The organism is Emticicia sp. CRIBPO (assembly GCF_009905725.1).
In the GTDB taxonomy this organism is placed as follows: domain Bacteria; phylum Bacteroidota; class Bacteroidia; order Cytophagales; family Spirosomataceae; genus Leadbetterella.
Genome location: NZ_JAAAKV010000010.1, coordinates 173,014 through 224,937, shown reverse-complemented (window position 1 = coordinate 224,937; position 51,924 = coordinate 173,014). Strand labels below are relative to the sequence as shown.

Below are 51,924 nucleotides of genomic sequence, written 5' to 3'. Positions count from 1 at the left end.
TATCCGTCCGAGCTTTTAGCCAGCTGTCCCGCGTCTCCAGACGCACCGGACGGCGTAATTCGGTCTCTGACCGAAGTCAAGAGGGCCTGTCTGAGGCAAAAAGGCTTATAAAAATGTTTGCATTGGCCAGATCAGCCACTTCGGGGCCCTCCATTGAGCTACCATGAGGGTCATGAGGAAGAGAAGAAAGCTTCGAAGATAAGCCAAGGGGCTCTTATTACCCGTAAAGCATCAAGGATGAAGTTTCGAAAGTATCCGTCCGAGCTTTTAGCCAGCTGTCCCGCGTCTCCAGACGCACCGGACGGCGTAATTCGGTCTCTGACCGAAGTTAAGAGGACCTGTCTGAGACAAAAAGGTTTATAAAAGTGTCTGACTTGGCCAAAGCAGCTGCTTTGAGGCCTTCCATTGAGGTATTATGAGGGTCATGAAGGAAACATGAAAGCTCCGAAGACAATTTAATGAACTCCTGTTACCCTTAAAGCATCACTGATGAAGTTTCGAAAATATCCATTCCGGTCATTAACGTCGGAATAATAGCTTTGACACTATCAGCCCGAGCTTTTAGCTCCAACTTATACTGTTGAAACCTATCAGCCCAAGCTTTTAGCTCCAACTTATACTGTTCGAACCTATCAGCCCGAGCTTTTAGCTCCAAGTTATACGCTCCGAACCTATAGGCCCGAGCTTTTAGCTCCGATTTATAATCTCCGAACCTATCGGCCCGAGCTTTTAGCTCCGATTTATAATCTCCGAACCTATCGGCCCGAGCTTTTAGCTCCAAGTTATACGCTCCGAACCTATCAGCCCGAGCTTTTAGCTCCAAATTATACGCCCCGAACCTATCGGCCCGAGCTTTTAGCTCCGATTTATAATCTCCGAACCTATCGGCCCGAGCTTTTAGCTCCGATTTATAATCTCCGAACCTATCGGCCCGAGCTTTTAGCTCCAAATTATGCTCCCCGAACCTATCGGCCCGAGCTTCTAGCTCCGATTTATAATCTCAAGGTATATCCGGCTGATCTACGAAGTACTGATTTAGAGGTATTGAGATCTGAGTTGACGCTTTGTGCTCTGATGTTGCCACTTTCCGGCGTTTGAAACCAGGGAAATAGCAAAAGAGAATAAAACGCGGGCACTGTCCCGCAGAAAGAATTTACGAGATAGAGATCAGGGTATCCGTGCTTTTATCATCGCTGATCTTCAGCCTCACAATCTGCCCCGGTTCTATCTGAATTTTGTAGATGTTTTCAGAAGGTATTTTCAAAACATATTTGATAAAATGCCTGATCGGCCCACCGTGTGTAACGATCACCACTTTTTTATGCCCGGATTTTAATAAATCTTTGATAAAAGTACTGATGCGTAGTTCAAGAGCGTAATATCCTTCGCCTCCCGCAGGACGATGATTCACAAAGTCTTTTGTCCAGGGACCCAGCTCATCTTCCGGGATCTCACTCCATCGCTTCATTTCCCAGGCACCGAAATTCAGCTCCATGAGGCGTTTATCCAATATGATCTGGGTGGTATTGAGTTTGGAGGCCAGTTGCTGACACCTGGCAGACGGGCTGCTGTAAAACGCATCAAAGTCATCCGGTAGCCTGTCCGTGACCTTCCTGATATCCGTTAAGTAAGACGGCCTGAGGTAAACCTCCGACTGCCCGTAACATATACCTGATTCAATGGCCACTTCAGTATGCCTTACCAGAAAAATTTCCATAACCCGGAACGTCTTTTTTATTAAGAAATGCAACTTCCAAAGGTATCACCAATTGACGAAAAATCAATGATCAATATCGCGGCATCAGAAAAAATAATGATCAGGCAGTCTCCGATTCCTTTTTAAGCTCCTCAAGGCAGCGGTTACAAAGGCATCCGCCCTCATATTGCATAATGGAAAGGAGGCGGATATATTCAGTCTCTTTTTTGGTCAGGAATACCTTCTGACAGTCACACCTGGTCACTGAATTTACTTTGCAGGTAAAAACCTCTCCGCATCTGGGGCATTCTTCCGGGGCATGTTTCATGAGAACATTCTTTAACCTTAAAATTGCAAAATAAAACGATCATCAGTGCACTTATTTCTAAAAAATCCGGCGGGGTCCGCATTCGTTTCATATGAGTAATATAGTGTAGAGGCGTTGCATGCAACGCCTCTACACTATATTCAAACGTCCCTGCTATATCTTCAGACAAGCTTACTTAAAGAAAAATCCGCTTGGAGCGATTTCCGCTTTCAGTGAATCTATCAGCGTTCCGTTTGGCTGGTATCTGATCACATATCCGGCCTGTTTGTAAGACGGCGTAAATCCGGCATAAAGAATTCCGGTTGACGGATCCACACCCAAACCTGTAAACAACCTGTTGATGAATGGCTTGATAGCCAGAACAGTGGCATCATTCACACCAAAGCTGTAAGTCTCTCCTTTCAGCTTATAGCCATCTGCCGGATCATAAAATGAGTTCACATAAAACACCGTCTGTTTATCTTTGCTCATGGCAAAATTCCCCGCTGATTTACCTGCCACCGGAGAAACAATTTTGATACGGCTTTCGACGGTCTTGGAAGAAAGGTTGAACTTAACCAGTTCTCCTCCGGCATACAACCACAATTTTCCGTTGGCATCAATCCCGATCAGATCAGGATTTATTCCTACCTCCACCGACCTGGCCGGAGCATCTGTCTGGGTATTGATAAAAGTAATGGTTTTGTCACCACCCACGCTTCCGACGATCACCTCGCTGCCGCTTACCAGCAGTTTTTCTGCTCCTTTTTCGACGACAATCTTTTTGGTCACTTTGTTGGTCACAAGGTCAACAACGACCAGGTAACCAGGTTTGTAAGAATAGTCTTCATTAAAGGTATCCCAGCAAGACACATAGGCTTTGTTGGCACCTGCCTTGGCAACATATCTCGGGTTCTCCACCTCAGTAGATGGAATAGTACCCACAGATTTGAAAGTACCGGCAGTCACGATCTCAACCAGGTCTTTACCAGGCGTCATGTTATCTACCGGAATCAGGCCTTTGCCATCCACTTCCACGTAATCCCTTGCTCCACCAGCCAGTGAACGGGTGTTCTGAGTCTGGAAAATATCATAACTGATCATTTTTAATGTCGGCTCAAAAAAAGTAATGCTGCCGTTATTGTCTCCGAAGTTACCTGCATTGATGATAAACAACCCTTTATCGAAAGGCTGAGACGGAACAGGCTCTGTAGTGTCATCAGAACATGAGTTCAGGACAAGAACCAAAGCTCCGAGTGTAAGGAATTTAAAAAAAGGCGATTTGAAATACATTGTGATATAAGTTATATTAAAAATTAAGAACTAATCCGATGTTGAAATTCCGGCCGGGCATGGCGTTTTTCTTGACCGACGGATAAACCGTATCCGTCAGGTTATTGGCCTGTAGATTGACCTGCCCCTGCACTTTCCCTAGTTTCAGGGAGGTGCTCAAAAGTGTATTCAGTAAAAAATAGGGCGGAAAAGGCCTGCCCGAATGGTCAAAAGTGATGTACCGCTCTGAATAATACAGTCCCTGCACATTCAGAAACCAGTTTTTCCACCTGACAAAAGCGTTGTTGGTCAAAGTATGAAGGGGAACATAAATCAGTTGCTTACCTACGATATCCACCGCATAAGCATCATAAACCCGTTGCTGTGAGGTGTGATTATAAGCATATTGCGACGTTAAGCCTGAGCTTAAATGACCGTGCTGATATTTGATCCCAAGCGAGAACTCCGCCCCTTTCGCCAGTACCTGCTGCAGGTTTTCGACCCGGTAGCCCTTGTCCGGATTCCAGTAAGTCCAGTCATCAATTAAATTATGGTAAGCATTCACCCCCAGGTTTCCGCTTAGTTTTTCCGAAAGGTTTTGCTCCAGGTTCAGACCGAGTTCTTTATTGAAGCCATTTTCCGGACGGATGTCAGGATTACCCAGCACTGCCCAGTATCGCTCATTCAGGGTAGGCAGACGGTAGCTCCTGGCAATGTTTCCACTCCATTTCAGTTTTTTATCGGTCTTTGAAATCACCAGGTATTCAAACCCGAAAGAGGGGGTGAAAGGCACTTTATATTTGGATGAAAGGGCCTGTCTCAGATTAATGGAAGCAGTTAGGCGGCTTGAGAAAGTTTGCCTCAGTAGGACAAAGGCATCCCCCCTGTTTTCTTCAATCGCATTGATACTGTATCCATCTACCAGGGCCACATAATGGACAAATTCTCCTCCGATCTTGAGGTTGGTTTGTCCGGGAACAAATGTCTTTTTAAACAAGAGTTCATGCTCGGCCCTGGCGATGTAGCGGTCAGTCTGCGAATGACTGGGCGTCAAAAAATCAGCTTTTCCATAATCTATAATGTCTCTTACAAAGGCGGTCTTGAAATTGGTGTTTCCCCACTGGTAATTCAGCAGGAATCGTGAGGCAGACGTCTGGGTGCGTTCCAAAAACTGGATGACATCCGGTTGTATAGTCAGGTTGTTGTCCGTCAGCCAGAGATGAAACGACACATAATCCCCATTTTTCTGTTTCAGGTAAAGGTCCTGCACCAAACCCATCTGCCTGGTTTCAGAAGGCTCCATGGGATAGGTCTGTTTCCCGTTCGACCGCTCTGTTTCTTTGAAATGATTATTGAACCGGCTGCCATACAGCAGGGTTTTGCCCGACAATTGTATCCCTTTTTGGGTATTCCTGACAAACCTCAGGCCCACCCTTCCGTTATAATTGTCAAAACTTCCGTATTGAATGCCGGCAGTAAAATTGAGCCCATGTTGTTTCCAGTCCGGCTCTGAATGCAGCAGAAGGCTTCCGCCGACCGCGTCTGTACCCACACAACTGGCCGCCGAACCGTACTGGATGGCCATTTTATCAAAACCCAGTAAAGGAATGGTTGAAAAATCAGTTTGTCCTACCGTAGGACTGTTGATATTGATGCCGTTCCACAACACTGCTGTGTGGCTGGCCGAAGTACCCCGGAAAGCAATCGAAGCGAGCTGCCCGCTGCCATAGCTTTTAAAAGCGACGGGCGATTGGTATTGCAAAAAATCTGCTAAAGTCTGAAACTGGTAGGCCGACAAAAGTGCGGAGTCAATCCTTTGCACCTTAAGCCCCACCATAAAACGGTCGGGCGAAAACCCATGAACCCTGACCTCCTCTAACTGCCTGACTTTCTCCGGATTAAGTGTATCGCTACCAACCGAAAGGGTAAAAGCAACCGTTGAGTCATACTTTTCAGCGGCCACAGCTCTGACTGAAAGCAGACAAATACCTGCCAAAAGTAATTTTGGAAGTGATTTTAACATTTCGTGTCGAAAAAATAATCAAAAAAGGCAATCGCTCATTTGCTTTCATCCACCGTAAAGCACAAACAAGAATAATTGCGGGCAGGTCTCCTGGCTCGGTTCATCGCTTTTTACCTTCCCGGCAGAGCCAGTGGTTTCGAAGAAAAGCGTCTTTTCGTTAATATCCGAAAAAGAACCTTACAGTTGCGGGGACAGCTCATGTTTCACACATGATTCCCTATTAAGTCATTTCATCAGCCGGAAGCTGCTTGTTGACACCCATAACTGCGACAAAGGTAGAACAAAAAGAGATAGGATGATGGGGTGAGGGTGAAATTTTAACAGATGCGGGATTCGGACCTGTTTATTAAACCGCTGACAACAGGTTTGTTGTTAACAGTTTCTGACCATGATTCCATTTTCAGATGAACAAGCCGCACTTCTCCTGCCTGAGTCCCCCCTTCCCCAAAAATCACAATTATTTTAAAGCGGATCATCAATTTATCGTCGGGAAGTCCTATTTTTGCACCCTGATTTTAAACTCAAAATTCTGAAGGTCAGAAGCCTGAAGAAAGAAATATAAAGATATGAAAAAAGTTGTTTTGGCTTTCAGCGGTGGTTTGGACACTTCTTTTTGTGTTAAATACCTGGCCGAAGAAAAAGGAATGGAGGTGCATTCTGTGCTGGTGGATACCGGCGGTTTTACCAATGAAGAAATAGAAGATATTGAGCGTAAGGCCATTGAACTGGGTGTAAAATCTCATTACACGGCCCGTGTCGCTGATAAATATTATAAGGAATGTATCCGCTTCCTGGTGTATGGCAACATCCTGAAAAACAATACTTACCCGCTTTCGGTAAGTGCTGAAAGGATATTCCAGGCTGTAGCGGTGGCAGAATACGCCAAAAGCATTGATGCCAAGGCCATTGCCCATGGCAGTACAGGTGCCGGAAACGACCAGGTGAGATTCGACATGGCTTTCAGGATCATCGTGCCTGATGCTGAGATCATCACCCCTATCCGTGACCTGAAATTATCAAGAGAAGCGGAAATCGAATTCCTGAAAGCCAAAGGTGTGGTGAGGGAATGGAGCAAATCAACTTATTCGATCAACCAGGGACTCTGGGGTACTTCTGTAGGCGGAAAAGAAACGCTTAACTCATGGGATTCACTTCCGGAGTCGGCATACCCTACTCAAGTGACTAAAAAGAAAAGCACGGAAATCACCCTTCAATTTACCAAAGGTGAGCTGAAAGGCGTAAACGGCAAACGTTTCAAAAACCCGGTAGATGCCATCAGAAGACTGCATGACCTGGCGTCTCCGTTCGGTATCGGCCGTGACATACACGTGGGTGACACCATCATCGGTATCAAAGGCCGTGTAGGTTTTGAAGCAGCTGCTCCGCTGATCATCATCAAAGCCCACCACTTGCTGGAAAAACATGTACTGACCAAATGGCAGCAATACTGGAAACAAAACCTTTCGGAATGGTATGGTATGCTGTTGCACGAAGGACAGTTTAACGAACCGGTTCTGAGAGACATTGAGCAGTTCCTTGAAAGCTCGCAGTCGCACGTGACGGGTGAAGTAAGGGTGAAACTGGCTCCTTACAACTTCCAGTTGCTGGGTATAAAATCTGATTATGACCTGATGTCTCCTGTGTTCGGCAGCTACGGCGAAATGAACAATGCATGGAGTGGTGACGATGTGAGAGGTTTCTCGAAAATCGCTTCCAACCAGGTGATGATCTACGAAAAAGTAAAAGAACTGGCCGAGAAAAAATAAGTCTCAGCTCTTGTCATAAATCATACAAAAAGCCTCAGACCGGGGCTTTTTGCATTTAAAGTCTTCTCAAAGACACTTTTTGTACCCTGATTCAGCCATTCAACCTTATTTATTTGATTTACAGGCTGAAAATCACGTAATTTTGTATTGCTTTTACTTATACCGAAATCTATTTAATGCCCAGATTACTACTCGTTTCCCTGTTGTTTCTTTGCGGATTTATGGCTGAAGCTCAAAATCCCCTTATTCAAATCAAAACTTCTGAGAAATCAGGGGCCCCGGTATTCGGGACTACCCTGAAGATCACGAACAGGGCTGACTCGGCCAGGGTTTTCTATGGTACTACCGACACCCTGGGTATCTTAAAAATCAACCTTCCCGGCAATGCACAGTATACCATATCGGCCAGCTCTGTGGGCTTTAAAACCCAGACAAAAGGTCTGAATGTGACAGATAAGAATCTTTCTGTATCCTTCATCCTGGAGGAAGACAACCTGCTTTTGCAGGCGGTGACCGTTACGGCGAAGAAGCCGTTCATGAAACAGGAAGACGATAAAACGATTGTCGATCCGGAACCGATAGCCAGCACGAGTACCAGTGCCCTGGAGATACTGGAGAAGACACCGGGCTTGTTTGTCGACCAGGAAGGCAATGTTTACCTGAGCAATTCTTCGCCAGCTTCTATCTATATCAATGGCCGTGAACAGAAAATGAGTGCGGCCGACATTGCTTCCATCCTGAAAAGCCTGCCTCCGGGCAGCATCGACAGGATCGAGATCATGAGGACGCCTTCAGCCAAATATGACGCCAGTGGCGGCGGCGGTGTAGTCAATATTATCCTGAAAAAAGGAGTGAAAATAGGCCGGACCGGAAGTCTGAACGCCGGTATGAGCCAGGGAAGATACGGCAACCAGTTTGTGGGCGTTAACCTCAACAATAACGAAGGCAGGAGAAACTCATTCCTGAACCTGAACTACAGCCGCCGGAACAGCTTTGAGGAAGTAATTACGAACAGAAGTTTTTCGACGGATAATCTCATCAGTCAGAAAGCCTGGACGACTTTTCCCGGACAATCTTTTTACGCAGGTCTTGGCCTGAATTACGAGCTAAACAAAAAATGGGACATCAATTATGACGGCCGTTTCAACCTGAATGCAGGAGAGTCGAATGCTTCCAACACCAGCATCATCACCAAACTGAACAATCCGTCGCCCGTCAGTGAAAACCTCAACAAAGTGGGCAACAATACAGATGCCTATGGCATTACCCAGGGTTTCTCGACCAAATACAAAATCGACAGCCTCGGTTCTGAGATCACAACGGACGTGTCTTATAATTACTTTCTGAACAAAGGCAACCAGGACTATGAAACGATCTTTAAAATCCCGGCAGCAACGGGCCTGGCCGGAAACGGTAACTGGGACAACGGCCGGAATCTTTTCACGGCACAAACCGACCTGAGATATAAATTGCCGAAGAAGATCTTGATTGAAGCCGGTTTAAAAACTTCCATCCAGCGATTCAACAGTGAAACCAAATACAACAGGCTTAACGGTGATGTGGAAGAACCGGACCTTTTCAGGACCAACACGTTCAACTACAGGGAAAACATCAACGCAGCTTATGTGCAAGCCTCCAAGACCTTCGGGGAGTTTATACTGAAAGTAGGGACACGCCTGGAGAATACTAACATGTACGGACACCAGACCGTGCCGGCAAACACTTCGTTTAAGCTCAGAAGGACAGACTTATTTCCGTATGTTTACTTTAGCAGGAAGCTGGGTAAAATCGCCAGTTATGAAATGCGGGCTTACCTCGTAGCCAGAAGAACCATCACCAGGCCGGTGTATGAATACCTGAACCCTTTCCCGAGGTTTATTGATCAGTATTTATATGAATCCGGAAATCCGGGACTAAGACCTCAGTTTACCCAAAACTATGAGATGAACATCAGTTTTGAAGACCGCCCGATCTTTGCACTGGGAAGGAATTATACCCAGGATATTTTCACGAGTGTGATTTACCAGAACCCTCAGAATCCGAGTGTGGCATTCAGAACTTACGATAACCTGGGCAAAAACCAGGAAACCTATTTCAGACTATTAGGAGCTGTGCCTCCGGGTAAAAAGTACTTCTTCGTAATCGGCAGCCAGTTTAACCTCAATGATTACAACGGTCTTTACGAAAACAGTCCGCTGAAGTTCAAGCGGGGCAGCTGGTCGTTCTTTACCTTCCAGCAATTCAAAATAGACAAGCTCTCTACCATTTCATTAAACGGCTTCTTCCGGATGAAGGGGCAGCTGCAGTTTTATGAACTCAGCAATTTCGGCAACCTGAACCTGAGCGTCAACAGGCAGTTCCTCAGCAAAAAACTGATGATAACAGCCTCTATGAATGACATTTTCTATACCAACAAAAACGATTTCACGATCAACCAGGGAAGCATTTCAGCCGTTGGTTCAAGAAGAGCAGACACACGGAGATTTACTTTGAACCTGCGTTATAATTTCGGGTTGAAGAAGAAAGAAGACGGAGGGAATATGTTTAATTTTGAGACAGACTGAGTTCTGCTGTACCAACGAAGAATAGATAAGGATATGGAATTACCCTTCAACCAGTAATCTATACCATGTGCAGAAAACAAACGAAATACATGACAGCGAACAACAGCAAGATAAAATGGGCATAAAATTCAACTCGACCGAAAACCCCTATCTGTCTGCTGATATGCAACAGAAAATTCTTCAACCCCGCAGGTTGTCTTCCTATTTTATTGTGCTCATTGAAAGTGGCTCCATCAACTATAAATTGGATTTACAGGACATTACCCTCACAGACGGACAATTGCTTTTTGCAATGCCTAACCAGGTTTTTACACCACCCGATAATGCAGATAATCTTAAATATTTTAAGGTACTGTTTGATGAAAACACTTTGGCGTTGCTTCCGCAGCAATTTTCTTTTTTAGTTAATCCTTTAAACACACAAAAAATAATTCTTAGCGACGCAGCCAGGCAACGCGTACAAAGAGTTTTTGAAATTTTAGATCAATTGCTTCAAACAGATGAAAATCAACCGGACACAGAAATAATATTAGCTTATCTGAACTCATTACTGGCAGAGTTAAACAGTGCCTATTTCAAAAACCAGGAGCCGGCAAATGTTTTGAACGCGAACTTGTCAAAATTTATTGAGTTTAAGTTAGTGGTGGAAACACACCTCATGGAGCAACCCTCTATCCACACGATTGCTGAGAAACTAGCCCTGACCACCAACAGTCTATACCGCATTGTAAAAGAATACTCAGGTGTTTCGCCCAAGAATTTTTTCACCGGCCGTTTGATGGTAGAAGCCCAACGGAAACTGCATTATTCAAATCTTTCTGTAAAAGAACTGGCGTACGAATTAGGATTTAATGACCCCGATTATTTTTCTAAGCTCTTCAAAAAATGCACGGGTAAAAGCGTAACCGAGTTTTTAGAAAACACCCAGGATTTGTCGGGCAAATAAAGTGATTTGTCCATCTGCCTTCTTCTTTAGCACGATACTTTTGCTTCATTAATTTTAAAACAAAGAAATGAAATCAGCATTAGTAACAGGAGCGAACAAAAGCATTGGCTTTGAAGTTGTAAAGCAACTTGCTCAAAAAGGAATTTATGTTTACCTCGGCAGCCGTAACTTACAAAACGGTGTGGAAGCTGTGGATAAGTTGAAAGCAGAGGGGCTAAACAATGCAGAAGCTATTCAGCTTGACATTACGGATGATGAGTCCGTAAAAAATGCCCGTTCAGAAATAGGCAAAAAAACAAAAGTACTGGACATCCTTATTAATAACGCGGGTATTTATGGTGGTTACCCGCAAACAGCACTCGACGCAACTATTGACCAGTTTAAAGCGACTTATGATGCCAATGTCTATGGCGTGGTAAGAGTGACACAGGCATTTATTGATTTACTGAAAAAGTCGTCAGAACCCCGTATTGTAAATGTAAGTTCAAGCCAGGGTTCCATTACCTTGCATAGTGACCCTGCCTATAAATACTACGACTACAAAGGCGTTGTATATCTTTCTTCAAAATCAGCACTGAATATGTTTACCGTTGTTTTGGCTTATGAACTGAAAGATACCGCTTTCAAAATAAATGCTGTTTGCCCGGGATATACCAAAACAGATTTCAACGGTCATCGCGGACCAGGCAGTATCGAAGATGCCGGAAAACGAATCGTAAAATATGCCTTGATTGACAAGGACGGAGCCACAGGTAAATTCTTTAGTGAAGAAAATAACCCTGAAACCGGTGAAATACCCTGGTAAAAACCGGTAAAACAGAGATCTTTACTACATTGAAACTGGTGACGTTCTGTAAAGAAACCGAACACAAAAGGTGTTTGAATTAACTATATAATGTTTTCAAAATTTACACCACCAAAAGTCCGTTTTCTCTAAGCAGAGCCCAGGTTTCTGACTCCAGAAAGGTTTCAAACGTCAGAGGAGAAGGAAAAGACTTTTTTACTTCTTCAAAAACAGGAATACCCTCATTGCCGGGAGCAGCTCTTTCGATCAGCTCACTTATCCAACCGGCAATGTTTTCTTCTGTATATAGTGACCATTCCTTTTTCTTGCTGGTAAAGATCAGCTGCGTTTGTTCTTTGTATTTACCTCTTTTGTATTCCAGTTCAACTACTGAACTCTCTGTAATACTACCCCCGAGCCAGATGACAATGTCACTGTTTCTGTACGGAGGATTGGTTTCTTCGTTCAGAGAATTTTCAATATAATCTTCCGGAATACTGGTTTCAGGAATATCAAAATCAAACCAGTGTGAATGGTGTTCTTCCAGACCGGCACCGTGCATATAATTAAAGAGAGAAACTTTCAGTCCTTCTGAGAACAACTCGTGCTCGGCTCCTTCAGGGTCCTCATGAAAAAGGTCGTTTTCTGCAAACCCGCCAAATTTCGGACCAACGCTGTGCACACCGTAAGATTCCGGCGAAATACCTACCGGGCTATGGGCGGTCATCGCAAACTGATGCCAGAAGCCCGATTGCAATATTCCATTTTGGAATAACTGCCTGACCATTTCCAGCGAGTCCACCGTTTCCTGGGCTGTCTGTGTCGGAAATCCGTACATCAGGTAAGCATGCACCATAATGCCCGACTGTGTAAAGGCATCAGCCACCCTGGCCACCTGGGCCACGGTCACTCCTTTTTTCATTTTGTCAAGCAGGCGGTCGGAGGCCACTTCCAGTCCACCGGAAATAGCAATGCAACCCGAGGCTTTGAGCAAACGGCAGAGGTCAGGCGTAAAACTCTTCTCGAATCGGATGTTGGTCCACCAGATCACGGTCAGCCCGCGTCTGATGATCTCAATGGCCAGGTCACGCATCAGTGCCGGAGGAGCGGCTTCGTCTACAAAATGAAAACCGTTCTGGCCTGTCTGACCGATAATTTCCTCTATCCTGTCACACAACAAAGCTGCATTGACCGGCTCGTAACGGCTGATGTAGTCCAGGCTGACGTCACAAAAAGTACACTTGCCCCAGTAACATCCATGTGCCAGGGTCAGTTTATTCCAGCGGCCGTCACTCCATAACCTGTGCATCGGGTTGACAAGCTCAATCACCGACAAATAATCGTTGAGTTTAAGGTCCGAGTAATCAGGCGTACCCACTTCCCGCTGAGGAATATCTTTATCTTTTGAATTATTGATATAACAAACAACCCCGCCTGATAAAGTGAAGGTCCTTTTCAGCTCTGTCTTTTCTCTCAGGCCCTCCAGGTGTTCGAGCAATTGCTGCAACGGAGCCTCGCCGTCGTCAAGGGTGATATAATCGATAAAATCAAACACCCTTTCGTCGCTTATTCTTCTCAATTCCGTGTTGGCATACCCTCCTCCGAAGATGATTCTGGTGTCCGGATATTGTGTCTTGATATACTGGCCACATTTGAATGCCCCGAAAACATTGCCGGGAAACGGGGCCGTAATACAGACCACAGAAGGCTTAAATTCATTCAAATGCTCATCCAGGGCCTCAATCAGCATATCGGTGATGATGGTTTCTTCCTCCTCAAGCGACTCCAGCATTTCATCAAATTCCGAGGCAGTTCTTGCGAGTCTTTCTGCGTAGCGGCTGAAACCAAAATGAGGATCAATCGTTTCCTTGATCAGGTCACCCAGGTCTTCCAGGTAAAGTGTGGCCAGGTGCCTGGCCTTGTCATGCGTTCCCATGGTGCCGAAGGCCCATTCAAGGTCATCGAGCTGGGCAAATCTGCCTGCTTCAGGCAGATAACTGCGGTCGCAAATGGCATGGGCAAGCGTCTGGTTTTTATTCTGAAGAAAGGAAATGACCGGGTCGATGGTTTTCAGGTATTCGTTTTTAAGTGAATAAACCCTGAAACCCTGATCTGAGATTTCCATATCGGAATCATCCAGGTAATCGAAGATTTTCCTCAGGCCTTTGGAAGAAAACAACTTTAAAATCACCTCAATACCGAGGTCGGCCTGCCTTGAGTCATAAGCCAGGGTGTTCAGAAAGCCCTTGATATAAGCCGTAGCCGGATAAGGAGTATTCAGCTGGGTAAACGGCGGGGTGATTAAAAGTATCCTGTTTTTCAATGCTCAAAAATTTGTACAAAGTTAGGCCTAAATCTTCGTGTTTTGAAAATTATGATTCATAAGAGGCTCTCAGGTACTTTCAGCCGCGGTCAGGTCGTAAATTTAACCGTGAAAAATATCACGTCTCCCTTACAGAAAACACATTTTTCATTTTATATTTGGTTGATTTTTGACAGTATTTTTATAAAATTGTAACTTTATTGACAACTTTTCGTTTTACATTTACGTAAATAGTTATGAATAACCATATAAACAATGATTCATCTTACCAAACTAAAAGCTCTCGTTTTTTTACTCCTGGTTTTACAATTCAGTTCCTGTAAAAAGACTGAAGACATTGATCCGGCTGACGCCACTTCCAAGGAAGTTGACGAATGGATTCATGAGCAGATGAAAACCTATTATTTGTGGACCGACCAGATGCCGTTATTAACAGCAACCAATACTGCTTTGGCTCCTGATGATTATTTTGAATCTATTCTGGTTAAACCCGGTGAACTTGACCGTTTCTCATGGATACAGGAGAGCTCTGAAGAGCTGACGAATTCACTGAATGGTAAAAATACCGCTTTGGGAATCAGAACAGCCCCGTTCTATTCCAATACCGCCAAAACAAAGGTAACACTGGCCATAGCCTATGCCCTGAAAGGCAGCCCTGCAGAAAAAGCAGGCATCAAAAGAGGTGATTTTATCACCCAGGTGGATGGCAAAGACCTTACACCTGAGAATTATGGCACCGCTTTATCAGCAGAAACAATGACTGTGACCCTGGGAGAATATTCCGGCGGCGAGGTAATCAATACGACCAAAACAGTGACAATGACCAAGGCGGAGCTTCAGACAGATCCGATACAATATTCTACAGTGATTGAAAAAGGTAACAAAAAGATCGGTTACCTGGTTTACCTGCAGTTTCTGACACAATATGACGACAAACTGAGACAAACTTTTGCTGATTTCAAAGCCAAAGGTGTCAATGAGCTGGTATTAGACCTCAGATACAATCCGGGTGGATATATTTCTTCTTCTGATATACTTTCTTCACTGATTGTCAAAAACCTTAATCCAAACCTGCTCATGAACAAACAGGAATGGAACACGACCATGACCAAGGCTTATGTCGATAAGTATGGCCCTGAGGTTTTTGAAACCAAATTTAGAAACGAAGCCAATAACCTGGGGACTCTGAACAGGGTATACATCCTGACATCATCCGGTACAGCTTCTGCCAGTGAGCTGGTCATTAATAACCTGAAGCCATTTATGGATGTGATCCTGATCGGAGGCAATACCTATGGCAAAAATGTGGGCTCGATTACGATTTCAGATAGCAAAAAACGCTGGAAATGGGGCATGCAGCCCATCGTATTGAAAACCGTGAATGCCAAAGGAGAGTCTAATTACGGCACCAAAGACGGTTTTACTCCGGACTTTAAAGTGTCTGACAATGTCATTCCTTTCAAACCTTTCGGAGATGTGAACGAAACATTCTTAAAAGTGGCTGTTGAGCAGATCACCGGACAACCCGTGGTAGCTTCGGCAAACGCCAGGAAAGTAGCAGATAAACAAGTACAGTTATTATCCAATTCATTCCCTCTGGACAATCCAAGGGCTGACCGTAAAGAAATGTGGGTAGACAAACTACCGGGACAATAAACCGTCCGCCAATACCTTGTTTGTAAACCCGCCTATTATTTTGTGAAACGTTGATTATAAGTGCCTGGCCTTCAAAAGCCGGGCATTTTACGTTTAAAAACCTGCTTAATTCGTGCATTTGGTGTGGGTTCAGAAAAAAATACTTGTTTTGACAACTATTTTTTAAAAATTCCTTGATTCTATCAAAAAAAAATCAATAAATTGCATTTCCTTATTCGTTAGTAAATAATCAGTTAGATATAAACAGTACAATAATGACCGCCGAAACATTGAACTTCAACATTACTTACGCCGCTGCAAGCAGGATCAGCGAGTTTGATCCTCAGAACATTTCTTTTGGATCAGTTTTTACTGATCACATGCTTGTGGCTGACTGTATCAACGGTGTATGGCAAACTCCCGAAATCTTACCTTACGGTGAAATTGCCTACAACCCGGCTCTGGCCTCCCTGCATTACGGACAATCTATTTTTGAAGGTATGAAAGCTTTCAAAAACGAAAACGACGAAGTGCTGATGTTCAGACCTCTTGAAAACTTTAAACGCTTCAACATCTCTGCCGAGCGTATGTGTATGGCACAGGTCCCTGAAGAAATCTTTATCGGCGGTCTGGAAGAACTTTTGAGAATTGATGCAGCATGGGTGCCTAAAGGTGAGGACAACTCTCTTTACCTGCGTCCGTTCATGTTTGCAAGTGATGTATATCTTGGTGTAAGGCCTTCTTTAAATTACAGGTTTATGATCATCATGAGCCCTGCAGGAAAATACTACTCTACCCCTCCGAAAGTGAAAGTAGAGACAGAATTCATCCGTGCAGCTCCGGGTGGTGTGGGTAGTGCCAAATGTGCCGGTAACTACGCCGCTTCTTTGTATCCTGCCAAGTTGGCCCAGGATCAGGGATACACCCAGTTGCTTTGGACTGATGCGATCGAACATAAATATTTCGAAGAATCCGGTACCATGAACGTAATGTTTGTGAAAGACGGCAAACTGATCACACCAAATACCAGCAGTACGATTCTTAAAGGGATTACAAGGGATACTTTATTGCAACTGGCAAAATCTCTCGGCTTTGAAACTGAAGAAAGAAAAATTTCTGTTGAAGAAATCATTTCAGGTATCCAGTCAGGCAGCGTTACTGAAGTGTTCGGAGCAGGAACAGCCGTAGTGGTTTCCCCTTTTGCAGCCATCGGCTTCGAAGGCAATGACTACGCCCTTCCTGAAATTACAGAACAGTCGGTATCAAGCCAGTTGAAAAAAGCCCTTAATGATATCCGTACCGGTAAAGTAGAAGATACTTTCGGTTGGGTTTGGAAGGTATAATTCCGGAAAACGGAGAAGGGAAAAAGGAGAAAGTAGATAAGTTTTATGTATAAAAAAGTCCCGGCAGGCGTAAGCTTACCGGGGCTTTTTGTTTTGTAGGGCTTAGTCAGGTAAGGCAAAGGCTACATATTGATTGCCTTTTTTGGTTCCTAATTTTGTTCCTCCGCAGGCGATAACAATGTATTGCTTACCATTGACCTGGTAGGTGGATGGTGTGGCAAAACCGGCAGCCGGCAGCTGGGTTTCCCATAGCAACTTTCCTGTTTTCTTATCAAAGGCCCTGAATTTTTCATCTTTGGTGGCAGCAATGAACAACAACCCGCTGGCAGTCACTACCGGCCCTCCGTAATTCTCAGTTCCGGAATTGTTAATCCCTTTGGCTTTAAGAGAAACCTCCTCTCCCAGAGGTATTTTCCATAAATACTTGCCGGTATTGAGATCGATGGCGTTCAAAGTACCCCATGGTGGTGTAATGGCAGGCAATCCGCCGGCATCCAGGAATTTGTTGTACCCGGTACTTCTGTAAGGTAAAACCGGCTTTTTAGAAGGCCCGCTCGGTGTTGCAGCGGCTACTTCTTTCTTTTCATCTCCAAAAAGGAAGGCGACCAGGGCTTGCTTTTCAGTGGCTGTCAGCATTGTGAATCCGGGCATCATGCCTTTTCCATTGGTGATCAGCTGAGACACAAATGCCCTGTCTCTCTTAGCACCGATGTCGACCAGTGACGGATAACCGCTCACTGCATTTCCTTTGCGTTCCGGCCCGTGGCAGGCGATGCAATACGTTGAATACACTTTTTCACCGGGACTCTGATTTGACATTTCGCTTTGTTTAGGTGTACCCACCATGGTCATGATCCAGGCCATTTCGTTGCTGTTGACATACAATATACCTTCCTGGGGATCGGCCGCTGCCCCACCCCATTCAGCTCCACCGTCGAAGCCCGGCAGGATCACCGTACCTTCCTTGCTTGGCGGGGCAAATTGTTGTTTTTTATATTTTCTGAGCCTGATGATCAGCGAATCGCGGTCTTTGGCATAAGGACTGATGTCTTTTTCTGTCAGCGTATGAGCCTGACGGGCAAAAGGGGCGGGTAAAACTGGCAAGGGCTGTGTAGGCCAGGCCTGCTCACCCGGCAACGCAGATTTGGGTGCAGGCATTTCCTTAATCGGGAACAAAGGCTTACCGGTGACCCGGTCAAAAACAAAAACGTATCCCTGCTTGGTCACCTGGGCTACCGCATCTATTTTCTTCCCGTTTTTGGTTACGGTGATCAGGTTCGGAGGTGCAGGCAGATCCCTGTCCCAGATGTCATGATGGGTGGTCTGGAAATGCCAGATTCTTTTCCCGGTTTTAGCATCAAGGGCCAACAGGCTGTTGGAGAACAGGTTGGCTCCTTTGCGGTTTCCACCATAAAAGTCATAAGCGGCTGACCCTGTCGGTACATACACAATGCCTCTTTTACGGTCTACTGACATCCCTGCCCAGTTATTGGCGGCTCCGGTATAGGTATTTTTATAGGCATCTTTAGGAAAGGTCTCATAGCCAAACTCTCCCGGATAAGGAATCGTATGAAAAGTCCAGGCCAGTTTACCGGTTCTGACATTAAAAGCACGGATGTCGCCCGGGGCAGCATCGGCATCTTCAGACAGACGCAGCGGCATAATGATCAGGTCTTCAAAAAGAGTGCCCGGCGTATTGGAAATAAGGAATTTATCCTTGGCGATTTCAGGCAGTCCGGTGTGCAAATCAATCTTTCCGCCGTCACCGAAACTTTCAACAGGCTTACCTGTTTTAGCATTTAATGCATATAAATTGGGCCCGACGGTATAGAGAATCCTCTTATCTTCGCCGTCGCTCCAGTAAGTTACGCCACGACTGGTGCTGGACCATGATTTAAGCGGATCACCAAAACGCCAGATTTCCTTGCCTGTAGCAGCATCCAGAGCAAAAGCCTGCACAGAAGAAGTCACACCGAACAGAACTCCGTCTACAATGATGGGATTAACCTGCATTTGCCCGGCTTCGGGTGTTTCATACGACCAGGCCACTTTAAGGTTTTTGACATTGCCGGGATTGATCTGGGTCAGAGAAGAGTAATGATTCCTGTCAGGTCCGCCCAGGTATTCGGGCCAGCCTTCATACGGCCCTTCGTTCGTTTTACGGGTAGAGATCTGGGCAGCTACCAGCAAAACTGCCGAAGCCATGATGACAACAATTCTTTTCATGTTTATTCTTTTAAGGTCGGAGTTTTCTGAAGTTAAATTTAGGCATTGAATCTATTTATACAAGATTCAATGCCATTTTATAATATCAGTATCCCGGATTTTGTTTTAAAGTTGGTTTGCCGTCCTTATTACTCTGGGTCAGGGCATAAATCGGAATAGGCTGATATTCGCTCTTATTGGTAATGAACTTTGCTCCTCCCAAAGCCAGCGGCCTGCGGAGAAGTTCCTTAGGCAGATATTCATTATTGACAAACTGCTCGGCGATACCCCAGCGGACCAGGTCAAAAAACGCATGGCCTTCTTCTGCCAGTTCCAGTCTTCTTTCAAACCTTACTGCTTTTCTGGCCGCTTCTTTATCTGCCCAAACCGTTTCATACAGGCCTACTTTATAATTAGCGGCATTAGCGGTCTGATCCAGGCTTTTGACAGGAGAAGCCGCAGCACGTTTTCTGACCCTGTTTACATAATCCCTGGCTTTATCTACACTTCCTGCTTCTATTTCACATTCAGCAGCCATCAGAAGAACATCGGCAAATCTCATGGCCACATAGTTCAGAGAACTTGAAATGTACCAGTTGACCCTGGTAGCCAGGCCTGCATTGAATTCCGCTTTTGAGAACACAAATTTCTTTCCGCAATAGGCACCGCCATTGGTGATCGACTCGCCCGGAGGGCCTGTGAAAGCCACACCTGTCATCATTCCCCAGTCGAGATACGGAATACCCCTGCGGCCTACCGTGTGGTCAAGTCTCGGGTCAAGTGTCTTTGCATAAGGTGTAAAAGCTTCCTGGTCAGAAACCGTTTCGAAAGGCGTCACATCTTCGTCGTTATAGCCCTGGATCATCGGTAACCCGTTGGCATCGGTCCTATAGGTGTTGACCGTATTTTGTGAAGGTCTGAAAAACCAGGAGTTGGTGCCCCCGGCTATGCCGTTCGGATAAGTAAGGATCGCGTCCTGGAAACCGTTGGTGTTTCCGCCGTCGCCTATCACATGCTGAATCTCAAAAACAGATTCTTTTCCGTTCTGGGTACTGATCCTGAAATTATCTGCAAAGTTGGCGGCCAGATCATACGGCACGCCCTTGTTGGTTTTACCTCCTGAGATGACGGCATCAAACAAGGCTTTGGCTTCTGTGTATTTTTTCTGATACAGGTAAGCCTTGGCCAGATAAGCCCCCGCAGCCCATTTGTTGACACGCCCTACATTCAGAGTGACTTCATCCAGGTTGTCATAGGCATGTTTGAGATCCGTTTCTATGTTCGACCATATATTCACATAATTGCCGCTGGCATCCGTATTCGGCACTTTAAAATCGACAACCTTTTCATCCAGGAAAGGGATATTGCCAAATACTTTTTTACCTTCAAAATACTGAAAAGCCCGCAGGAATTTAGCTTCCGCTTCTATCCGCTTCTTATCTGCCGCCGTTACGGCAGGGTCGGTTATGCCCGGTAAAAGTTTCAATACCTGATTGGCCCTGGCTATACCGTCAAAAATAGAATTCCATTTGGCGTCAATATGCGGGTTGCTGGCCGGTGTGGCATACTGCATGATATCGTTTATACCACCCTGATCGGCAAAGTTTACCCCGGCTTTGTAGGCTTCCCCGCCAAGGATACTTCCGAATATCCAGTTGTCTGCTCCGACAGAGGCCCCGATTCCGCCGGTCCCGGCCACGTTACCGTCCAGCGAAGCATAGGCATTGACCAGCAAACCTTCAATTCCTTTTTTATTTAAGAGGGCAGCCTCACTGTATACTCCCTGCGGAGCCTGATCAAGAAAATCATCCTTACAGCCATAGGAGGTTAATAATACAAATACAAGGGCAAAATATATTCCTTTTGTTTTAATCGCTTTCATTGTCTTTTCCAGATTTAATGTTAAAATGATAAGTTCAGTCCAATCAGAAACTGTTTCGGATTCGGAAATCCTGAATAATCTACCCCCAGGTTCTGATCTGTATTATCACTGGATACCAATCCCAGATCCGGATCTGCTCCGGTATATTTGGTGAGGGTAAACAAATTCTGAGCCTGCACATACACCCTTACATTGCTTATGCTCGCTTTTTTCAACAGGTTAACGGGTAATGAATAACCCAGCTGAATGGTTTTAGCCCTCAGGAAAGAACCGTCTTCGACATAGAATGAAGAAGAGTTGCCTGTCACAAACGAAGTATAACCGTTATTGGTCCCTACACCCAGCATCGGCGTTTTAGCGGTCTGTGCCGTTTCCGGTGTCCAGGCATCATACAATTTACCACGGGCAATACCCCCTCCGATTACCCCCATATAAGGCAAAAACTTGGTGTAATTGTATATCTGATTACCCTGATTCCAGAAAAGGAAGCTGTTGAAATCAAAATTCTGCCATTTCAGACTGATGTTCAGACCCATCTGAAAGTCAGGGTGCGGCGTTCCCAGGATCGTCCTGTCGCTTACGGTGATATTGCCGTCTCCGTTGATGTCTTTATATTTCCAGGTTCCGACCTGTCCCGGAGCCCCGTTGATCTTCGGACCGCTGTTAACCTCTTCCTGTGAATTGTAGAACCCGTCGATCTGGTATCCGTAGAAAGATGAAACAGCCTGTCCTTTGGTGGTGATCAGGATGTTCGCCAGCCTGTTGGACGACACATAAGCTGCCGTATTTTCATCATTCAGTTTGGTCAGCAGGTTTTTATAACGGGTAAATGTAAGACCGATATCATACTTGAGTTTAGGACCAATGTCCCCTCTTTTTCCGATCTGGATGTCCACACCCTTGTTATTCATGGTTCCGAGGTTAATCAATGGTTTGGTGATGATGGCTTCCATGCCGTTTCTTAAACTTGGCACCAGCAGGTCGCTGGTATTTTTACTGTAAACATCAATGCTTACATTCCATTGTCCCCTCATCAGTGAAGCATCAAGGCCGATATTGGTGGTCCGGGTCGACTCCCATTTTGTCATCAGGTTGCCCTGCCTTGTCGCTCCGTATCCCTGTGTTGAGCCGATGTTGGCACCATTCAGGTCATAGAAGTTGGCTGCGGCTGTTGAACCGTAAGATGAAAACTGGTTGAATGCCGGCACGTTGGAAATACTTCCCATGATCCCCCAGCCTGCTCTCAGTTTTAGCTCGTCAAGCCAGCTCAGGCCTTTCATAAATTCTTCGTCCGAAATACGCCAGCCCACACCGAATGAAGGGAAATTGGCATATCTTACCGAAGGTCCGAACAAAGAAGATCCGTCTCTTCTGAAGGTGGCATTTACCAGGTATTTGTCCATCAGGCTGTAATCAACCCTTCCGAAATAAGAAAAAAGTGTGGATGTAGCAATGTTTGGCGTCGTAGCACTGATGTCTCCGAGGGTCTTCGGCAAACCGGTACTCAGCGACATAAATTCATCATATTCAAAATCATAATTGGAAACACTTGCCGAAATTCTTCTTGAGATGTTCTTGATAGACTCTGTTCCCAAAAGCACTTTCAGATTATGTTTTTCCGCAAAATTCTTCTGATAGGTCAATGTATTACTCCAGGTAACACTGGTATAAGCGTTAGATCCTTCTGTTAACTGTGTCACATTCCTGGCTTCCGCCCTTTCATATTCTCTCAGAAGAGCCTGTTTCATGCTGCCGTTGCCTGCATCAATCCCCACGGAAGTGCGGGCAGTGATGTCTTTGGTGATATTGATGTCCGCAAAAAGGTTACCGAAAACCCTCAGTGACTTATTGGTCCAGTCTTTTCTGCGTTCCAGCACAGCCAGCGGATTCCAGCCCACTCCGGCGGTACTTCCGATCAGAGAGCCTCCGTAACCGCCTTTGATATCATAGACAGGTATGAAGGCTGAACTCCGGTAAGAATTGGCCCAGGCCGTTGTTTCCCCGGAAGTGGTATTATCTCCTTTCCGGTCGTCATACGCCACCTGCAGGTTTTCTCCTATTCTGAGGTATTTGGTCGGACTGAATGAAGCATTGACCCTCGCAGTATATCTTTCATAACCTGTAAATCTGAAAGTACCGTCTTCTTTAAAGTAATTGAGCCCCATAGAAAACTGCGACTTGTCAGTTCCACCTGTGGCATTGATCTGGTGACTCTGCTGAATGCCGGATTGTGACATGGCCCTGAACCAGTCGGTACCGGGACTTGTCTTGAATATCTGGTAAGCATTTTTATAATCTGCAATGGTATACAGGTCCGGGTTTATCCTCGGATCTGATGCTGACACTCCTCCCCTGAAAGTATTGCTCACGACATAATAATCCGGGATACGGAAAGAGCCCCTGGTCCCAAACAAAGGATCGATGTGTCCGGGAGCAGTAGTTCTTTCAATATACTGCATGGTTTCAGCCGTATTCAGCATATCCGGGATCTTATTATAAGGAAGATTGTTAACCCCTACATAACTGTCATAAGAAACAGAAGTTTTGCCGGCTTTGCCTTGTTTGGTCGTGATAATAATGACGCCGTTAGCCGCCCTTGCTCCATAGATAGATGCTGCTGAGGCATCTTTAAGTATCTGAAGCGATTCTATATCCTGCGGATTTATCCTTGTGGCATCTGTGGTAGGCACGCCGTCAATGATGTACAGCGGATTGTTATTACCGTAAGAAGCAAATCCGCGGATACGTACATTGGCCGCACCTCCGGGATTTCCGGTGCTGCTGACCGTCACACCCGCCGAACGACCCTGCAGCTGTGTCATGAGGTTGGCTGACGGTGTGGCGGTCAGGTCGCTGGCTTTCACAATGGAAACTGCCCCGATCACGTCTTTTTTCTTTTGGGTGGTATAGCCTGTTACCACCACTTCAGACAACTGATTGCTTTCTGCTTCGAGCTGAACGTTAATGATGGTTCTGGCACCCACCTTCTCTTCTTTGGGCTTGTATCCTACAAAAGAGTAAACAAGTATGGCCTGTTCATCGGGCACTACGATCTCATATTTTCCATCGATATCGGTGATCACTCCTTTGGTGGTACCTTTTACGGCCACGGTTACACCGATCATGCCTTCGTTTTTCTCATCGGTGATATGCCCGCTTACTTTCAGTTCAACGGGTACCGCTTCCGCCTGTATGTCGGCGTTTTCATCCGGGACAGAAGACGACCTGATGAGTATAATCTGTTTCCCTTCTGTTTTGAAGCCCACGTTAAAAGGGCTCAGCAGAGAAACAAGGACATCTCCCAGGGCTTTGTTATTCATCTGAATACTGACCTTATTACCGGTGTTAATAAGGCTTGAACTGTATAGAAACCTCACTTCCGCAGCTTTCTCAATCTGACTCAGTACCGACTTTACAGTTTGCTCCTCTACGGAAAGGGTCAAACGTCGTTTTAAAATTTCCTGGGCATTGCTTTCATTGGCCCATGACACCCCCACTAAAACAACGGCAAATACGATTTGTGTAATTGTTATTCGCATAATTTTTAGTGCTAACGCATAAAAATGTAATTCTTTCTCCATAAATTTGAATAGATTTTGTTGAAACTGAAATTTTGACAAAAGAATCCCCACTCCCTGAAAATGGGGATAATGACTAGACAAGGGAAAACATCCGGTCAATGGTGTTGGTAGCACTATTGACCTTCTTTTTTTGAGGCTAGGTAGAATTGGCTGGCTTGATCATCGTTATTAATTTAAGGTTATCGGTTATAAAATTGTTTGCATACTAAAACACCTCACTTACAAGCATTTGCTTTGATAAATATCTTTTTATCAGCCACTTCGGAAGTAGCGGAAAGGGCGTCACAGATCATCCTTATTTTATCATTCAGAGGTTCGTCAGACAAGTAGGCGGTGAGGCGGCATTTGCCCAGAAGTTCTTTATCAAAGATAATTTCTACGCCATACGACCTTTCCATTGTTGCTGCCACTTCGGCAAACGGCACATCGTCAAATTCAAACGAAAGTTTTTGGGCAGGCAAGGTGAGCAACTCGGGTCTTTCAATCCCGGATTTAGACAACTTCATTTGGGAACGTTCCAGAACAATCTGCTGGTTAGGCAGCAAGACCAGGCCTTCGAGTTTATTATCCTTCATCTTGTCTTCTTTTCCAGGATCACGCTGGGTAAAAACAGAGACCTTACCGGTTTTTACCACGACCTCCACATTTTTGGAATCATTGAATGCCCTGATGGTGAAACTTGTCCCCAGCACCTTGGTTACCAGTTCATTGGCATACACAAAAAACGGCTTCTCAGGATTTTTGGACACCTCAAAAAACGCCTCCCCGGACAAGTAGACTTCCCGCCTGGTGTTGTTAAAGTTTGCTTTGTTAAACGATAATTTCCCGCCTTTCAAAAGCAGGACGGAGCTGCCGTCGGGGAGATTGACCAGCAAAGGTTTTTCAGCGGTATTGACCGACTCCTGAAGTTCAGTACTTTTGACTTCTGCGGCCACGAGTTTCTCATAAGTTACTTCTTTGGAATGCGAGCCGGTGCCCTTCCAGGTCAGCCAGCCGGCTACGATAATAACAGCTGCGGCAGCCCACCACATTTTCCGGAATACCGTCAGCACCACCGGTTGGTCCTCAACGACTTCTTCCTCCTCTATGCGTTGGTGTATATTCTGAAGTATTTCCTGCTTTTCCTGTGCAGACAACATAGCCTGGGGTAAAGAGGCAGCAGCGAGGATGATCTCTCTGGCTTCTTCTATTTTGTGGCTGACCAGGGGCTGACTTTGCATCAGGTCCTGCCAGAAAGCATCATTTTCTCCTGTTCTGACCCATTCCGTAAAGGCTTTGTCAAAAATAAAGTCATCTACATCAAAACCACTATAATCCATATAAATTATGAGTTAAATACCATTTAAATCGCCTTACAAACCTATAAAGGGGATTTTGCCTGTTTTAACTCACTGAAACGGAAATATTTTTTTACAGGGTTTTGTAAAAGAAAAGGAAAAGGCTGACAATGGTGGTAAACAGTTGCCTGAGGTGCCTGATAGATCTTTGTATGAGGTTTCTGACGGATTGCTCGTTCATTTGCATGATAGAGGCCGTTTCTTTCAGATCAAAATTGTCGAAATAACAAAGCCTGATGGCTTCAAACTGACGTGGCGGGAGCTGGCTGAGTAATCTGTGCAGCTGTTTCAGACGGCCGTCCTGGGTTTCACGGTTCATGAATTCTTCTTCATGCGAAATCACTTCCGGCAAATCTGCTTCGGAATCAAAAGTCGAAAAGGAAGTCCTGGTTTCTGTTAATACGTGAAGTTTACGTCGGAGCGAGCGGAAGAGATAAAATTTTACGGAAGTGGTTGCCGAAAGATTTTCACGCATTCTCCATATGTCAATAAACAGCTCCTGGATGGCGTCTTTGACGAGGTCTCTGTCCTGCGAAAAATAGCTTCCGTAAGTAAAAAGATCATCGGCATAAAAGGAATAAATATGGGCAAAAGATTTCCTGTCACCGGCTCTCAGCAAGTTCCAGCATTCAATGATGTCCTTCTCTATTCTGATCTTTTTTTCCAAAAAATATTCTTTGCAAAGCTTTCAGGTATACGGTGCAAATTACAAAAAAATAAAATTAAAGAAAGAAAAAATTGAACTAAAGTACCTGTCTTTTTGAGCTATCTATACGTATTTCAAGGGATTTGGCCCGGAATTCCGGACCTTGGGACTTACTTCAGCAATGGCCAGTTCAGGATTTTTTTCCGGGCTAAAAAGTACTTCGCGGATACTTTCAAAACCCCCAGGCCATAGGTGACACTCCTGGAAAAATTAATGGAAGAGGCTTCTTCAAAATACTTGGTGGGACAGGTTACTTCCCCTACTTCATACCCCCGGTTGAATATCTGGGCGATGATCTCATTGTCAAAAACAAAATCATCATCACAAGCCTGGAAATTGATACTTTTCAGCACTTCCGCAGCATAGGCACGGTAGCCGGTATGGTACTCAGACAACTTCTGATTCATCAGCAGGTTCTGTGTAAAGGTCAGAAAACGGTTCGCCACATACTTATAATAGGGCATTCCACCCTTTAATGCCCCTTTGCCTAAAATCCTGGATCCGAAGACCACAGGATACAAACCTTCGCCGATGATGGAAACCATGGCCCGCACCAGCTTGGGAGTATATTGATAATCAGGGTGTAACATGACAATTATATCAGCATTCACGGAAAGGGCTTTCTCATAACAAGTCTTCTGGTTACCGCCATAACCCTTGTTCTGGTCATGCCTGATGACATGGCTGATTCCCAGGCGTGCAGCTACTTCGAAGGTATTATCAGGACTGGCATCATCTACCAGAATTACTTCATCTACAATATCAAACGGGATCTCAGAATAGGTTTTTTGTAAGGTTTGTGAAGCTTTGTAGGCAGGCATCACCACCACCACTTTAAGATTATTATACATTATATTTTAAAATTCTCAGGCTATACTCAAACAATTTTGATACCAAATCCGTAAAAAAAGTGCATTTTTGTATTTGCAATTAAATATCAGTTTTCTTTGTTACAAAAGAAGCGATTTTTTTCATTCATATCTATTAATAATGACATTTTCGAACGAAACCTTGTTTTTTGCGGCCTTTGCCGTGTTTGTTATATTCGTGATGCTCCTCGATCTGGGTGCCTTCAACAAAAAGAAGGAACATATCGTAAGCTTTAAGGAAGCCGGGTTATGGAGTGCCGTCTGGGTCGGTCTGGCTGTGGGTTTCTTTTTCTTTCTTCGTCAATACGGCTACCTGATTCACGACATTTCGGATCCTTCACATCTGAAAACCGTGATGGATACTTACTATAAAAACATCCGTCTTCCGGAGGATTTTGCGGCAGGTGTTCAGAAATTTCAAAACAACATGGCCCTGGAATACATCACGGGTTACCTGGTGGAATATTCCCTTTCGGTCGATAATATTTTCGTCTTCATCCTGATTTTCAACTCCTTCGGAGTGCGTCAGAAACACTATAAAAAGGTATTGGTCTGGGGTATCCTGGGCTCGATCGTTCTTCGTTTTGTTTTCATTTTCCTTGGTGCAGCCCTGATTCAGCAGTTTGACTGGATCCTTTACCTTTTCGGTGCGTTCCTGGTTTATACGGGTATCAACATCCTGTTTTCGGGAGATGAAGAGGAAGAAATCGACACCAAAAACCACCCTGCGGTTAAGATTACTTCTAAAGTCTTTAACGTTTACGAGAAATTCGTGGCCGACAAATTCTTTATCAGACATAAGCACAGAGGCAATAAATTGTTCATTACCCCGCTTTTTGTGGTGATCGTGGTGATTGCTTTTACCGACGTGATTTTCGCGGTGGATTCCATTCCGGCGATATTCTCTATCACCAAAGACCCTTACATTGTCTTTTTCTCCAATGTATTTGCCATCATGGGCTTAAGGTCCATGTTCTTCTTCCTGGTCAACATCATCGATATGTTTGCCTACCTGAAGTACGGCCTGGGGGTGCTCCTATCATTTATCGGTATCAAAATGCTGGCCCATCACTGGCTGGAGGAGTGGGGCTTTACCAACGTCCATTCCCTGATCGTGATCATTGCTATTCTGGGTATCAGCATTATTGCTTCACTGCTGTTTCCTCCTAAAAAAGAGGCAGAAGCTAAGCATTAAACCGGCGACTCCAGCGGCGTTCGAAACTCCAGCCCTTTTGCTTGAGCAATAGAGGCATGTAGGCAAAAAACTCTTTGGGACTCAGGCTGTCATAAAACAGCGTATCGTCGGTCAGCAGCAATGATCTGTAGCGGTCTGACTCTTTGAGTGTGATGTCTGCAAAAGGAAGCTCTTCGAGGTATTCCGGTCCGGTCTGACCGGCATACTTATCCATGATCAGTTGCTTAAGACTGATGGCAAAGGATTTTTCAGAAGGCTGGAATGTAGGTAAAAACTCATTGTCTGAAACAATCCTGACATATTCGAGGTACTTTTTAAGCAGTTTCGGCCCTTCATTGGACGAAGACTCTACATTAAGCTGCTCCGGAAAAATGCTGGAAATCACGAATATCTTTTCCTTGGCACGGGTAATGGCCACGTTCAGCCTGTTTTCTCCGCCTTTCTGGTTCAGTGAGCCGAAGTTCATGACCAGTTTTCCTGATTTATCAGGGGCATAGGCGATAGAAAAAATCAGGGTCTGGAATTCGTCTCCCTGTATATTCTCGATGTTTTTGACGTGTATATCGGGCGAATTCAAGCCTTCAGCTTCCAGCATCCGGAAAATAAGCTCGGCCTGTTTGAAGTTAAACGCCACTACACCGATCTCCTCTTTCGGGTTGCTCATTTTGAGTTCCCTGATCAGTTCCACGACTGCCAAAGCTTCTACAGGGTTCGTATTATCCTCCCAGATGCCATCAATTTTAATGAACTTAATCGGTGGAGCAGCCTGGTTGATGTCCTTGAAATCCGGCAGTAACCTGAGTTTACTTTTGTAAAAATGCCTGTTGGAAAAGTCGATCAGCTCCAGGTTCTTGCTTCTGTAGTGTCCGGTCAGTTGTTTCTGGGGTAAAAACTGAGACCCAAGATCAAGCAAAGAATCTATTTCGAGCAAAGGCTCTTCTGTTTCCTGGTCTTCAAACCTGATTTTGTACAGATCGCTGGGCTGAAGTTGTTTGTTATCTCCCACAATAACAGCCTGCCTGGCCCGCATCAGGGCAGGTATTCCCGACTCAGAGAAACACTGGGAAGCTTCATCGAAAATGACCAGGTCGAATTTCGAATAAGAATCATCATTTTCAGGCAAAGGGAAAATAGCCGAAGTGGTCTCCGGTGAAACCAGCCAGCAAGGTAAGAGTTTGAACACCTCGTCGGGGTATTCAGCCAGCAACTTTCTGAGCGGCCATATCTTCCTTTTCTTGGTCGTCTGGTGATACAATTCCCTGAAAGTAATGGTATTTCCCAGGCGGTTTTTTTCCAGGTCTTTGTAGGTAAATTCCTTGATTTTCAGGGCCAGGATATCCCGGCTTAAACCCTGTTTTTTCTGAACGGAGGTCTTCAGTTCTTCTTCCGAGCTGCTGATCTTCAAAGTACTTGTTCCCCTCAGAATAGGATGTATTTCTTCAATATACTCCACCCAGCTGTGGATCAGCGACTGTCTGAAAGTTTCAAAATAGTTCGTTTCGGGCTTTAAATCCGCTTTTTCAAGCAATTCCAGCACTTTGGTCTCTGTCGTAGTCAGGCTTCCAGTGAGCTGGTCAAGCTCCACCAGGTAATCGAAATTCCCGTTAAAATACTGATTAATGGCTTGCACATCAGATGTCCAGAAAATTTCGATCTGTTCCTCTGCCAGGTATTCTTTGAGGTTTGAAATGGTAAGTCCTATCAGGTCGAAATGGTCTTTCAAAAGCCTGTTGAGATAAGTAAAACTTCCAAGATCCGGAATTTTGGTATACAGCGTCCCGGACAAAACAGGAACAGACTCCCGGAGCAATTCAAAGGCCTGGGATGCTTTTTCATAGGCTGCCCAGACGGCTTGTGCCGCTTTAAAATCATCCGGCAAATTCAATCCCGCAAGGGCGATTTCTTTAGAGAGGGATTGAAATAAGACCGTATTGTTGAATTTATCCCGTAGCAACAGGATGTTTTCAGTCGTGAACGAAAGGCCCTCATCCGTTAAGAGCTTATTGACCAGCGTTTTATTATCGGAAAAAGTCTTGAAAATACTCCTGGAAATAAAACCTTTGCTTTTGTCCTGGGCTTCGTCGATGGCTACAGAAATAGTCTTCTGGTCTTCAAAGAACACGGGATTTATTCCTCCACTGGTAGCAATTTTATGTAAACTTTCTTCTATCTCCGCCCTTTGGTTCTTTTTCAGTAATCTTACTTCTCCTGAATCCAGTTTTCCGAATAAGGCGAGATGATCCTCTTCATGTAATAGTCCGGCGATTTCATCCAGGACTTCCGGCAAAATCTCCATCAGATCATTCACTTTCAACGACTTACCCAGGGCTTCCTCAAGTTCTGAGGCTGTTTTCTTCCAGGTGTCCATCGAAGTTTTCAGTAATCCGGTGATTTTCTTCTGGTCTGAAGGTGTCCAGTGTCTTGCCGATTTTCTGAGTTTCCAGAAATCAGCTTCCGGCGTGCCGTTTTCAAGGATTTTTTTATAAGACTGAATCCTGTTCAGGTCTCTTTCAAAGTCATTGAGTTCTACAAAATTGAAGTCGCGGTAAATACCAGTGAGATCAATCAGAACAGCATCCTTGTCCTGCAAAAGATACAATTCCTTGATGCTTTTCCCGGCATAGGATTCGTCGAACAAAGCTGTTTTAAACTGACCTAATTCTTTGGTTATCTGATCAATACGCCTGCAGGTCTGGTCAAATTCCCTTTCCAGGAATATGGCATCCAGGCTTTGGTTCTGTTTTTTATACACTTCCGTTTTGTCGATCTGGGAGCTGATCTTGTCAAAAATAGACTTACGGTCATTTTTATAGTCATGCACCAAACCTATAAAGTCAGTGATACCCGCCTTGTCCAGACGCTTGTAAACAGTGTCGAGAGCGGCACGCTTCTGACATACCACCAGCACTTTCTTTCCTTTAGCGATATAATCCGAGATGAGATTGCAGATCAGCTGCGACTTACCGGTGCCCGGAGGACCCTGGATCAGCAATGACTGGCCGGTTTTGATGGTCTTGATGGCGTCTTCCTGTGAAGCGTCGACTTCGAAAGGCAGCAACAATTCTTCCTCACGGATGGAATGACCTGAAACGAACTCTTCGGGAGCAGGAAACAGGCTTTCAAAGCCTTCCTCATTATCGAAAGTCTCGTTTCTGAGCATGTTTTCGTAATCCTCGATCAGAAAAGAGCCACCCTGAGGGAAGATCCCCAACACGGCCTGCGGGAAAAGTTTCAGTTCGCCGTTCTTTTCAACCGTCTCTATATCTGCCTTCAGTAATTTTTCAAATAAGGTAAGCTTATCAGTGAATAAATCCTGGTTAAAATTGATTTTCAGCGGGCTGTCTTTCAAAAACTCATACAAGGCAGTTCTGAACTCCACGCTGTTTTCCGGAAAATCTTCCAGCGAAAAATCAAAGAGTTCGTCTGAAAGTCCCTGGCTGTTAAAATGAGAGTAAGCAGTCAGAAAACTCCTGTTGAGGGTAATGTCGGCATCTCTGGGTTCCAGAAACCAGACCGGGCTCTGCTGCCCTTTTAAAACCCCTTTTTTCAGACTTACCGGGAAAAACACAAGGGGACATCTGACCGAAGTCCCATCCAGAAACTTCCCTTTAACAAAAGGATAACCCACAAAAAGGTCCTGAACACCACGCTCCTCCTGTATGGTTTGCTCGGTTCTGGATATCTGGCTGACCTGTTTGCTAATCTCGTTATTACGGACATCACGCGGGTCAATGACCTCACACAGCGGGATTTGTTTCTTTTGGGCAATCAGTTGATTGACGACCTCAAAAGAAGGCATATTCAAGACAAAATCAAGTTCGTGGATATCCAGGAACTGTGATTTCGGCAAATTCATAAGTAACAGTGAGCGGTTGGCTGAACTCAGGTTGATCAGCCTTCTCAGGTATGTTTTCAGGACTTTTTGCATCAGTTGACCATTAAATTACACCCTCTGAGATCGGAGTTGTCAAACCTGCCCATGATTCTGAACTGTTTGTAATCTTCCGAGAAACTTCCGAGGTCTTTGGTTTCTATAAACGAACAGGAATCGATATTAGCCAAATCTATTACATTTATTCCGCCTGATTTGCCGCGATATTTCACATTCTGATTTTCATCACCCAAAGCGAAGCTTGGAAGATAGGTAAACGGGTCGTTGACTTCCCTTAAAAGTATCTTCATAGAGGCCGGCAAATCGAATATCCCTTCTCCTTTTGAATAACCCTGGGAGAGTAGCTCCGTCATACCATATTCAGAGTGGATTTTCTCCACCCCAAAAGCCCTGGTAAGGATTTCATGGACTTCCTCCCTTAAAAGCTCCTTTCTGCGGCCTTTCATTCCCCCGGTTTCCATGACTATCAGATCTTCACTGTGATTTCTGAGCAGGGAAGCATAATGTTGATTTTCAGCTAAATCCAGTAATGCAAACGTAACTCCGATCAATAAAATTTTACGCTTCGGTCCTGATTTTTCAGAAGTTTCCTGAATACTTCGCAAAAGGTCTTCCGGATTGTTCAAAAAGAAGCCTGATTCCTGTGAAAAAGACCTGTAAATAAAATTCCTGACCATATACACCAGCGACGAGTTATTTCGTTCAAGATAAGAAGGAAGCAGGGCGAAAATATGATAATCGGTCAGCGGACCGTAGAAGTTTTCGAATATTTTCTGACTCAGCAGCTCATAAAACGGCAGGTCCGAAACGTAATGCCTGCTCGTGGTCCGGGCGGTGGTACCGCTGCTCTCAAACACCAGCTGAGGGTTCGTGGGGCCGCTGATGACCTTCTGGGTTTTGAAGAATTCAACAGGCAAAAAAGGAATTTTCTCTATCCTGTTGACTGAAAGCGGTTTAACATTCAGATTTCTGACGTAAGCGTGATAAACCGGGTTGGTTTCATATTGAAAATTGAATACCTCCAGAGCCAGACGTTCAAAATGAAGTGGATGCTGATCCAATTGTAAAACCGCTGATTTTAATTCGTCCCTGGTATTCATCAAATAGTATTAAAAAATAAACATCGAAAATAAAGTCCTGACTCCTGAGTTTTGATTATTTTTACAAAAATAAGTTTTAGATAATGAGAAGATACGGTATTCATCCAAAAGCTTTACTTTTTTTTATTTTTTCCGCAGTTGCCCTGGCTTCCTGTTATAAAGAACCCAATTTCGCTTTGAAACCGGAGATAGAGTACAACTCTATCAAAAAAGATATCAGGATCGACCAGTTCTTCGGAGGATATAAGGATTCGGTAGTGGTATCTGTTAAATTTCAGGATGGAGACGGTGATCTGGGTCTCAATGATGCGGAAATTGCAGAGGCTATTAAAGTGAATAATTTCAACTACGTCATCAAATATCACAGAAGGGTAAACGGCAAATATGTGGAATATATCCCGCTTGAGCCGCTTTCAGGTTTCTTCCCAAGGCTTAAAAATGACGGTAAGGATGGCCCTATCGAAGGTGTTCTGAGCTATACCATGCAGTTTCTTCATGCCTTTACACCTAAAAAGGATTCTGTAAAATTCGAAATATCTATTAAAGACAGGGCCGGAAACATCAGTAATTCGGTAGAAACCGACATGATTATCCTTAACCAGTTTTAATATCTTATGAGCATTAAAATTGGCATCCTGACCGTCTCTGACAGAGCAAGTGCCCAGGTTTATGAAGATATCTCAGGAAAATACATTGAACAGACCCTCCGCGAATTTATCAGTTCCGAATGGCAAGCCGTTTACCGCGTTATTCCGGACGAACAAGCCGTCATAGAACAGCACCTGATCGACATGGCCGACAATGAGAGTTGCAGCCTGATTGTGACTACAGGCGGCACAGGCCCGGCCAAACGTGATGTAACGACAGAAGCCACCGAAAATATTTGTCACAAGCTGCTGCCCGGTTTCGGCGAACTGATGCGAAAAGTAAGCCTGGAGCAGGTGCCCACCGCTATTTTATCAAGACAAACGGCAGGTATCCGCAACAACAGCCTGATCGTCAACCTCCCCGGCAAACCTGCAGCCATACGGACATGCCTTGAAGCCGTTTTCCCTGCCATTCCTTATTGCATTGACCTTATCGAAGGCCCTTTTATTGAGGCAAATGAAGAAGCAATTAAGGTCTTCCGGCCAAAGAAATAAGTTCGGCTGCAAAAAGCAATCAACAGATTACCGGATATCTGAAGGCCTTGATCTTCGTCATTACACATGTAGCGAGCATTCACTGCAAGTCAGGAAATGAACCGTTCAATAAAAGATAACGAAAGATATTGTCCTGCTTGAAATAAATCCTTAATTTACTGACTGACAGTGATCTGAAAATCAACCAACTCTAGTTGCCATGCTAAAATCTTTGCTTCTGATCAGTTCTTTCTTATGGATATCCATCACCTCCGAAGCTCAGACCACGAAATTATGGACTGAGGCTGACCGGAAATTCCTGCTGGAAAACCTGGAAAGAACCAAAAATGAGATCATCCGGGAAACTAAAAACCTCAGTCCGGCCCAATGGGCGTACAAAGAGACCCCTGAGAAGTGGTCAATTGGCCAGGTACTTGAGCATCTCGGCTTATATGAAAGAATTTTCGAACAGGAAGCGGGTATCATGCTCAGTTCGGATCCTGAACCGGAATTGTATAAAACCGCCTATTCCGACAGCACTTACCTGTCGTGGATGGGTGACCCGAACCCGCACGTAGCTGAAAGAAACGCCACACCACTGGGCCTCATGAAAGGGGAAGACAACCTCACATTCTTCCTGTATGGCCGTGAAAGCATCATCCTGTTCGTTAAAAATACCACTTCCGATCTCAAAATGTATTATACTTTCCGGGACGGAGACGAGAAACGAAGGAGCATTCACGGGCTGATGGTCGTTCATTTCGGGCACACCGACAGGCATCTGAAACAGATTGCCAGGATCAAGAAAAGCCCGGGTTATCCGAAGTAAATCACTTTTTATCTGTCAGTTGACGAAAAATGGCATTCGCTATTCCCGGTAATGCATGGAAGGTCTTTTCGTCTGATTTATTGGCCAGCACCACTATTCCCAGGTCAGATTCCGGGTAAAAAATGAGGTAAGAATTAAACCCCGATGTTCCGCCGTCAGCCCACACCTGGGTCTTGCCTTTTTCATATTGATAAAGAAACCAGTTCATCCCCACACTGAAAAAATCAGATCTGATGGTCTCTCCCGGCCTGGCCGTCCATATTTTGGGCGTTGAAATATCTACATTGACGGTCCTTTGTATGGCCCTGGCGGTGGTGGCATTCTGATCATCCAGCATCAGTTGCATATACTTCAGGAGATCTGCAGTGCCTGATTTCAGTCCTGCCATCCCCCTGAAATAAGGGCTGGTGAAACCCGGAGGAGTCATTTTACCATTTTCATTATACCCTCTGGCCATTTGTGCCGCTAAAGAAGCCGGTACAACGAATTTTGACTGATCCATCTTATTGGGTTTCAAAATATATTCCTCCACCAGTTCCTCAAAAGGTTGCTGATATACATTTTCAAGAATATAGGTCAGCAGTTGGGCTCCGCCATTGCTGTGCCTGCGTTTGGTGCCCGGGATGGTATCCAGCTTCACCTCATGCAATCCTTTAAAAAAGTCCTCCCGGGTGTATTTTCCGTAGATCTTTTCTCGGAGCAATGCGACTGAATCAGCATGTGCTTTTTTAAGTATTTCAGGCTCCTCAGGTATCCATTCAGGAATTCCTGCCGTCGTATTAGCCAGTTGTACGAGTTGAATGGGGTGCCCGCCAAATTGCAGATTCGGATATTCCCCGGCGATGTATTGACGGATATCATCCTCCAGTTTTACTTTCTTTTCAAGCACTGCTTTAGCCAATATCAGGCTGGCAAAAGTTTTGGTGACCGATCCGATTTCATACAAGGTATTTTCCGAAGGCTTTTGTGCTTTGCCTTTTTCAACTGTCCCGAAATTATAGAAGTGTTTACTTCCCCGGTGATAAATTCCGATGGAAAGTCCGACAGACTGCGGCTGGTCCATCAGGCCTTTTCCCAGCGTTTGTACAAGAGAATCCAGTTTTGAAGTTTTAGCGGGGCTTTGTCCGGCAGCCATAAGTGCCGCCATTAAAAAACTGAAGAGAAGAGGAATACGTTTTGTCATTAGCTTTTCCAGGTTTGAATAATTATCAGACCGGTAACTCTATGAATAACAAAAGGTTACAAAAAAATTTGAAAATTTACTAAAATCAGAGATATCTCACTTTAACCCGAGAATCCACTCCTTTACGAGGGCTACGCCTTCTACATGAACCGTCTTTCGCCCCACTTCCGGCATCATGACACCAGGATCCGTTGACTCCATTCTGTAAATCAGTATCGATTCGCTGGGTTTGCCGGGTACAATATCATGCATCAGATTACCGGAACCACGGCCTGAGGCTACGGGTGTTTTGCTGATCCCGTAAGTGACAGGGTCTTCATTGTGAATGCTCAGATTGAGACCTGAAGTGCTGGCCGGGCCTTCGGGTCTGTGGCAATGGGCACAATTGATATCCAGCCACATTTTGGCTCTTTGTTCGACCGAACCCGTAGCCGCATTATTCCATACCACAGCCACAGGCAGTTTTCCCGGCAATCCTTCCAGTATTCCGCTTTTACTCCAGGCATTGAGTTGATTTTCTGCCGGATCATATCCCGCAAAACTCGCAGGACTGTAAGTCAGGGCTTCTTGTTGGAGCTGACCGCTCAGCTGTCGGGCGGACGGTCCGATAGGAGACATGATCTCGTTACGGTTGTGGCATCCCTTGCATTGGTTCAGGTTCGGAATTCCGTAAAGGTGCTTCTTCTTTTTACCATCCAGGTAGGTGTATTTCACTTCCTTGATACTTCCGGCCACATCCAGGAGGGCGTCTGTCTGTTCGTCGTTCCATACATAAACCAAAGCTCTCCAGCCTGCTTTTTCATGAATAAGCAATCTTGTCTCAATGATCTGACGCCCTTTTTCAGGTTTTCTGAAATCCAGTGGATAATAAAAGGTTTTGATGATGGTGGTACCCACGGGAAAATCCAGCACCTCCTTTTCATTGTACACAGCCTTCTGACCTTCGGGCAGTTTGACAAACCTCAGTTTTTCGGCGTAATCGGTAAACAAAGGCGTATTGAGCGTATAAGGCACCACACCCTTCACGGGCTTCTGATCAGCTATTTTTCCTTCAAAAAAGCCATAGTCCGATAGCTTTTCCAAAGGCGGCAATGCTTTTTCGTTCAGCTGAACAAAGGCTGTAAAAATGAACGTCAGCAGGCTCAGCCATATAAAAATCCGTTTCTGCATCGCTTACAAACTTTTCATCGTGCACTCGTGGGGAGTCGTATCTCTCGACATATTTTTAAAATTGTTGGCAGCATCCATGTTCACAAACGTTCCGTTCTGGTTGCCTTTGAGACAGATCACCTTGTCTCCGGAGTCTTTCTGAACGATGCCGTCCCAGAAAACCGAAGGGACGTCCTTACCCATCTTCATCTTAAAACGCATCATCTTCCCGAAACGCCCCTTCATCGTAGCCCTGCCCGGCTTACGCTGAAAAGCATTGTCGTGAATAAAGATATTGGACGGGTACGGATCATATTCTTTGTCTTTGATCGGCGACTCCGTCATGAAATAACTGATCACGCCTACCCCTATCGAAATATTATCGGTGATTTTATTATTAAAAATCTCAACATCGCTCGTTGCCAGGATCAGCATACCCGTGCCCTGCGGGACTTTCCCCACAATATTTCCTTTTGGAGCAAAATTGATATAATTATTGTCGTGAACGTTGTTGTTATACACTTTTACCCTGCCCCCTTTTTTGAGTACCAGATCAGGCAGGTCAAACACCAGGATACCTCCCGTGTTGCCATAAGCTTCATTATCATAGACTTCCGCATCCAGTGAATTCTCAATCTCAATGCCCGCTACATTATTGATGGCTTTGGAATTTTTCACCACAATCTTTTTCGATTGTCCGACATAAATACCGGCATCCGAGGCACCGATCGCCACACAACCGTCAATCATCACCCCCTCACATTTTACAGGGTACAGGCCGTAAGAGCCGTTGCTGGCCTTAGGTTTGCCTGTCCATTCTGTTTTGACATTCTGAAAAGTGATGTTTTTGACATTCATGGTCTTGATGCAATCCCCTTTTGAGTCCTGGATGGTCAGGTCTTTGATGACGATATTTTCAGCATTCGAAATCCTCAGTCCTTCAGCTCCGTCCACCTGTCCCTTAAAGCTCAGAATGGTTTTGTCCATACCTTTCCCGACGATCGTGATGTTCTTCTTGCCTTCCATCGACAAACTGGCCAGTATACTGAAATTTCCCTCATCCACCTCAATCACCGAGCCGTCTTCAGCCATGATGAGTTGGGTTTGAAGTTTTTTCTGAATATCCGCCTGGGCCATAGCCAGCCCGGAGCAAAACAGAAGTACAGAAAGTAAGGCGACTCTTTTCATATAGGTTGATAAGGTAAGGTTTAATGGTTGAGAGACAAAAATAGGAATTCTCCTTCGTTCAAATTGTTGACATTTATCAAATAATCAGTGTGGCCTGGCTCTGAGACGGCTGAGGGTTTCCAGCGAAACGCCCAGGTAAGAAGCAATATGCTTCAGCGACAGCCTTCTGATCAGCTCAGGATTATGGCTCACAAACGCTTCATACCTTTCCAGTGCTCCCTGGTGACGAAAACCCCGGGTGTGAGCCTCAGAGGCCACAAAGTATTGCTCAGTGAGGATCCGGCCCAAGCGGTCTATCTCATGAAAGCGATCATAAAGCCTGTATAAATCAACGTGCTTAAGAACAATGACCTCAGAGGCCTCCATAGCCTGTAGTCCGGTCAGCCCCGGCTCAAGGGTAATAAAACTGGACAGGAGTACCGCAAAGTCCCCCTCCTTCCCAAACCAGACACTGACGTCATTGCCTTTTTCGTCAATAAAATACTCCCTGATCAGTCCTTTATGAATGTAGTAAATACAGTCACAAATGCCTCCCGGCTCCAGAATGTACTCTTTTTTGGCCAACTGACCTGCTTCCACACAATCCAGTAATGCCTGTAAAGCTTCAGGTGAAAGCTTCACAATTTTGGAGATTTGACTTGCAAATAATTCGACAGATTGTTTGTACATTGTCCAAAAATAGGATAAAACCTCTAAAATCCAATCTCATGCGTTTCAAAGGCTTGTTACTTATTCTTGTTTCTTTTGCGGGACTGGCTCAAAAACCCGTGCAAAACGTCCGGGGAATCATCCGCGATAAGCAAACCAAACAACCCCTCATAGGAGCCACCATTTCGGTCCGCAACACCAATCCCATGATCGGAAACATCAGCAATGAGAACGGCGAGTTTGTGCTTCAGAATGTACCGGTGGGCAGAATCAATATACAGGCACAATATATAGGCTATGAACCCCTCACCCTTGAGGACGTCATTCATTTGTCTACCAAAGAAACTTTCCTTAACCTCGAACTGAACGAAGGCAGTATCTCAGCCGGTGAAGTCGTGGTAAGCACTTCCAAAAACGCTTTTGAGCCCGTCAATGAGCTGGCTGTAGTCAGCACAAGGTCATTCACAGCTGAAGAAACGGAGCGTATTCCCGGTGGTATCAATGACCCCGGCAGGGTGGCCATTTCTTATCCCGGTGTCAGGGTAGGCGAAAACGACACGGAAAATCAGATCGTTATCCGCGGAAATTCACCCGCAGGCCTTCTCTGGCGGCTTGAGGGTATTGATATCCCCAACCCCAACCACTTTGCCATCATCGGCTCCTCAGGCGGCGGCATCACCGTTTTCAGTGCCCAGCTATTGTCCAGGTCCGATTTCTCAACAGGCGGCATGCCCGCCGAATATGGCAATGCTTTATCAGGGGCTTTCGACATGCACTTCAGGCATGGAAACAATGAAAAAAGAGAGTTCAGGGCTAAAATCGGCTTATTAGGCCTTGATTTTGCCACAGAAGGCCCCATCCGGAGAGCACGCTCCTCTTACCTCGTCAATTATCGTTATTCTACCCTCAGCCTGCTCAACAAAATGGGTTTTAACCTGGTGGGCGAACGTGTCACCAACGATTTCCAGGATTTGTCGTTCAACCTGGCTTACAAAAGCAAAAACAATAAAAGTGTGCTGACGGTATTCGGCATAGGTGGTTTAAGTGAGGAACACTATTACCCGGTAGAAAATCCGGCAGAAAGAGACCCCTCTGTTTTCAACAACCGTGACGAACAGATCAGGCCCGCCAACATGGGGGCTTTGGGTGTTACCTGGACTTATCTGCCCGACTCAAAATCTTATTTCAAAGGCGTTGTCGCTCTCGTAGGCAGCGAGATCCGGAAAACCGACGACACCCTCGACCTCAGCAATAACAGGTACAGATACAATACAGAACATTATACAGACACCAGGATAGTCTCTTCATTGACCTACAACCGTAAACTCAACGAAAAAATCATCTTAAAAACAGGTGTAATTTTCAACCAGATCTTTTTTGATTTTTTCAAGAAAACCCTCCCGGTAGCCAGCCGCAACGACATCACCCTCCTCCAGACCAAAACTTCGGTACAAGGCAGCGGCAACACGCAAACCCTGCAACAGTATGCCCAGATCCATGCAGATTTAAGTCCTAAATTATCGATGAATGCCGGTTATCATCTTATCTATCTTGCTGCTAACGGAACGGGTTCTGCAGAACCTCGTATTTCATTTCAGTACCAACCCAGAAACAACCAGCGGCTGAGCCTCGCTTACGGATTACATGGGAAAATACTGCCCATGATGACCTATTATTTTAAGGATACCCTCGGGCAGTTTATCAATAAGGACCTGAAGCTACTTAAAGCCCATCATGCCGTACTGGCCTATCACATTTATACCAAAAACAAAATGCGGATAAGTGTCGAAACCTATCTGCAAAGGCTGTTTAATGTGCCGGTGGCCCCCTCTGCAGACGATAATTACTGGATGCTCAACAACCCGAGCGGATATCCGGAATTCAAAGTGGTCAGCAAAGGAAAAGGCACGAACTACGGACTTGACCTGGCCATCGAAAAACTGTTTTCAAATTCTTATTTTCTCTTAGCTACCGGATCAGTTTTCAAGTCGCAGTTTCAGCCGTTCAGCGGCAAAACCTATGTGTCGCGGTATGGAACCAATTTTTCATCCAGCTACACCTTTGGTAAAGAGTTTTATCTCAAAAAAGGCCGGATATTACAGCTGGGCGGCCGTTTCCTGTTCAACGGAGGCTTCAGATATACTCCGCATGATCCGGTTTTATCCAAAGAAAAAGGCACTTTTGTCCCCCTCAAAGACGCTGATTTCACAAAACAGGTGCCGGCTTATTACAGGGTCGACACCAAATTTGCCTACCGTTTCAACGCAAAAAAACTTTCCGGGAACATCAGCCTGGACATTCAGAATATCCTGAACCGCATCAACCCCACTTCGGCGGGTTATGATGCCACCACCAATACCACATACATACAATACAGGGGCAGCGAACTGGTGCCGGTGCTGAGTTTTCAGTTCGATTTTTGATTTTTTAACTTAATTCTTAGTTGAAGTCTGGCAATAATTCCATAGTTTCGGTTTTACAACAAAACCATCGTTAATATGAAAAACAAATTCCGGAACTTAATCATTAGCTCCGCCATGCTTACTGTTTCCGCCGCCAGCTTTGCCCAGACTGAAAAAGGAAAAAGTATCGTAGGAATTAATGCCAGCATTTATTCTTACAATGTTAAAGCCAAAGGAGCCTCCAATGAGACCATAGCCCGCAATTCCAGTCAATTTATAGAGCTCAATTATGGAAAATTCGTCAGGAAAAATTTACTTGTGGGCCTGGGAGCTTCATTTTCTGCAAGTCAGCTTAAAAGTGGATTTCCATCCGCCGATATTTCGTCTAACGCCACAGGAATAGTGTTTTCGCCGGGGATCAGACAATATTTTGGTAACAATGGCAATTTCACCTTCTTTGGTGGAGCTTATTACAGTCTTGGTTTCGTCAAGACAAAGTCTGAAGGTGTAAATGCTTCTCCTGATCAAAAATCCATCACGTCTTCGCTCACTGCTGAATTGGGCATGAACTATTTCATAAATCAGAATTTTGCCCTGGAAGCCAAGATATACAACAACTCAGGCCTGATAAACCTGACAAATAACAGCAGTGGTTTAGCCTTCGGAATTAAATACTGGCCTCAAAACACCACATTTACGCCCCTGGAAGAAAGCGAAAACACTTTTAAAAACTGGATCATCGGAGTTGATGTAAACACCCGCAAAGAAAAGACACAAAATGCCTTTGATATTGAAACGACAAGTTCAACAACACAAGCCGAAATTTATGCAGGTAAGTTTATTGGCTCAAAAAAGAATCACCTGGTGGGACTAGGCCTGGGAAGAGAAACTAACAAAAATAGTTCCGGTGGTAATTCTAATACACACCATCGTACTATCATTACTCCTTTTTATGAATATTACTTTAAGACTACCAAACTGACTCCTATCGCTAAAATCAGCAGTTCGTTCTCAATATTCAGCAGTTCTCAATACTTGTTATATATGGAAAACAGTGCAGACCTTGGATTGGCTTATTTTGTAAGCGATCATTTTCTGGTTAAGGCTAATTTTATTCATCTGGGTGCCAACTTTCAGCGTCAAAAAAATGGCCCTCCCACATATGTCGCCAATCAATTTCACTTCAATATATTTGACAACAGTACTTTGGGACTCGCTTATAGATGGTAGGCTTATATACTAACTGCTAACTTCTGATATCACATTAAAAAGGGGAACATTTCAATGAGAATGTTTCCCTTTTCACATTCCTGTTCACTGTTTATTTTCTAAGTCTCCGATTTATTATATTCTGTTAAAAACAACTGCCAGGTGATAGTAAAAGCTGTACTTCCTTCTACCACTCAAACCAAACCGGCCATATAATTATCATTTTATTTCTGAATTTCAAGTTACTTTTTCATAAAAGTATAGTCATAAAAGGTAACAAATGTTATACAAAACCATACTTAATTTCAAATGAAAAACAAACTCAACAACTTGCTTGCCTGTTCCGCCCTTCTTGCTCTTTCAACCAACAGCTTTGCTCAGACTGAAAAGGGAAAAAGTGTGATCGGTTTAAATGCACAAATTTATTCTAACAAAGTCTATGTAAATAATTCTGAAAATGGAAGCATTATCCGGAATTCCAGTCAATTCATAGATTTGAATTACGGAAAATTCGTTAAGAAAAACTTACTGGTTGGATTAGGGGCTTCTTTTTCAGGAAACCAGTCGGAAACAGGAATTCCAATTTATAATGTCTCGATAAAATCATCCGGTATTGGTTTTTACCCGGGTATAAGGCAATATTTTGGACGCAATGAAAACTTCTTATTTTTTGCCGGAGCATACTACAGGTTAAACTTTGGTAAAACTGAGTCCAATCACTCCGACGTTCCCGACAGCAGATACATCACCTCCTCATTCAATGCAGAAGCAGGCATGAATTATTTTTTGAGTAAAAATTTTGCTTTTGAAGCCAAATTCCACAATACGACAGACCTGACCGGTATAAATGACAACAACACAGTTTTGGCCTTTGGCATCAGGTATTGGCCCAAAAATACGGCATTTAAATCCCTGGAAATAAGTGACACCACTTTTAAAAACTGGATCACCGGAGCAGATGTAAATACCAGTAATGTAAAAACGGACTTAAGTACAAACAACAAAGATCTGAAATCCACCTTTCAGATATATGCCGGTAAATTTACAGGCTCAAAAAAGAACCACCTGGTCGGGCTGGCAGTAGGAAGAAAAAACAGTAAAGTTATTCATGAAACCTCTACAGAAGCCAGCCACCAGACCATCATTACTCCTTTCTATGAATATTACTTCAAAACAACCAAACTAACGCCGGTAGCCAGGCTCAGTAGCTCGTTTTCCATCTTCAGCAACGCTAAATCCCTGCTATTCATGGAAAACAGTGCGGAACTCGGCTTAGCTTACTTTCTGAACGACCATTTTCTGGTCAGGGCAAATTTTATCAGGCTAAGTACGTTTTTCCAGCGGTATGGCCACGGAAGTTTAAAAAATAATCAGTTTGACTTCAGTGTATTTGACAACACTACTTTGGGACTCGCTTACAGGTGGTAAGCTTTCATCTTAACAGTTAATTATACGATGGTTTGCCAGAAACAAAAAAAGGGAAACATTTCAATGGGAATGTTTCCCTTTTTAATCACTTAAATTTTGATAAATACGGCTCCATTAAATCGCAATTATTAGCGATGCTATCTCTATTATCATTTAATAACAAAAACTAATTAATTCTCTTCAATTTCTAATCCTGCTCTTTAGACTTTCCAAATCCGTTTATCTATCTTCGTTGCATTATTTATATCTTGTTGTTACTTCATGAAGAACAAAAACATATTCTTTTATTTTTCCTTATTCTTAATTTCAACAAACGCCTTTTCACAGACTGAAAAAGGAAAACTAATTATTGGACTCAACTCTCAATTAAACTATTTGCAGGGAGACTACCATTTCCAGAACTCTTCGGTAGGTTTTATCGATAAAAACGACATCTTTTCTCAAAAATCTAATGTCTTTTTGGGAGTATTTCTAAAAAAGAACTTTTTACTGGGCTTTAGCTTCGGAAGCAGCTTTGAAAACCGCAAAGTTACTCCAGATGAATCCAGAAACGAAAAAACAGATTCCCGCGAGTTTACATTACAAGCACGACAATATTTTTATTATAAAAACAATCTGTTCATGTTTACCGGTGCCGGATTCAGGTTTAAGTCAGGAAAGTTTAATGAACTATACCCTTATGACAAAACGATCAAAAGTTCCGATGTCACTTCTTTTGGAGAAGTCGGACTGAATTATCTCATCACTAAGAAAATCGCTTTTGAAGCCACTGTCACTCCATCAGCTTCTGTAAAAGACTTTAATGGAATCAAATGTAGTTTTGCCGTTGGTTTGAAATACTTCCCCGGCAATAAATCCTATTTCTCTGAGGAAGAGCTAAATATTGATCATAAGAACTGGTTAGTTGCTGTAAGATTCGGAAGTTCGAACTCACCGAAAAAATATACTTATCTTGAAGAAAGGATTTTGCTTACAGAATATGAAGTCAGTGTCGGAAGATTTTTAGGCCCAAAAAGAAACCATACAATAGGGTTGGCCCTGGGCGTCTCAACTACTAAAACAAACAGGTGGGGAGATCAAATAAGAGGAAAAGGACTCATGATTACTCCAGCTTACGAATATTTTCTAAAAACAAAACGATTAAGTCCTTTCATTGGAATATATGGCTCTTTTCTGATAGGTAATTCAGGAAACAATGATCTTACCTCAAGTCAGAGGTTGTCGCTTGGATTGGCTTATTTTCTTAAAGACCATTTCCTTATCAAAGCCAACCTGATCACTTTATCAACTTCATTTTACAATAGACAAGATTGGGATTACCACGATTGGCATTACTCTTCTTTGGACTTCAACTTATTTAATTCGAGTTCAATCAGCCTGGCTTACCGCTGGTAAAACAAAACAGCCCGCCTCAGTTAACCTGAGACGGGCTGCTTAATTTAAAATCCTTCCTTACAAAAACGGCTCCACTGCTTTCTTCAGCTGCGGTACCATCATGGCTCCCGACTGTCTGAATTTCTGCTGCCCTTTCTGGAAAACCATGATCGTAGGGACACCCGAAATATTGAACTTGCGTTGCAGGGCCGGGTTCCTGTCTATATCTATTTTCACGACTTTAACCTTGTCGCCCATTTCTTCAGCAAATTGGTGTAAAGCCGGACTCATGGCCTTGCAAGGCCCGCACCACTCGGCAAAAAAATCGATCAAAACCGGGGTCTCAGAGTCTATTAATTCTTCAAATGTTCCGTTCATCTTATTTAGTAAATGTTTAATCTTCAATGATTGAATGCCAATTCTTTCCTGGCTAGATAGAATTAATGATTTTTCTCATTCTTAAGTTCCATTATCCGACTAAACACTCATTTTCCCTATCCCGTCCTTCTCCGTTTTCCCCTTTCTCCTATTCCGTCTTCCTTTTTCCTTCCTCCTTTTTCCACCCCCCTAAACTATTTTGCTCCTCTCTTCTCAGGATCGTACTTCACCATAAACATGATCCAGATAGACCTCGACAGCCTGAAAATAATCGGGGTCAGCAATCCGGTAAGGGCCACATATCCACCAATAAACCATCTCCAGTCTACCATATCTTCAAAAAACAGGTAATAACTCGTAATAGCCGTCACGAATAAAGCGATATTGAACATATAAGAAATATACATGGCACCATAGAAAAACCCGTTTTCACGCTCATATCTTAATCCGCAGTTCGGGCAGTGGGTATGCATGGCCAGCATTTTGCCCTTGGTATACGGGTTTTTAGCTTCAAACAATTCTCCTTCCCCACATCTTGGGCACTTTAGTTGCAGTGCCGTACTCAGGTTTCCCATATCTTCGTTATATTATGTTAACTATTTAAAAAAAGTCTCTTTTACCAGAATCCAGGCTCCCAACACCAATACAAACCATCCGAATCCGCTCTTCAGCTTATCATTGGGAATAAACCGGGCCAGGTAACTTCCGGTCAGTATTCCGGCGATGGTCAGGGAAGCAAACTTCACAAAAAACAATAAGTCAATCTCCGCTCCTGCCAGCACATCGCCCAACACCCCGAAAGCAGAATTAATTGTTATGATAAACAGCGACGTACCAATCGCCTTTTTCATGGGCAGATGGGCAAACAACACCAGGGCAGGAATGATCATAAAACCTCCTCCGGCACCCACAAAGCCCGTCAGAACACCCACCACTATCCCTTCCAGGAAAATGAAAACGTAATTTACTTCTTTTTCTACCAACTGCTTTGCTTTCTTCTTATTGACGATCATGGAATACGAAGAAATAATCATCAGAATGGCAAAAACCAGCATGATCATGTGGTCTTTTTCGAGTGTAAAGACGCTGCTCCGGAAGACCGTGTCAGGCATGACCGGCAAAACGTACCTTCGCATCAGCAACACCATCACAAAAGCCGGGAAAGAAAAAAACAAGCCCTTTTTGACATCCACGTTCCCCTTTCTGAAATAGTCCAGAGAACCCACCAGGGCGGTGGTTCCGACAATAAGCAGGGAATAGGAAGTGGCTTCCGTAGGCGTAAAGCCCATCACATATACCAAAACAGAAATAGTCATAACTGCCCCGCCAGCCCCGGTAGTACCCAGGGTAACTCCAATCAGAAAAGCAAATATGAACCCTAAAATATCCAAATCCGAAGTATTTACATCTACCCCCAAAATAAGCCCATTTTTATAAAAATTACTAATAAAAAGGGGGTAATTAACACTATCTATATCAACCGGCAGGGTTTTCAGGCCGAATGTTTCCTGAAGGTACTCTTTAATTAATTATATTTTTATCCACTAGGGCTTGTAGACTAAAGAACAAAAAGAGGTTTCATTCTGTTTAAATCATAAGTAAGCGTATCTTTATACAGACATTTACCTCCGGTACCAACATGGAAGACAAACTCGACAGGATCATTGACGCCAGGATGAAACTCAAGGCAAGATTTGAGGAGAAAATTAAAAATACACCTTCGATTGCAGACGAAAAGCCCATGGGAAAGGGCCTGGTAAACCGTCACGGTATGCCGCAGCTTCCTGTAGGCCAGACCCGCACCGAAAAATGGCCTGTCCTTGATCTGGGCTATCATCCGGAAGTAAGCCTTGATCGCTGGAGGCTTATTATAGACGGTGAGGTAGAAAACCCTGTTACCTTGACCTGGGCCGACTTTATGGCCTTGCCCCAGACAGAAGACACGAGTGATTTTCACTGTGTCACCACCTGGTCTAAAATGGACATGCCCTGGAAAGGCGTACGATTACTCGACCTGGCAGCCCTGGTTCAGGTAAAAGATACTGCTACACACCTTTTGTGTTATGGCTATGATACCTACACCACCAATGTATCCATTGAGGAGGCCCTGAAACCCGACGTGCTTTTGGCTCATACCGTTTATGACGAACCGCTGGCCCTCGAACACGGCGGCCCGGTGAGAATGATCACTCCGCAGCTGTATGCCTGGAAAGGCTCAAAATGGATCAAACGAATCAAATTTCTCCCGAAGAACGAATTAGGATTTTGGGAAGAAAGAGGATATTCCGATACCGCCTATCCTTGGAGGAACGACAGGTACTCCTGAGAAGAAAAACCCTGTTTTTCCGGCTATTCTTTTTTTCTCTTCATTTTCTTCATTTTAAACCGGGCTGAAAAGCATCCGGCCGGTTCTCTCCGGAAACCAATCTCCAGTCACACCACATGCACATTTCTGCAAGACAAAAATATTTACACCTTTTTTTGAAAAATTTCACACAATCATAAACAACTAATAATCAAACACTTAATTCAATATACATTGTTTATTTCCGGACTTAAAAGCTATCTTACAAATAATATTCCTGTATTCCGTGCAACCTTTCTACCGGCTTTTTACATCTTCCTGTCAAATAAATCATCCGGAAAGAGCCGGCATAAATACTGAAAAAAATGAAAAAGCTATTAAAAAAATTATCTGTTATTGCAATTACATTAATTACTGTTAATCAGGCATTTGCACAAGACCCCGATTTTGACAAAGAAGGACACACTGAGTACCGTGAATATCACAAAAACAAGAAACCGCACAGCCTGTTCTCAAAAAGGGATTTTGGATTATATTTAGGTCTGAACACTTTCTACAAACCTGACGGCACCCCGGAGCTGAAGGATTTTCCATCCAGGTATGTGGCCCTTCAATGGAGAAAAAACCACAAGCTAATCACCGGAAAACAAATGGATGTGGCCCTGGGCACCGGACTGGAAGTAGGCTGGAACAATTTCATGCTGAAAGAAGACGAAAAATTCATCAGCATCGGCGAGGTCTCCACACTGACCAACACAGACAAGTCGTATGAAAAAGTAAAATTGGTTAGCACGACCCTGTCAATCCCGGTAATGCTGCAATTTGGTTTCAAAGAGAGTGATTTCAGATTTGGAATCGGAGCTTATGGCGGTATGAGGGTCAACTCTTATCAGAAATTCAAACAAAACGACGGCGACAAATTCCGTGAAAAAGAAGACTTCAACCTTCGTAAATTCAATTACGGTCTGACAGCCGAAGCGGGTAAGGGAGACTTCAGGTTATTCGTTAAATATGACATCCTGCCTGCGTTCAACGATGCCAACCCTATCAACGGCAACACGATATCATTCGGTGTAAGGCTTTAAAAAGACCTCATAAAAAGAAAGCACGTGAACAATTTCACGTGCTTTCTTTTGTTATTGACCAAATGTCTGTTCAGAATTTCTTCATCCTTTTTTATTCACCTTTGTACGTCCTCCCAAATCCCTACAATACTTCCTTAGGCTTGGTTGTAATTTCAGCAGAATCTACAGGTCCTATTACTTTTGGAGGTTCCGGTTGAGGAAACTTCTCGATCACCGGCTCCTGAGGTTTCGCTTGAAAAAGGACATCGATAATAAAATATTTTGTTTCACCGTTCCAGGGGAATTTCAAAAATTTCTCTTCATAAACCAACGAAACACGCTCCCCGGTAGCCAAAGCTTTTTTAAGTTTAACCACTACAGAGTCTTCTTTGGCAGAAAAATCCCAGTATCTCGGGGTCAGCGTTCCTGTTTCTCCGGAATATCCGCCTTCATTGAGTACACCTTCATTAGTTTTGAAAATATACCCCCTTTCACTTAATTTGGAGATGGTTCCCGCCCTTTCGCCGGAAGAGAAGTAGCCGGTACTTACATACCATAAAATGCCGAAAATAGCGAGTATAAATAGTATAAGGAATATTCTTAATTTCACAGTGGTAAAAATTTTAAGTTAAAACTATTACAAATCAAATCAAATTACGCTAGAAATTCCAAACTTTGACAAAAAAATAACACGGGGCTGTTTTGCCGGTATCGGGCTTCGTGTATTCTGAAAATTAAATTATAACATTTTTAAGAAATTATAGCATATTATTATGCAAATGAATTAATTTCGCACGTTCAAAAAAAACAAACGAAAATGCCAAGTTCAAAAATAGCAGGAATAGGATTTTATGTGCCGGATCAGGTAGTTACCAATGCTGACCTGATGAAATTTATGGACACTTCTGATGAGTGGATCCAGGAAAGATCAGGAATAAAGGAAAGAAGATATGGCAGAAAAGGGGAAGAAACGCCCACTACCATGGCTGCAGCCGCTTCTAAAGTGGCCTGTGAAAGAGCCGGAATCAAAACCAACGAAATAGATTTTATCATTTTTGCCACCCTCAGCCCGGATTATTATTTCCCGGGTTGCGGCGTTCTTCTGCAAAGGGAACTGGGCATTACCAATACCGAAATCGGGGCCCTGGATGTCAGAAACCAATGCTCAGGATTTATCTATGCCCTTTCAGTAGGTGACCAGTTCATCAAAAGCGGCATGTATAAGAATATCCTTGTAGTAGGAGCAGAAATGCACTCTATGGGATTGGATTTCACTACCCGTGGCCGTAACGTGGCCGTTTTATTCGGGGATGGTGCAGGGGCTGTGGTGCTTCAGCCTACCAATGAAGAAGGCAGGGGCATCTTAACCACCCATCTGCACTCAGACGGTACACATGCAGAAGAGCTGGCTTTGATCAGCCCGGGTTCGCACGGAGGATACCACCTTAAAGACGTCGATTTCGGATTCCCCGATGTTGAATTGGGAGAGATTTTTGTTTATCCCAACCTGCTTGAAAACAAGACGTATTACCCCAATATGAACGGGCAGCTGGTGTTCAAAAATGCAGTAACAAAATTCCCGGAAGTTATTTTCGAAGCCCTGACCAAAACAGGGCTGAGTACAGAAGACATTGACCTGCTGGTGCCTCACCAGGCCAACCTCAGGATAGCCCAGTTTGTACAGAAAACCTTGAAACTTCCTGATGATAAAGTATACAACAACATCATGAAATACGGCAATACCACGGCGGCCTCTATTCCGATTGCCTTATGTGAGGCCTACGAAGCCGGTAAGGTCAAAGAGGGTGACCTCATTTGCCTCGCCGCTTTCGGAAGTGGGTTTACCTGGGGATCGGCATTGATCAGATGGTAATCAGACATAAAAAAGGAGAACGGTTTCGTTCTCCTTTTTTATGTCACTTAAATCACCTTGGCTATTGAAATGAGGCCTTCCTCCAGCTGGCTTTCAGAAAGTGACGCGAATCCCATTCTTATGCCGTAAATATGTTCTTTAAAGCTGAATTTGTCAGGTGTATTGATCTGGACACCCTTGCTCAGCAGGACCTTGTTTAATTCAAACAGGTCCACCCCGCTCCTGGGTTTTATCCAGAACGCCAGGCCGCCGTCAGGTTTCTTAAACTCCACTTTATCCCTGAGGTGATAAGCCAGCAAGCTTTCGAAAAAATCACGCTTTACTTTATAAGCCGCAATGGCTCTTTT

39 protein-coding genes and 1 riboswitch (1 of these 40 only partly in view) are annotated in these 51,924 nt (G+C 44.2%); of the genes, 17 read left to right on the top strand and 22 right to left on the bottom strand.

Annotated elements, in window-relative coordinates; translation table 11 throughout:
* Positions 1–1,153: 1,153 nt before the first annotated feature.
* The 4 genes from cobC to GVN16_RS20810 all read right to left on the bottom strand — a co-directional run bounded on the left by cobC (position 1,154) and on the right by GVN16_RS20810 (position 5,298).
* A complete protein-coding gene (cobC, locus tag GVN16_RS20825; RefSeq protein ID WP_166565873.1) occupies positions 1,154–1,717 on the bottom strand; it encodes an alpha-ribazole phosphatase in 564 nt (187 codons plus the stop codon).
* Positions 1,718–1,817: 100 nt separating this feature from the next.
* Entirely contained in the window at positions 1,818–2,024 is a 207-nt protein-coding gene (locus GVN16_RS20820; protein ID WP_166565872.1) for a cysteine-rich CWC family protein, read from the bottom strand.
* 171 nt (positions 2,025–2,195) lie between these two features.
* Complete coding sequence (locus tag GVN16_RS20815; protein WP_229244277.1) at positions 2,196–3,296, bottom strand: YncE family protein; 1,101 nt, start codon at positions 3,294–3,296, stop codon at positions 2,196–2,198.
* Between the two features lie 16 nt (positions 3,297–3,312).
* Positions 3,313–5,298, bottom strand: a complete 1,986-nt coding sequence (locus GVN16_RS20810; RefSeq protein ID WP_166565871.1) for a TonB-dependent siderophore receptor — start codon at positions 5,296–5,298, stop codon at positions 3,313–3,315.
* Between the two features lie 62 nt (positions 5,299–5,360).
* Positions 5,361–5,575: riboswitch (cobalamin riboswitch) on the bottom strand.
* 289 nt (positions 5,576–5,864) lie between these two features.
* Here GVN16_RS20810 and argG point away from each other — a divergent pair.
* From argG to GVN16_RS20790, 4 genes are all read left to right on the top strand, one after another.
* Positions 5,865–7,064 (top strand): argininosuccinate synthase, encoded by a 1,200-nt coding sequence (gene argG / locus GVN16_RS20805; RefSeq protein ID WP_166565870.1) that lies wholly within the window; start codon positions 5,865–5,867, stop codon positions 7,062–7,064.
* A gap of 176 nt (positions 7,065–7,240) precedes the next feature.
* Positions 7,241–9,628 carry an outer membrane beta-barrel protein gene (locus tag GVN16_RS20800; protein ID WP_166565869.1) on the top strand — a complete coding sequence of 796 codons (2,388 nt, stop codon included), beginning with the start codon at positions 7,241–7,243 and terminating at the stop codon, positions 9,626–9,628.
* Between the two features lie 67 nt (positions 9,629–9,695).
* Positions 9,696–10,574, top strand: coding sequence for an AraC family transcriptional regulator (locus GVN16_RS20795; RefSeq protein ID WP_166565868.1), 879 nt, complete (start codon positions 9,696–9,698; stop codon positions 10,572–10,574).
* Positions 10,575–10,641: 67 nt separating this feature from the next.
* Positions 10,642–11,379, top strand: a complete 738-nt coding sequence (locus GVN16_RS20790; RefSeq protein ID WP_166565867.1) for an SDR family oxidoreductase — start codon at positions 10,642–10,644, stop codon at positions 11,377–11,379.
* Between the two features lie 103 nt (positions 11,380–11,482).
* Here the strand turns inward: GVN16_RS20790 and GVN16_RS20785 are convergent, their stop codons facing one another.
* Positions 11,483–13,681 (bottom strand): radical SAM protein, encoded by a 2,199-nt coding sequence (locus GVN16_RS20785; protein WP_166565866.1) that lies wholly within the window; start codon positions 13,679–13,681, stop codon positions 11,483–11,485.
* 255 nt (positions 13,682–13,936) lie between these two features.
* Here GVN16_RS20785 and GVN16_RS20780 point away from each other — a divergent pair, with 255 nt between their 5' ends.
* Together GVN16_RS20780 and GVN16_RS20775 are read left to right on the top strand one after the other, a co-directional pair.
* Entirely contained in the window at positions 13,937–15,337 is a 1,401-nt protein-coding gene (locus tag GVN16_RS20780) for a S41 family peptidase (protein WP_166565865.1), read from the top strand.
* Between the two features lie 254 nt (positions 15,338–15,591).
* On the top strand, positions 15,592–16,659 hold the full coding sequence (locus GVN16_RS20775; RefSeq protein WP_166565864.1) for a branched-chain amino acid aminotransferase: 1,068 nt from the start codon (positions 15,592–15,594) through the stop codon (positions 16,657–16,659).
* Positions 16,660–16,761: 102 nt separating this feature from the next.
* Here the strand turns inward: GVN16_RS20775 and GVN16_RS20770 are convergent, their stop codons facing one another.
* From GVN16_RS20770 to GVN16_RS20745, 6 genes are all read right to left on the bottom strand, one after another.
* Positions 16,762–18,885 (bottom strand): PQQ-binding-like beta-propeller repeat protein, encoded by a 2,124-nt coding sequence (locus tag GVN16_RS20770; protein WP_166565863.1) that lies wholly within the window; start codon positions 18,883–18,885, stop codon positions 16,762–16,764.
* 85 nt (positions 18,886–18,970) lie between these two features.
* On the bottom strand, positions 18,971–20,746 hold the full coding sequence (locus GVN16_RS20765; RefSeq protein WP_166565862.1) for a RagB/SusD family nutrient uptake outer membrane protein: 1,776 nt from the start codon (positions 20,744–20,746) through the stop codon (positions 18,971–18,973).
* Positions 20,747–20,766: 20 nt separating this feature from the next.
* The gene (locus tag GVN16_RS20760; protein WP_166565861.1) at positions 20,767–24,285 is read right to left on the bottom strand and encodes a TonB-dependent receptor; all 3,519 of its coding nucleotides are present in this window, start codon (positions 24,283–24,285) and stop codon (positions 20,767–20,769) included.
* A 257-nt stretch (positions 24,286–24,542) separates the two neighbouring features.
* Entirely contained in the window at positions 24,543–25,646 is a 1,104-nt protein-coding gene (locus tag GVN16_RS20755; RefSeq protein WP_166565860.1) for a FecR family protein, read from the bottom strand.
* Positions 25,647–25,737: 91 nt separating this feature from the next.
* Positions 25,738–26,331, bottom strand: coding sequence for an RNA polymerase sigma factor (locus tag GVN16_RS20750; RefSeq protein WP_166565859.1), 594 nt, complete (start codon positions 26,329–26,331; stop codon positions 25,738–25,740).
* Positions 26,332–26,480: 149 nt separating this feature from the next.
* A complete protein-coding gene (locus tag GVN16_RS20745; RefSeq protein WP_166565858.1) occupies positions 26,481–27,221 on the bottom strand; it encodes a glycosyltransferase family 2 protein in 741 nt (246 codons plus the stop codon).
* 139 nt (positions 27,222–27,360) lie between these two features.
* Between GVN16_RS20745 and GVN16_RS20740 the strand changes: the two genes are divergently transcribed.
* Positions 27,361–28,434, top strand: coding sequence for a TerC/Alx family metal homeostasis membrane protein (locus GVN16_RS20740; RefSeq protein WP_166565857.1), 1,074 nt, complete (start codon positions 27,361–27,363; stop codon positions 28,432–28,434).
* Here GVN16_RS20740 and GVN16_RS20735 read toward each other — a convergent pair.
* Together GVN16_RS20735 and GVN16_RS20730 are read right to left on the bottom strand one after the other, a co-directional pair.
* The gene (locus GVN16_RS20735; protein WP_166565856.1) at positions 28,424–32,362 is read right to left on the bottom strand and encodes an AAA domain-containing protein; all 3,939 of its coding nucleotides are present in this window, start codon (positions 32,360–32,362) and stop codon (positions 28,424–28,426) included. The two genes, GVN16_RS20740 and GVN16_RS20735, sit on opposite strands and share 11 nt — an antisense overlap.
* The gene (locus tag GVN16_RS20730) at positions 32,362–33,426 is read right to left on the bottom strand and encodes an acyl--CoA ligase (RefSeq protein WP_166565855.1); all 1,065 of its coding nucleotides are present in this window, start codon (positions 33,424–33,426) and stop codon (positions 32,362–32,364) included. Before GVN16_RS20730 ends, GVN16_RS20735 begins: the two co-directional genes overlap by 1 nt.
* An 83-nt stretch (positions 33,427–33,509) precedes the next feature.
* On the opposite strand from GVN16_RS20730, the gene GVN16_RS20725 reads away from it, so the two are divergent.
* The 3 genes from GVN16_RS20725 (at position 33,510) to GVN16_RS20715 (ending at position 35,376) form a co-directional block, all read left to right on the top strand.
* Entirely contained in the window at positions 33,510–34,034 is a 525-nt protein-coding gene (locus tag GVN16_RS20725; protein ID WP_166565854.1) for a hypothetical protein, read from the top strand.
* Between the two features lie 6 nt (positions 34,035–34,040).
* Entirely contained in the window at positions 34,041–34,568 is a 528-nt protein-coding gene (mog, locus tag GVN16_RS20720; RefSeq protein WP_166565853.1) for a molybdopterin adenylyltransferase, read from the top strand.
* A gap of 199 nt (positions 34,569–34,767) precedes the next feature.
* Entirely contained in the window at positions 34,768–35,376 is a 609-nt protein-coding gene (locus GVN16_RS20715; protein ID WP_166565852.1) for a DinB family protein, read from the top strand.
* Position 35,377: 1 nt separating this feature from the next.
* On the opposite strand, the gene GVN16_RS20710 is transcribed toward GVN16_RS20715, so the two are convergent.
* The 4 genes from GVN16_RS20710 to GVN16_RS20695 form a co-directional block, all read right to left on the bottom strand.
* Positions 35,378–36,559 (bottom strand): serine hydrolase, encoded by a 1,182-nt coding sequence (locus GVN16_RS20710; protein WP_166565851.1) that lies wholly within the window; start codon positions 36,557–36,559, stop codon positions 35,378–35,380.
* A 96-nt stretch (positions 36,560–36,655) separates the two neighbouring features.
* Complete coding sequence (locus tag GVN16_RS20705) at positions 36,656–37,729, bottom strand: SO2930 family diheme c-type cytochrome (RefSeq protein ID WP_166565850.1); 1,074 nt, start codon at positions 37,727–37,729, stop codon at positions 36,656–36,658.
* A gap of 3 nt (positions 37,730–37,732) precedes the next feature.
* On the bottom strand, positions 37,733–38,896 hold the full coding sequence (locus GVN16_RS20700; RefSeq protein WP_166565849.1) for a parallel beta-helix domain-containing protein: 1,164 nt from the start codon (positions 38,894–38,896) through the stop codon (positions 37,733–37,735).
* A gap of 84 nt (positions 38,897–38,980) precedes the next feature.
* Positions 38,981–39,517: a Crp/Fnr family transcriptional regulator gene (locus GVN16_RS20695; RefSeq protein WP_166565848.1), complete on the bottom strand. Its 537-nt coding sequence runs from the start codon at positions 39,515–39,517 to the stop codon at positions 38,981–38,983.
* Between the two features lie 86 nt (positions 39,518–39,603).
* On the opposite strand from GVN16_RS20695, the gene GVN16_RS20690 reads away from it, so the two are divergent.
* From GVN16_RS20690 to GVN16_RS20675, 4 genes are all read left to right on the top strand, one after another.
* Positions 39,604–41,967: a TonB-dependent receptor gene (locus tag GVN16_RS20690; RefSeq protein ID WP_166565847.1), complete on the top strand. Its 2,364-nt coding sequence runs from the start codon at positions 39,604–39,606 to the stop codon at positions 41,965–41,967.
* A 75-nt stretch (positions 41,968–42,042) separates the two neighbouring features.
* Positions 42,043–43,176, top strand: coding sequence for an outer membrane beta-barrel protein (locus tag GVN16_RS20685; RefSeq protein WP_166565846.1), 1,134 nt, complete (start codon positions 42,043–42,045; stop codon positions 43,174–43,176).
* Between the two features lie 288 nt (positions 43,177–43,464).
* Positions 43,465–44,583, top strand: coding sequence for an outer membrane beta-barrel protein (locus GVN16_RS20680; protein ID WP_166565845.1), 1,119 nt, complete (start codon positions 43,465–43,467; stop codon positions 44,581–44,583).
* A gap of 261 nt (positions 44,584–44,844) precedes the next feature.
* Complete coding sequence (locus GVN16_RS20675; protein ID WP_166565844.1) at positions 44,845–45,978, top strand: hypothetical protein; 1,134 nt, start codon at positions 44,845–44,847, stop codon at positions 45,976–45,978.
* 57 nt (positions 45,979–46,035) lie between these two features.
* Here GVN16_RS20675 and trxA read toward each other — a convergent pair whose 3' ends face one another.
* The 3 genes from trxA to GVN16_RS20660 all read right to left on the bottom strand — a co-directional run bounded on the left by trxA (position 46,036) and on the right by GVN16_RS20660 (position 47,753).
* The gene (trxA, locus tag GVN16_RS20670; protein WP_166565843.1) at positions 46,036–46,335 is read right to left on the bottom strand and encodes a thioredoxin; all 300 of its coding nucleotides are present in this window, start codon (positions 46,333–46,335) and stop codon (positions 46,036–46,038) included.
* 194 nt (positions 46,336–46,529) lie between these two features.
* Positions 46,530–46,910: a DUF983 domain-containing protein gene (locus GVN16_RS20665; protein WP_166565842.1), complete on the bottom strand. Its 381-nt coding sequence runs from the start codon at positions 46,908–46,910 to the stop codon at positions 46,530–46,532.
* A 21-nt stretch (positions 46,911–46,931) separates the two neighbouring features.
* A complete protein-coding gene (locus GVN16_RS20660) occupies positions 46,932–47,753 on the bottom strand; it encodes a sulfite exporter TauE/SafE family protein (RefSeq protein WP_229244272.1) in 822 nt (273 codons plus the stop codon).
* Positions 47,754–47,974: 221 nt separating this feature from the next.
* On the opposite strand from GVN16_RS20660, the gene GVN16_RS20655 reads away from it, so the two are divergent.
* Both GVN16_RS20655 and GVN16_RS20650 read left to right on the top strand, forming a co-directional pair.
* Positions 47,975–48,661, top strand: coding sequence for a molybdopterin-dependent oxidoreductase (locus GVN16_RS20655; protein WP_166565841.1), 687 nt, complete (start codon positions 47,975–47,977; stop codon positions 48,659–48,661).
* 344 nt (positions 48,662–49,005) lie between these two features.
* Positions 49,006–49,725 (top strand): outer membrane beta-barrel protein, encoded by a 720-nt coding sequence (locus GVN16_RS20650; RefSeq protein ID WP_166565840.1) that lies wholly within the window; start codon positions 49,006–49,008, stop codon positions 49,723–49,725.
* A 121-nt stretch (positions 49,726–49,846) separates the two neighbouring features.
* Here the strand turns inward: GVN16_RS20650 and GVN16_RS20645 are convergent, their stop codons facing one another.
* A complete protein-coding gene (locus tag GVN16_RS20645; protein ID WP_166565839.1) occupies positions 49,847–50,314 on the bottom strand; it encodes a hypothetical protein in 468 nt (155 codons plus the stop codon).
* A 207-nt stretch (positions 50,315–50,521) separates the two neighbouring features.
* Here GVN16_RS20645 and GVN16_RS20640 point away from each other — a divergent pair, with 207 nt between their 5' ends.
* A complete protein-coding gene (locus tag GVN16_RS20640) occupies positions 50,522–51,577 on the top strand; it encodes a 3-oxoacyl-ACP synthase III family protein (RefSeq protein WP_166565838.1) in 1,056 nt (351 codons plus the stop codon).
* 47 nt (positions 51,578–51,624) lie between these two features.
* On the opposite strand, the gene GVN16_RS20635 is transcribed toward GVN16_RS20640, so the two are convergent.
* Positions 51,625–51,924, bottom strand: the end of a protein-coding gene (locus GVN16_RS20635) for a PLP-dependent aminotransferase family protein (RefSeq protein ID WP_166565837.1). The gene runs 1,095 nt beyond the window's last position; 300 of the gene's 1,395 nt are visible here — the last part of the coding sequence; its start codon lies beyond the right edge, outside the window — the gene reads right to left on this strand; its stop codon occupies positions 51,625–51,627.

Excerpts from the sequence above, each read along its gene's own strand:
- GVN16_RS20765 (WP_166565862.1), bottom strand. The coding sequence starts at position 20,746 with ATGAAAGCGATTAAAACAAAAGGAATATATTTTGCCCTTGTATTTGTA.
- GVN16_RS20655 (WP_166565841.1), top strand. The coding sequence starts at position 47,975 with ATGGAAGACAAACTCGACAGGATCATTGACGCCAGGATGAAACTCAAG.
- GVN16_RS20820 (WP_166565872.1), bottom strand. The coding sequence starts at position 2,024 with ATGAAACATGCCCCGGAAGAATGCCCCAGATGCGGAGAGGTTTTTACC.
- GVN16_RS20725 (WP_166565854.1), top strand. The coding sequence starts at position 33,510 with ATGAGAAGATACGGTATTCATCCAAAAGCTTTACTTTTTTTTATTTTT.
- trxA (WP_166565843.1), bottom strand. The coding sequence starts at position 46,335 with ATGAACGGAACATTTGAAGAATTAATAGACTCTGAGACCCCGGTTTTG.
- GVN16_RS20700 (WP_166565849.1), bottom strand. The coding sequence starts at position 38,896 with ATGAAAAGAGTCGCCTTACTTTCTGTACTTCTGTTTTGCTCCGGGCTG.
- GVN16_RS20730 (WP_166565855.1), bottom strand. The coding sequence starts at position 33,426 with ATGAATACCAGGGACGAATTAAAATCAGCGGTTTTACAATTGGATCAG.
- cobC (WP_166565873.1), bottom strand. The coding sequence starts at position 1,717 with ATGGAAATTTTTCTGGTAAGGCATACTGAAGTGGCCATTGAATCAGGT.
- GVN16_RS20665 (WP_166565842.1), bottom strand. The coding sequence starts at position 46,910 with ATGGGAAACCTGAGTACGGCACTGCAACTAAAGTGCCCAAGATGTGGG.
- GVN16_RS20760 (WP_166565861.1), bottom strand. The coding sequence starts at position 24,285 with ATGCGAATAACAATTACACAAATCGTATTTGCCGTTGTTTTAGTGGGG.
- GVN16_RS20780 (WP_166565865.1), top strand. The coding sequence starts at position 13,937 with ATGATTCATCTTACCAAACTAAAAGCTCTCGTTTTTTTACTCCTGGTT.
- GVN16_RS20710 (WP_166565851.1), bottom strand. The coding sequence starts at position 36,559 with ATGACAAAACGTATTCCTCTTCTCTTCAGTTTTTTAATGGCGGCACTT.
- GVN16_RS20735 (WP_166565856.1), bottom strand. The coding sequence starts at position 32,362 with ATGCAAAAAGTCCTGAAAACATACCTGAGAAGGCTGATCAACCTGAGT.
- GVN16_RS20675 (WP_166565844.1), top strand. The coding sequence starts at position 44,845 with ATGAAGAACAAAAACATATTCTTTTATTTTTCCTTATTCTTAATTTCA.
- GVN16_RS20745 (WP_166565858.1), bottom strand. The coding sequence starts at position 27,221 with ATGTATAATAATCTTAAAGTGGTGGTGGTGATGCCTGCCTACAAAGCT.
- GVN16_RS20740 (WP_166565857.1), top strand. The coding sequence starts at position 27,361 with ATGACATTTTCGAACGAAACCTTGTTTTTTGCGGCCTTTGCCGTGTTT.
- GVN16_RS20715 (WP_166565852.1), top strand. The coding sequence starts at position 34,768 with ATGCTAAAATCTTTGCTTCTGATCAGTTCTTTCTTATGGATATCCATC.
- GVN16_RS20790 (WP_166565867.1), top strand. The coding sequence starts at position 10,642 with ATGAAATCAGCATTAGTAACAGGAGCGAACAAAAGCATTGGCTTTGAA.
- argG (WP_166565870.1), top strand. The coding sequence starts at position 5,865 with ATGAAAAAAGTTGTTTTGGCTTTCAGCGGTGGTTTGGACACTTCTTTT.
- GVN16_RS20705 (WP_166565850.1), bottom strand. The coding sequence starts at position 37,729 with ATGCAGAAACGGATTTTTATATGGCTGAGCCTGCTGACGTTCATTTTT.
- mog (WP_166565853.1), top strand. The coding sequence starts at position 34,041 with ATGAGCATTAAAATTGGCATCCTGACCGTCTCTGACAGAGCAAGTGCC.
- GVN16_RS20680 (WP_166565845.1), top strand. The coding sequence starts at position 43,465 with ATGAAAAACAAACTCAACAACTTGCTTGCCTGTTCCGCCCTTCTTGCT.
- GVN16_RS20685 (WP_166565846.1), top strand. The coding sequence starts at position 42,043 with ATGAAAAACAAATTCCGGAACTTAATCATTAGCTCCGCCATGCTTACT.
- GVN16_RS20690 (WP_166565847.1), top strand. The coding sequence starts at position 39,604 with ATGCGTTTCAAAGGCTTGTTACTTATTCTTGTTTCTTTTGCGGGACTG.
- GVN16_RS20770 (WP_166565863.1), bottom strand. The coding sequence starts at position 18,885 with ATGAAAAGAATTGTTGTCATCATGGCTTCGGCAGTTTTGCTGGTAGCT.
- GVN16_RS20755 (WP_166565860.1), bottom strand. The coding sequence starts at position 25,646 with ATGGATTATAGTGGTTTTGATGTAGATGACTTTATTTTTGACAAAGCC.
- GVN16_RS20775 (WP_166565864.1), top strand. The coding sequence starts at position 15,592 with ATGACCGCCGAAACATTGAACTTCAACATTACTTACGCCGCTGCAAGC.
- GVN16_RS20650 (WP_166565840.1), top strand. The coding sequence starts at position 49,006 with ATGAAAAAGCTATTAAAAAAATTATCTGTTATTGCAATTACATTAATT.
- GVN16_RS20800 (WP_166565869.1), top strand. The coding sequence starts at position 7,241 with ATGCCCAGATTACTACTCGTTTCCCTGTTGTTTCTTTGCGGATTTATG.
- GVN16_RS20810 (WP_166565871.1), bottom strand. The coding sequence starts at position 5,298 with ATGTTAAAATCACTTCCAAAATTACTTTTGGCAGGTATTTGTCTGCTT.
- GVN16_RS20815 (WP_229244277.1), bottom strand. The coding sequence starts at position 3,296 with ATGTATTTCAAATCGCCTTTTTTTAAATTCCTTACACTCGGAGCTTTG.
- GVN16_RS20640 (WP_166565838.1), top strand. The coding sequence starts at position 50,522 with ATGCCAAGTTCAAAAATAGCAGGAATAGGATTTTATGTGCCGGATCAG.